This is a genomic window from Aquabacterium sp. (assembly GCF_036273115.1).
Lineage (GTDB): Bacteria > Pseudomonadota > Gammaproteobacteria > Burkholderiales > Burkholderiaceae_C > Aquabacterium.
Window position 1 is genome coordinate 56608 of the sequence record NZ_DASUIN010000032.1, and the last position, 55866, is coordinate 112473.

Annotated in this window: 57 protein-coding genes (2 of these 57 cut by a window edge); 42 read left to right on the forward strand and 15 right to left on the reverse strand. The window is 60.9% G+C overall.

Annotated elements, in window-relative coordinates; genetic code table 11:
- From VFW72_RS14875 to VFW72_RS14920, 10 genes are all read left to right on the forward strand, one after another.
- Nucleotides 1-318 carry the 3' portion of a hypothetical protein gene (locus tag VFW72_RS14875; protein ID WP_329675083.1) on the forward strand. The gene continues 312 nt to the left of window position 1, outside the view, so 318 of the gene's 630 nt are visible here — the last part of the coding sequence; its start codon lies off the left edge, out of view; it ends in the stop codon at nt 316-318.
- Nucleotides 319-327: 9 nt separating this feature from the next.
- Nucleotides 328-816: a DUF6511 domain-containing protein gene (locus tag VFW72_RS14880; RefSeq protein WP_088861528.1), complete on the forward strand. Its 489-nt coding sequence runs from the start codon at nt 328-330 to the stop codon at nt 814-816.
- On the forward strand, nt 813-1550 hold the full coding sequence (locus VFW72_RS14885; protein WP_329675084.1) for a hypothetical protein: 738 nt from the start codon (nt 813-815) through the stop codon (nt 1548-1550). The genes VFW72_RS14880 and VFW72_RS14885 overlap by 4 nt, the downstream gene beginning before the upstream one ends.
- A complete protein-coding gene (locus tag VFW72_RS14890; protein WP_123237489.1) occupies nt 1547-1774 on the forward strand; it encodes a helix-turn-helix domain-containing protein in 228 nt (75 codons plus the stop codon). Before VFW72_RS14885 ends, VFW72_RS14890 begins: the two co-directional genes overlap by 4 nt.
- On the forward strand, nt 1767-4058 hold the full coding sequence (locus VFW72_RS14895; protein ID WP_329675085.1) for a phage/plasmid primase, P4 family: 2292 nt from the start codon (nt 1767-1769) through the stop codon (nt 4056-4058). Before VFW72_RS14890 ends, VFW72_RS14895 begins: the two co-directional genes overlap by 8 nt.
- 126 nt (nt 4059-4184) lie before the next feature.
- Nucleotides 4185-4649: a crossover junction endodeoxyribonuclease RuvC gene (locus VFW72_RS14900; protein WP_020200559.1), complete on the forward strand. Its 465-nt coding sequence runs from the start codon at nt 4185-4187 to the stop codon at nt 4647-4649.
- Nucleotide 4650: 1 nt separating this feature from the next.
- Nucleotides 4651-4854 carry a hypothetical protein gene (locus VFW72_RS14905; protein ID WP_020200558.1) on the forward strand — a complete coding sequence of 68 codons (204 nt, stop codon included), beginning with the start codon at nt 4651-4653 and terminating at the stop codon, nt 4852-4854.
- Entirely contained in the window at nt 4847-5233 is a 387-nt protein-coding gene (locus VFW72_RS14910) for a DUF6362 family protein (protein WP_329675086.1), read from the forward strand. Before VFW72_RS14905 ends, VFW72_RS14910 begins: the two co-directional genes overlap by 8 nt.
- A gap of 330 nt (nt 5234-5563) precedes the next feature.
- Nucleotides 5564-6997, forward strand: a complete 1434-nt coding sequence (locus tag VFW72_RS14915; protein ID WP_329675087.1) for a site-specific DNA-methyltransferase — start codon at nt 5564-5566, stop codon at nt 6995-6997.
- On the forward strand, nt 6994-8235 hold the full coding sequence (locus VFW72_RS14920; RefSeq protein WP_329675088.1) for a site-specific DNA-methyltransferase: 1242 nt from the start codon (nt 6994-6996) through the stop codon (nt 8233-8235). Before VFW72_RS14915 ends, VFW72_RS14920 begins: the two co-directional genes overlap by 4 nt.
- Here VFW72_RS14920 and VFW72_RS14925 read toward each other — a convergent pair.
- The 5 genes from VFW72_RS14925 to VFW72_RS14945 all read right to left on the reverse strand — a co-directional run bounded on the left by VFW72_RS14925 (nt 8180) and on the right by VFW72_RS14945 (nt 10223).
- On the reverse strand, nt 8180-8419 hold the full coding sequence (locus VFW72_RS14925) for a hypothetical protein (RefSeq protein WP_329675089.1): 240 nt from the start codon (nt 8417-8419) through the stop codon (nt 8180-8182). The two genes, VFW72_RS14920 and VFW72_RS14925, sit on opposite strands and share 56 nt — an antisense overlap.
- The gene (locus VFW72_RS14930) at nt 8419-8781 is read right to left on the reverse strand and encodes a hypothetical protein (RefSeq protein ID WP_329675090.1); all 363 of its coding nucleotides are present in this window, start codon (nt 8779-8781) and stop codon (nt 8419-8421) included. Before VFW72_RS14930 ends, VFW72_RS14925 begins: the two co-directional genes overlap by 1 nt.
- A gap of 97 nt (nt 8782-8878) precedes the next feature.
- Nucleotides 8879-9238 carry a hypothetical protein gene (locus VFW72_RS14935; protein ID WP_329675091.1) on the reverse strand — a complete coding sequence of 120 codons (360 nt, stop codon included), beginning with the start codon at nt 9236-9238 and terminating at the stop codon, nt 8879-8881.
- Nucleotides 9239-9367: 129 nt separating this feature from the next.
- Nucleotides 9368-9931 (reverse strand): DUF3489 domain-containing protein, encoded by a 564-nt coding sequence (locus VFW72_RS14940; RefSeq protein ID WP_023113936.1) that lies wholly within the window; start codon nt 9929-9931, stop codon nt 9368-9370.
- 94 nt (nt 9932-10025) lie between these two features.
- A complete protein-coding gene (locus VFW72_RS14945; protein WP_055451284.1) occupies nt 10026-10223 on the reverse strand; it encodes a DUF6900 domain-containing protein in 198 nt (65 codons plus the stop codon).
- Between the two features lie 117 nt (nt 10224-10340).
- Here VFW72_RS14945 and VFW72_RS14950 point away from each other — a divergent pair, with 117 nt between their 5' ends.
- From VFW72_RS14950 to VFW72_RS15085, 28 genes are all read left to right on the forward strand, one after another.
- Nucleotides 10341-10889: an elements of external origin gene (locus VFW72_RS14950; protein ID WP_329675092.1), complete on the forward strand. Its 549-nt coding sequence runs from the start codon at nt 10341-10343 to the stop codon at nt 10887-10889.
- Nucleotides 10889-12865, forward strand: a complete 1977-nt coding sequence (locus VFW72_RS14955; RefSeq protein WP_329675093.1) for a phage terminase large subunit family protein — start codon at nt 10889-10891, stop codon at nt 12863-12865. The genes VFW72_RS14950 and VFW72_RS14955 overlap by 1 nt, the downstream gene beginning before the upstream one ends.
- 17 nt (nt 12866-12882) lie before the next feature.
- Entirely contained in the window at nt 12883-13374 is a 492-nt protein-coding gene (locus VFW72_RS14960; protein WP_009521722.1) for a hypothetical protein, read from the forward strand.
- A complete protein-coding gene (locus VFW72_RS14965) occupies nt 13374-13766 on the forward strand; it encodes a hypothetical protein (RefSeq protein ID WP_329675094.1) in 393 nt (130 codons plus the stop codon). Before VFW72_RS14960 ends, VFW72_RS14965 begins: the two co-directional genes overlap by 1 nt.
- Nucleotides 13766-13987 carry a phage head-tail joining protein gene (locus VFW72_RS14970; RefSeq protein WP_009521720.1) on the forward strand — a complete coding sequence of 74 codons (222 nt, stop codon included), beginning with the start codon at nt 13766-13768 and terminating at the stop codon, nt 13985-13987. Before VFW72_RS14965 ends, VFW72_RS14970 begins: the two co-directional genes overlap by 1 nt.
- Nucleotides 13988-13989: 2 nt before the next feature.
- Entirely contained in the window at nt 13990-15522 is a 1533-nt protein-coding gene (locus tag VFW72_RS14975) for a phage portal protein (protein ID WP_329675095.1), read from the forward strand.
- 1 nt (nt 15523) lies between these two features.
- The gene (locus tag VFW72_RS14980) at nt 15524-16831 is read left to right on the forward strand and encodes a S49 family peptidase (protein WP_329675096.1); all 1308 of its coding nucleotides are present in this window, start codon (nt 15524-15526) and stop codon (nt 16829-16831) included.
- Between the two features lie 3 nt (nt 16832-16834).
- Nucleotides 16835-17212: a head decoration protein gene (locus VFW72_RS14985; protein WP_329675097.1), complete on the forward strand. Its 378-nt coding sequence runs from the start codon at nt 16835-16837 to the stop codon at nt 17210-17212.
- 74 nt (nt 17213-17286) lie between these two features.
- Complete coding sequence (locus VFW72_RS14990) at nt 17287-18309, forward strand: major capsid protein (RefSeq protein ID WP_062794244.1); 1023 nt, start codon at nt 17287-17289, stop codon at nt 18307-18309.
- Entirely contained in the window at nt 18309-18587 is a 279-nt protein-coding gene (locus VFW72_RS14995; protein ID WP_329675136.1) for a head-tail joining protein, read from the forward strand. The genes VFW72_RS14990 and VFW72_RS14995 overlap by 1 nt, the downstream gene beginning before the upstream one ends.
- 10 nt (nt 18588-18597) lie before the next feature.
- Nucleotides 18598-19023, forward strand: coding sequence for a hypothetical protein (locus VFW72_RS15000; protein ID WP_023113946.1), 426 nt, complete (start codon nt 18598-18600; stop codon nt 19021-19023).
- 7 nt (nt 19024-19030) lie between these two features.
- The gene (locus VFW72_RS15005) at nt 19031-19243 is read left to right on the forward strand and encodes a DUF7210 family protein (RefSeq protein ID WP_071537755.1); all 213 of its coding nucleotides are present in this window, start codon (nt 19031-19033) and stop codon (nt 19241-19243) included.
- A gap of 2 nt (nt 19244-19245) precedes the next feature.
- A complete protein-coding gene (locus tag VFW72_RS15010; RefSeq protein ID WP_062794242.1) occupies nt 19246-19998 on the forward strand; it encodes a hypothetical protein in 753 nt (250 codons plus the stop codon).
- Complete coding sequence (locus tag VFW72_RS15015) at nt 19998-20399, forward strand: hypothetical protein (RefSeq protein WP_329675098.1); 402 nt, start codon at nt 19998-20000, stop codon at nt 20397-20399. Before VFW72_RS15010 ends, VFW72_RS15015 begins: the two co-directional genes overlap by 1 nt.
- Nucleotides 20387-20584: a hypothetical protein gene (locus VFW72_RS15020; protein ID WP_329675099.1), complete on the forward strand. Its 198-nt coding sequence runs from the start codon at nt 20387-20389 to the stop codon at nt 20582-20584. Before VFW72_RS15015 ends, VFW72_RS15020 begins: the two co-directional genes overlap by 13 nt.
- Nucleotides 20585-20587: 3 nt before the next feature.
- Nucleotides 20588-21229, forward strand: a complete 642-nt coding sequence (locus VFW72_RS15025) for a DUF6441 family protein (protein WP_329675100.1) — start codon at nt 20588-20590, stop codon at nt 21227-21229.
- Nucleotides 21229-23934 (forward strand): phage tail protein, encoded by a 2706-nt coding sequence (locus VFW72_RS15030; RefSeq protein ID WP_329675101.1) that lies wholly within the window; start codon nt 21229-21231, stop codon nt 23932-23934. Before VFW72_RS15025 ends, VFW72_RS15030 begins: the two co-directional genes overlap by 1 nt.
- 5 nt (nt 23935-23939) lie before the next feature.
- On the forward strand, nt 23940-24998 hold the full coding sequence (locus tag VFW72_RS15035; RefSeq protein ID WP_329675102.1) for a hypothetical protein: 1059 nt from the start codon (nt 23940-23942) through the stop codon (nt 24996-24998).
- Nucleotides 24995-26578, forward strand: coding sequence for a hypothetical protein (locus VFW72_RS15040; protein ID WP_329675103.1), 1584 nt, complete (start codon nt 24995-24997; stop codon nt 26576-26578). Before VFW72_RS15035 ends, VFW72_RS15040 begins: the two co-directional genes overlap by 4 nt.
- A gap of 5 nt (nt 26579-26583) precedes the next feature.
- Nucleotides 26584-27372: a DUF2163 domain-containing protein gene (locus VFW72_RS15045; protein ID WP_329675104.1), complete on the forward strand. Its 789-nt coding sequence runs from the start codon at nt 26584-26586 to the stop codon at nt 27370-27372.
- 18 nt (nt 27373-27390) lie between these two features.
- Entirely contained in the window at nt 27391-27618 is a 228-nt protein-coding gene (locus tag VFW72_RS15050; protein WP_153166740.1) for a hypothetical protein, read from the forward strand.
- Nucleotides 27615-27830 carry a hypothetical protein gene (locus VFW72_RS15055; RefSeq protein WP_041296629.1) on the forward strand — a complete coding sequence of 72 codons (216 nt, stop codon included), beginning with the start codon at nt 27615-27617 and terminating at the stop codon, nt 27828-27830. The genes VFW72_RS15050 and VFW72_RS15055 overlap by 4 nt, the downstream gene beginning before the upstream one ends.
- On the forward strand, nt 27830-30103 hold the full coding sequence (locus VFW72_RS15060) for a phage tail protein (RefSeq protein ID WP_329675105.1): 2274 nt from the start codon (nt 27830-27832) through the stop codon (nt 30101-30103). Before VFW72_RS15055 ends, VFW72_RS15060 begins: the two co-directional genes overlap by 1 nt.
- Nucleotides 30103-30699, forward strand: coding sequence for a hypothetical protein (locus VFW72_RS15065; protein WP_329675106.1), 597 nt, complete (start codon nt 30103-30105; stop codon nt 30697-30699). Before VFW72_RS15060 ends, VFW72_RS15065 begins: the two co-directional genes overlap by 1 nt.
- Nucleotides 30700-30702: 3 nt before the next feature.
- Nucleotides 30703-31053, forward strand: coding sequence for a DUF2793 domain-containing protein (locus VFW72_RS15070; RefSeq protein WP_329675107.1), 351 nt, complete (start codon nt 30703-30705; stop codon nt 31051-31053).
- A gap of 78 nt (nt 31054-31131) precedes the next feature.
- On the forward strand, nt 31132-31437 hold the full coding sequence (locus tag VFW72_RS15075) for a DUF6127 family protein (RefSeq protein WP_329675108.1): 306 nt from the start codon (nt 31132-31134) through the stop codon (nt 31435-31437).
- Complete coding sequence (locus VFW72_RS15080) at nt 31434-31910, forward strand: hypothetical protein (RefSeq protein WP_329675109.1); 477 nt, start codon at nt 31434-31436, stop codon at nt 31908-31910. Before VFW72_RS15075 ends, VFW72_RS15080 begins: the two co-directional genes overlap by 4 nt.
- Entirely contained in the window at nt 31907-32365 is a 459-nt protein-coding gene (locus VFW72_RS15085) for a lysozyme (protein WP_329675110.1), read from the forward strand. The genes VFW72_RS15080 and VFW72_RS15085 overlap by 4 nt, the downstream gene beginning before the upstream one ends.
- Nucleotides 32366-32376: 11 nt before the next feature.
- On the opposite strand, the gene qatD is transcribed toward VFW72_RS15085, so the two are convergent.
- From qatD to VFW72_RS15135, 10 genes are all read right to left on the reverse strand, one after another.
- Nucleotides 32377-33123 carry a Qat anti-phage system TatD family nuclease QatD gene (gene qatD / locus VFW72_RS15090; protein WP_329675111.1) on the reverse strand — a complete coding sequence of 249 codons (747 nt, stop codon included), beginning with the start codon at nt 33121-33123 and terminating at the stop codon, nt 32377-32379.
- Nucleotides 33123-34379: a Qat anti-phage system QueC-like protein QatC gene (gene qatC, locus VFW72_RS15095; protein WP_329675112.1), complete on the reverse strand. Its 1257-nt coding sequence runs from the start codon at nt 34377-34379 to the stop codon at nt 33123-33125. Before qatC ends, qatD begins: the two co-directional genes overlap by 1 nt.
- Nucleotides 34376-34954 carry a Qat anti-phage system associated protein QatB gene (gene qatB, locus VFW72_RS15100; protein ID WP_329675113.1) on the reverse strand — a complete coding sequence of 193 codons (579 nt, stop codon included), beginning with the start codon at nt 34952-34954 and terminating at the stop codon, nt 34376-34378. The genes qatC and qatB overlap by 4 nt, the downstream gene beginning before the upstream one ends.
- A 291-nt stretch (nt 34955-35245) precedes the next feature.
- Nucleotides 35246-37117 (reverse strand): KAP family P-loop NTPase fold protein, encoded by a 1872-nt coding sequence (locus VFW72_RS15105; protein WP_329675114.1) that lies wholly within the window; start codon nt 37115-37117, stop codon nt 35246-35248.
- Between the two features lie 18 nt (nt 37118-37135).
- Nucleotides 37136-40189 (reverse strand): type III restriction-modification system endonuclease, encoded by a 3054-nt coding sequence (locus tag VFW72_RS15110; protein ID WP_329675115.1) that lies wholly within the window; start codon nt 40187-40189, stop codon nt 37136-37138.
- Between the two features lie 10 nt (nt 40190-40199).
- Nucleotides 40200-42113, reverse strand: coding sequence for a site-specific DNA-methyltransferase (locus tag VFW72_RS15115; protein WP_329675116.1), 1914 nt, complete (start codon nt 42111-42113; stop codon nt 40200-40202).
- Between the two features lie 60 nt (nt 42114-42173).
- Nucleotides 42174-44876, reverse strand: coding sequence for an ATP-binding domain-containing protein (locus VFW72_RS15120; protein ID WP_329675117.1), 2703 nt, complete (start codon nt 44874-44876; stop codon nt 42174-42176).
- Nucleotides 44873-45574 carry a DUF4391 domain-containing protein gene (locus VFW72_RS15125; protein WP_329675118.1) on the reverse strand — a complete coding sequence of 234 codons (702 nt, stop codon included), beginning with the start codon at nt 45572-45574 and terminating at the stop codon, nt 44873-44875. The genes VFW72_RS15120 and VFW72_RS15125 overlap by 4 nt, the downstream gene beginning before the upstream one ends.
- Nucleotides 45571-48843, reverse strand: coding sequence for a helicase-related protein (locus tag VFW72_RS15130; protein ID WP_329675119.1), 3273 nt, complete (start codon nt 48841-48843; stop codon nt 45571-45573). Before VFW72_RS15130 ends, VFW72_RS15125 begins: the two co-directional genes overlap by 4 nt.
- A complete protein-coding gene (locus VFW72_RS15135) occupies nt 48843-49742 on the reverse strand; it encodes a helix-turn-helix transcriptional regulator (RefSeq protein WP_329675120.1) in 900 nt (299 codons plus the stop codon). The genes VFW72_RS15130 and VFW72_RS15135 overlap by 1 nt, the downstream gene beginning before the upstream one ends.
- Before the next feature lie 133 nt (nt 49743-49875).
- Between VFW72_RS15135 and VFW72_RS15140 the strand changes: the two genes are divergently transcribed.
- The 4 genes in view from VFW72_RS15140 to VFW72_RS15155 are tightly spaced (each overlapping or abutting the next) and all read left to right on the forward strand, a layout consistent with a single transcriptional unit that may run on beyond the window.
- Nucleotides 49876-51360: a DUF3375 domain-containing protein gene (locus VFW72_RS15140; RefSeq protein WP_329675121.1), complete on the forward strand. Its 1485-nt coding sequence runs from the start codon at nt 49876-49878 to the stop codon at nt 51358-51360.
- Nucleotides 51347-52054, forward strand: a complete 708-nt coding sequence (locus tag VFW72_RS15145; protein WP_329675122.1) for a DUF4194 domain-containing protein — start codon at nt 51347-51349, stop codon at nt 52052-52054. The genes VFW72_RS15140 and VFW72_RS15145 overlap by 14 nt, the downstream gene beginning before the upstream one ends.
- A complete protein-coding gene (locus VFW72_RS15150; RefSeq protein ID WP_329675123.1) occupies nt 52051-55425 on the forward strand; it encodes an ATP-binding protein in 3375 nt (1124 codons plus the stop codon). The genes VFW72_RS15145 and VFW72_RS15150 overlap by 4 nt, the downstream gene beginning before the upstream one ends.
- A protein-coding gene (locus tag VFW72_RS15155; RefSeq protein WP_329675124.1) for a Wadjet anti-phage system protein JetD domain-containing protein crosses the window boundary here: on the forward strand, nt 55412-55866 show its beginning. It continues 709 nt past the right edge of the window; only the first 455 of its 1164 coding nucleotides appear in the window; it begins with the start codon at nt 55412-55414; its stop codon lies beyond the right edge, outside the window. Before VFW72_RS15150 ends, VFW72_RS15155 begins: the two co-directional genes overlap by 14 nt.

Sequence of the window (55866 nt, forward strand, 5' to 3'; positions counted from 1 at the left end):
AGCGCCCGCAACGTCCCCCCCCAGGACAACAGCCCGCAGGCCGCCGCCGCGCGCCGCATCCAGGGCTTTCATGAACTGGATGGCCTGGAGTTTCTGGCGCGCGTGGACATTGAGAAGGATGGCAAGGGCCAAGACCGGAACGTGGTCAAGATCGCGGTCGAGCCTGATCACCCCGACTACGCAAAACTGATGGGCGTGCCGCCCAAGGCTCCGGGCAGTGGACATTCCGGCGCTCCGGCGCAGGCGGCTGCGCCTGCGTATCAGGCACCGGCTCCACAACGCGCACCCGTGACCGGCAAGCCGTCGTGGGCGCAGTGAGGGAGGCCGATGAAATGCTGGGTCTGCAAACGACAGGCCCGGGGGTTCGGCCACACCGACAACCGTCACGGTGTCGGCCATCCCCGGCGCTACCCCATCGACTGGGTGTTCTGCTCGCAACGCTGCCAAAACGCGTTTCACGCGCTGTACGGCAACTGGCTGCGGGTCAAGGAAGGTCGCGTCGACAGCAAGGAGGTCGTCATGATCGATCCGTCTGATGTCGAACTGGCCGCGATGAAGAGGTGCCTCAAGGCCTTCGGCGAGGCCGCGGGCGAGATTGGCTTCACCAAGCCGCTGGGCGACTACTCCGAAGCCGAGGCGCTGCAAGTGATCGACGCCATCGTCACTTGCTACACCGAGGCAATGGTGGCGCACCACGAGGCGAGCAAGTATCCGCCGGTACGCGGCATGACGCCTGCGCCCGACCCTCTGGCCAACCCGTTCGCGGATCTGGAGGACGACCTGCCCTGGGAAGAGCCGAAGGGGAAGAAGCCATGATCGACTTCAACTCCACATCAAGCATCTCCGGTCGGGTCACCTGCTTGGTGGATACGGGCATGCAGCAAGCCCGTGCTCGCCAGTCCGAGCGTCAGTACCTCGGGGCCTCACGTCTCGGCGTGGCCTGTGAACGCGCGCTGCAGTTCGAGTACGCCAAGGCACCCATCGACCACGGGCGTGACACCCCGGGCCGAATGTTGCGCATTTTCGAGCGCGGCCATGTCATGGAGGACTGCATGGTCGCGTGGCTCCGGGACGCGGGCTTCGACCTGCGCACCCGCAAGGCCGACGGCGAGCAGTTCGGCTTCTCGGTGGCCAACGGTCGCCTGCAGGGCCACATCGACGGCGTCATCGTCGGCGGCCCCGATGGCTTCGCCTATCCCGCGCTCTGGGAATGTAAGTGTCTCGGCAACAAGTCCTGGAGCGATCTGGACAAGAAGGGCCTGACTATCTCCAAGCCCGTCTATGCCGCGCAAGTGGCGGTCTACCAAGCCTATCTCGAACTGCACGAGCACCCGGCGATCTTCACGGCACTCAACGCCGACACGATGGAGATCTACACCGAGCTCGTGCCCTTTGACGCAGCACTGGCCCAACGCATGTCGGATCGGGCGGTCAAGGTCATCACGGCGACCGAGGCGGGAGAGCTCCTGCCGCGCGCCTTCCATGACTCGACCCACTTTGAATGCCGGATGTGCGCGTGGCAAGACCGCTGCTGGAGGACACAAGCATGAATACCTCGAATTTGAATTACGTACTGGGCGAGCAGCTGATCGACGTGCGCCAGGCTGCACTGATGTTCAATCTGCCGTCGTATTGGCTCTCTCAAGCCAAGGAGCGAAAGGAGCGTCGCATTCCGCATTACCGCGTCGGCAAACTGGTTCGCTTCAAACCCAACGAGCTGGAAGCCTGGATCGCTGCGCAGCAGACGTCACACGAGGGTGGTGCCGATGCTTGATTTCAATGACACATCACCACCGGGAGAAGCGGGCCGGCGCAACGTCAATGACAGCGAGCGGGACGAGATTCGCACTGAACTGATCGCACGCATGGAATCAGTCCTGACCACGATGTTCCCGGCAGGAAAGAAGCGTCGTGGCAAGTTTCTGATCGGGGACATCCTGGGCAGCCCGGGCGACAGCCTTGAGGTGGTACTCGAAGGCGACAAGGCTGGTCTCTGGACGGATCGTGCCACGGGCGATGGCGGTGACATCTTTGCTTTGATCGCAGCCTACCTCGGGGCCAACGTCCACACCGACTTTCCCCGGGTGCTCGACGAGGCAGCTGATCTGCTCGGTCGTTCGCGATCAGTGCCGGTTCGCCGCGCCAAGAAGGAAGCTCCGGTTGATGATCTCGGCCCGGCCACGGCCAAGTGGGACTACTTCGATGCCACCGGCAAACTGATTGCGGTCGTGTACCGCTACGACCCACCCGGGCGCAAGAAGGAGTTCCGTCCATGGGATGCCAAGCGGCGCAAGATGACTCCGCCCGATCCGCGCCCGCTGTACAACCAGCCGGGGTTGGCTGCCGCTGGTCACGTTGTGCTGGTCGAGGGAGAGAAGTGTGCGCAGGCCCTGATCGCCATCGGCGTGGTGGCAACCACGGCCATGCATGGCGCAAATGCTCCCGTCGATAAGACCGACTGGTCGCCGCTGGCGGGCAAATCCGTGCTGATCTGGCCTGACCGGGACGCGCCAGGCTGGGATTACGCTGACCGTGCATCGCAAGCAATCCTGAACGCGGGTGCGACCACGGTCGCCATCCTGGTGCCACCCGATGACAAGCCGGAAGGATGGGATGCGGCTGACGCCATTCCGGACGGCTTCGATGTGAGGGGCTTCCTCGCCGTCGGCGAGCGGATGCCGGTGATGCGCTCGGTCGAGGAGACGCCACCACCGGATCTGCTGACCGGTGTCGACTGGACTACGGAGGACGGCTTGTCCTCGGCCTTCACACGCCGCTATGGCGAGGACTGGCGCTACTGCGCGCTTTGGGGCAAATGGCTGGTCTGGACCGGCGTGCGCTGGAATCCGGATCAGGTGCTCTATGTGTCTCATCTGGCGCGCGGTATCTGCCGGATGGCGTCACTCAAGGCGGACAGCCCTCGGCTCACAGGCAAGCTGGCCAGCTCCGCCACGATCTCGTCCGTAGAGAAAATCGCACGCTCCGATCCCAAGCACGCGTCCACCGCCGAGGAGTGGGATGCAGACGTCTGGGCGCTCAACACACCAGGCGGTGTGGTTGATCTGCGCACGGGCCGCATGCGACCGCACCGGCGCGATGACCGGATGACCAAGGTGACCACGGCCACACCGCAGGGCGACAGTCCGACGTGGCGTGCATTCCTGGCCGACGTCACAGGCGGTGACGCTGAACTGATTGCCTACCTGCAACTGATGGTTGGCTACTGCCTGACGGGCGTGACCAGCGAGCACGCGCTGTTCTTCCTGTACGGGACCGGCGCGAACGGCAAGTCCGTGTTCGTCAACGTCCTGACCACCATCTTGGGCGACTACGCGGCCAACGCGCCGATGGACACGTTCATGGAGGCGCGCACCGACCGACATCCGACCGATCTGGCGGGCCTGCGCGGCGCACGCTTTGTGTCATCCATCGAAACCGAACAGGGTCGGCGTTGGAACGAATCCAAGGTTAAGGCCATCACCGGTGGCGACAAGGTTTCCGCACGCTTCATGCGCCAGGACTTCTTCGAGTACGTGCCGCAGTTCAAGTTGGTGATCGCAGGCAACCACAAGCCATCGATCCGCAACGTGGATGAGGCGATGAAGCGGCGGCTGCACCTGATCCCGTTCACGGTGACGATCCCGCCCGAGCGGCGTGACGGCAGGCTGACGGAAAAGCTGCTCAAGGAACGGGACGGCATTCTGGCGTGGGCGGTTGAGGGCTGCAGCCTTTGGCAACGCCAAGGACTGAAGCCACCCGCCAGTGTGGTGTCGGCGACTGAGGAGTATTTCGAGGCAGAGGACGCGCTCGGGCAGTGGATCGAAGAGCGTTGCCTGCTGGCCAAGACCCACCGTGAAGGCGTTTCCGAATTGTTCGCCGACTGGCGTGAATGGGCTGAGCGCGCGGGTGAGTACGTGGGCTCGGTCAAGCGCTTCTCCGAACTGATGGCGGCCCGCAAGTTCGAGAAGTGTCGGCTGACCGGGGGCGCACGTGGGATCACGGGCATAGCCCTCAGGCCCAAGCCGTATAGCCATGGCTACCCCTACCGAGATGACTGAGCAATCCGGGCGAGTGACGGATTTGACGGGTTTCCTGATTGACGCGCTACGCGTGCGCGCACGTAAAGGCTGTTTTCCAAAGAACCCGTCGCATCCGTCACTCGCCCCCCGAACTGGAGTACGACGATGAACACGACAATCTTGGCCCTTGATCTGGGCACACACACCGGGTGGGCTTTGCAGCACCTGGACGGCACTATCACCAGCGGCACGGAGCACTTCAAGCCACAGCGATTTGAAGGAGGCGGCATGCGTTTCCTCCGTTTCAAGCGCTGGCTCAACGAATTGCTCTCGGCCAGCAACCACATCAACGCGGTGTTCTTCGAGGAGGTTCGACGGCACGCTGGCGTTGATGCGGCGCACGCCTACGGTGGCTTCATGGGACACCTGACCGCGTGGTGTGAGCATCACAACATCCCTTACCAGGGTGTTCCAGTCGGCACGATCAAGAAGCACGCGACCGGCAAGGGCAATGCGGGCAAGGACGACATGATCGCGTCCGTCCGCCTGCGTGGTCACACCCCAGTCGACGACAACGAAGCCGACGCCCTGGCCTTGCTGCACTGGGCTGTCGAGACGCAGGAGGTGTGACATGAAGGTGCCGACACCCCAATACCGCTGCCCCCTCGGTCGTCTGCAACCTCAGGCCACGGATCTGGATGCGATCAAGGAACGTGGCTGGCGTGACCAACACATCCTGGTGGTCAACGCATCCGACGAACGTCTGGACTTCATCGAGCGCGAGATCGTGCGACGCATCGGTGACCGGCTCTACGGAGGGCGACGCAATGACTAAGTGGACTATCGAGGACGTTGCTGCTCGGTTTGAAGAGGCCGCAAGCACCAGTCGACGGTTGCCTCCTGTTCGAGTGCAGGGTTACTTCAACTGCTGGCCCGCCATTGTCCGAAGCGAATGGGAGACCTTTGCAGCGGACGAGAGGGTGTACCGATCCTTTCCGCCGAGTCCAGAGGCGATTGAACGAATGCTGGAGGTCATGCACTGGGTGCAGTGGCTCACCATCGAGCAACGTCATCTCGTATGGATGCGCGCGAAGCGCTATGGCTGGCGGGACATCACGATCCGCTTTGCCTGCGACCGCACGACGGCATGGCGGCATTGGCAGAGGGCATTGCAGACGGTCGCAGATCAACTCAATGGTGTGGTGGTCGCGTAGGGTTTTGGCGTGATTTGGCGCGTATGGTCGGGGATGTGCGCAATCACGCGGCAATCAGCGGTTTTTACCCCTGCAACAAAACGCCCTGATCTTGCGTAGTATTCATCTATCGTCTGGACAGAGGTGACGGCAGAGGAAGCAGCCCAGAAATCAACGGGTCCTTCCCGGCCAAAAACCAATGCGGGGGGCGCGAGCGCGGCGCTTTTTTAGCGTCAGGGTGCGAACCAAGGTTCGCACGGTTCGCAGTTCGCACCCCGTCAGTTCGCACCAACCCCAAAAACCCGCCCACGGTTTGTCGTCGGCGGGTTTTCTATTTTCAGGACACCATCTTTGAATACGCTCAACGTCGAGTACCGCAAGGTCGAGGCGCTGATTCCCTACGCCCGCAATCCGCGCACTCATTCCGAAGCGCAAATCGCCAAGATCGCCGCCAGCATCGTCGAATACGGCTGGACGAATCCGGTCCTGGTCGACGGCGACAACGGCATCATCGCGGGCCACGGTCGTTTGGCTGCCGCACGCAAGCTGGGGCTGGATCAGGTGCCGGTGATCGAGCTGGCCCATCTCACCACCGCACAAAAGCGCGCCTTGGTCATCGCTGACAACCGGCTGGCGCTTGACGCTGGCTGGGATGAGGAGATGTTGGCGCTCGAACTGGCGGAGCTTTCCGAAGCGGGTTTCGAACTGGCGCTGACCGGTTTCGAGAACATCGAGATCGATGCGCTGCTGGCAGATGCCCGGTCGACTGAAGGTGAACCAGCGGCGCAGGATGGTGCAAACGCCGATGAACCCGATACGACTGATGACGTACCTGACACGCCAGTGGTGGCGGTGTCGCGCGAGGGAGATGTCTGGGCCATCGGCTCGCACCGGTTGATCTGTGGCGACGCCACCGACCCAGCCGTGGTTGCCACGCTGATGCAGGGTGACACCGCGCAGCTTTGCTTCACTTCGCCGCCGTATGGTAACCAGCGCGACTACGCCTCCGGCGGCATTGCCGATTGGGATGCCCTGATGCGCGGCGTGTTCGCACATCTGCCGATGACGGACGACGGACAGGTGCTGGTCAATCTTGGGCTGATCCACCGCGACAACGAAGTCATCCCCTATTGGGACGGCTGGCTGTCCTGGATGCGTCAGCAGGGTTGGCGGCGCTTCGCGTGGTACGTCTGGGATCAGGGGCCAGGCATGCCCGGCGACTGGCAGGGTCGATTGGCTCCCAGCTTCGAGTTTGTTTTCCACTTCAATCGCAGCACCCGCAAACCCAACAAGATTGTTCCTTGCAAGCATGCGGGCCAGGAGTCGCACCTGCGCGCTGACGGGTCGTCCACGGCGATGCGCGGTAAGGATGGCGAGGTCGGCGGCTGGACGCACAAGGGTCTGCCGACGCAGGACACCCGCATTCCCGATTCGGTGATTCGCGTTATGCGCCACAAGGGCAAGATCGGGCAGGACATTGATCACCCGGCCGTGTTCCCGGTCGCATTGCCTGGGTTTGTCATCGAGGCTTACACCGATTCGGGTGACGTCGTGTTCGAGCCCTTCGGCGGCAGTGGCACGACGATGCTGGCCGCGCAACGCACTGGTCGTATCTGCCGCAGTGTGGAAATTGCGCCGGAGTACGTGGACGTGGCTATCAAGCGTTTTCAGCAAAACCACCCCGGCGTGCCGGTCACGCTCATCGCAGGCTGTGGAATCAAATCGGGCCAGTCCTTCGACGACGTGGCCACAGAACGGCTGGCGACCACGGAGGTAGAACAATGAGCGCGTCCTGGTTGGCAGACAAGATTGAGCAGTGGCCGACAGCCAAACTATTGCCCTATGCCCGCAATGCGCGGACGCACTCGGATGATCAGGTGGCGCAGATCGCCGCATCGATTGCCGAGTTTGGCTTCACCAATCCGATCCTTGCAGGCAGTGACGGCATCATCGTCGCTGGGCACGGACGCTTGGCCGCTGCGCAGAAACTTGGGCTTGAGATCGTGCCCGTGGTCGTCCTTGATCACCTGAGCCCGACCCAGCGCCGCGCCTTGGTCATCGCAGACAACCGCATCGCGGAGAACGCGGGCTGGGACGATGCGATGCTCCGGATCGAACTGGAAGCCTTGCAACTCGAAGGTTTCGATCTGGACATTACCGGCTTCGACGCCGACGCGCTGGCCGAACTGATCGCGGGCGACGAGCCGGACAATGAGGGCCAGACCGACGAGGACGCGGTACCGGAGGTTGGCGAAATTCCAATATCGCGCCCGGGCGATGTCTGGATCATGGGCCAGCACCGACTGCTGTGCGGCGACTCGACCGTGGCAGAGAGCTATGCCCGGCTGATGCAAGGCGACATGGCAGACATGGTCTTCACCGACCCGCCGTACAACGTGAACTACGCTAACAGCGCCAAGGACAAGATGCGCGGCAAGGATCGAGCGATCCTGAACGACAACTTGGGCGATGGCTTCTACGACTTCCTGTTGGCAGCATTGACGCCCACCGTGGCGAACTGCCGGGGCGGCATCTATGTGGCTATGTCATCCAGCGAGCTGGATGTGCTACAGGCCGCCTTTCGCGCCGCCGGTGGCAAGTGGTCGACGTTCATCATCTGGGCCAAGAACACCTTCACGCTGGGCCGTGCCGACTACCAGCGCCAGTACGAACCGATCTTGTACGGATGGCCCGAGGGTGCGCAACGCCACTGGTGTGGTGACCGCGATCAGGGCGATGTGTGGGCTATCAAGAAACCGCAGAAGAACGATCTGCATCCGACGATGAAGCCGGTGGAGCTGGTTGAGCGCGCGATCCGCAATTCGAGCCGCCCGGGTAACGTGGTGCTCGATCCGTTCGGTGGTTCTGGCACAACGTTGGTTGCAGCCGAAAAGTCGGGGCGCGTCGCGCGGCTGATCGAACTCGATCCGAAGTACGTGGATGTGATCGTGCGCCGGTGGGAGGACTTCACCGGCCAGACGGCTGTCCGCGAGGCAGCAGACCAGGAAGTGTGCGCCAGTTGAATGGCTGGCCGGGCTGCTTGGCCTCTTCTTCCTCGGCGATGCGCCGCAGGATTTGCAGGGTGGTGAGATCGCGCGGCAGTGCCATGCACATGACGCTCACAGCCTGCTCGATGGAGACGTCTGGACGCCGGTTGGCAATCAGCCAACGCAGTGCCTGCTCCCGTTCGGTGGCGAGCGCTTTCATCAGGCAGCCATCTCTTCGCAGATTTCGCAGTGGATCACAAAGCCTGTCAGGTAAGGCAGGCCGCGCGGGATGCCGTACTGCTTGCTGGTCTGGCGGCCAATCGTCCAGCCCATCCAACGTTGGGTGGCGGCGTTGATCGCATCCTGCAAGGATTGGCCTTGGTACAAACCGTTCTGGATGTCGTCGGCAAAATGGCGTCCGTGGCGGCTGTCGAGGAAGGTCCGCACCGATTCGAGGGGCTGGTACGTGGCGTCCGAAATGGCGTTCATGGCCAGGGGCCATGCGGCGCTGGCGTGTTCGTTCATCGTGCCCCAAAAACCCCAGGCTTCGTTTTGGGTGGCGGGTATCTGGTTGGTGGTCATGGTGTCTTCTCCGGGTTGGTCGTTGCGACACCTGTAGTAACGCGCTGTTCGATTGAGAAGCCAAGCTGTTCCTGGCCTCTTTCTCGATCAATTTCGCTTACCCGAGACGAGCTACGTAGCGGGCGTAATCACCGCCCTCGGGATTGACGTAGAGGTAAGGGCGTCCGGGAGCAGTGACCTCGACGCAGAGGTAGCCGTCGCCAGTGCCGCCACCCTTGCCACGCAGCCAGTCGCGTGACACCAGCAGGCTGCGCCCAAAGGCGTCGAATTCGGCAAGGGTGAGCTCCTTGGTCTCGGTGACGTAGACCTTGTGCTGGTCGCTCCCGCCCAGTTCGCCGAGGTCGGCAGGTTTGCGTGCAAACGGTAGGCGGATACTCAACTCTTCGACCTGGAGGCTTTGGCCTGCGAACTGCAGAGTGCGTGGGGTGCGTTCGATGGTGATGGTCATGGTGCTCATGGCGGTTTTCCTGGTTTGGCGTCGTCAATCACGACATCTGTATGAACGCGCTGGTGGGGAGAGAAGCCAAGCTATTCATGGCTCCTCTCGCCATCTTTTTGGCTTCGCCGAAACTCGCTGTGCTCGTTTTCAGGCGATGCGGTAGATCCGCTCGCCACCCTGCGGCTTGTCCGAGACGATGTTCAGGCCGAGCTTTTTCTTGAAGGCTCCGGCGAAGGTGCCGCGCACCGTGTGCGCCTGCCAACCGGTGGCGGTGCAGATCTGGCCGATGGTTGCGCCCTCGGGGCGTTGCAGCATCCGGATCACTTCGGCCTGCTTGCTGTTCTCGCGGGTGCGCGGCTTGACCCACGTGGCTTCTGCGGCGGTTACGGCGGCTTCCAGTTCGGGATCGCTCGCGGCCGCAGGCGCGCCTTCAGCGTTGGCGATGATCCGGTCGAGATTGGCTTCGAACTGACCGATGCCCTTCCTGTTCACGTCGGGACGCGGAATGCCCAGGGCGTCGTAGCCCTCCGCAGCGACAAACCAGTCGGTGCCGTCGGTTGTGATTAGTGCGCGGTTGAAAAGTCCGTCGAGCACCTTCTTGCGTGCGCCGCCTTTGATGTTGTCGGGGAACCAGTCGATCTTGCCGCTGGTGTGTTCAACCGCGTGGGCCAGGATCGCGTGCTGGGCAGGGGTCAGTTGAGTGGTGGTCATGTTTTGCTCCTTCGATGTGGTGGACGGTGATGTGATGAACGCGCTGTTCTCAAGTGAAGCCAAGCGCTTTTTGCTTGGCTTCTTCGCTTCGCAATCAGGTGTTGGCCTTGTCTGACGGGTTGGCATTGCGCCCCTGCTCGAGACCCGCGTTGAAGGCGGCTTCAAGCGCATCGCGTAGGCACCAGACCGCCACATCGTGGAAATCGAGGCTGTCCGAGCGGCGGGTTTCCAGGGTTTCGATGCCCAGCTTGTTTTGCGCGATCTGGGTCAGGAGTTGTTCGAGCTTGCTCATGTCCGTGTCCTTTCATGGTGTTGATGACGAACGTATGAACGCGCTGTTCCAGATGGAAGCCAAGCTCAATTCGCATGAATGACGAACAAATGATTGAAGGTGCCCCGAAGGGGAAATATGGGTATTTCGATTCGTGCCTACGCACGCCACCGAGGGGTGTCCGATGCAGCGGTGCGCAAGGCCATCGCTGCTGGGCGGATCACGCCGGAGGCAGACGGAACGATTGATGCCGAGCGCGTCGACCGCGAGTGGGCGCGCAATTCCGATGCACCGCGCAATGGCACGGCCACCCGCGCGGTCAAGGTCGCCGTCCAGGAATCCAGCGGGGCCACAGGAGACGGGCAAGCAGCCTCATTGGCAACATCCGCAGCAGGTGGCACGTCCTTGTTGCAAGCGCGGACGGTCAACGAAGTGGTCAAGGCGCAAACCAACAAGGTGCGTCTGGCCCGCCTCAAGGGCGAGCTGGTGGATCGGCCGCAGGCCATCGCCCATGTTTTCAAGCTGGCGCGCTCCGAACGCGATGCCTGGCTCAACTGGCCCGCACGCATCTCGGCACAGATGGCAGCCAAGCTCGGCGTCGATCCCCACACGATGCACAACGCCTTGGAAGCGGCGGTGCGTGAGCACCTGCAGGAACTGGGCGAGATGCGCCCGAGGGTGGATTGATGGACTTGGACTATGAAGGCGCTGCCGAGATTGAGCGCGCATGGCGCGAAGGACTGACTCCGGACCCGCTGCTCACCGTGTCCGAATGGTCGGATCGCCACCGCATGCTCTCCAGCAAGGCCTCTGCCGAGCCTGGGCGCTGGCGTACCAGCCGCACGCCATACCTGAAAGCAATCATGGATTGCCTGTCGCCGACCTCGCCGGTCGAGCGTGTGGTGTTCATGAAAGCGGCGCAGCTTGGCGCGACCGAGATGGGATCGAACTGGATCGGCTATGTGATCCATCACGCACCCGGGCCAATGATGGCGGTGTGGCCGACAGTGGAGATGGCCAAGCGCAACTCCAAGCAGCGGATCGATCCGCTGATCGAGGAGTCGTCCGCACTGGCTGAACTGATTGCACCGGCGCGCAGCCGGGATTCCGGCAACACCATCCTGGCCAAGGAGTTCCGGGGTGGCGTGCTGGTGATGACCGGGGCCAACAGCGCGGTCGGCCTGCGCTCGATGCCGGTGCGGTATCTGTTTCTCGACGAGGTCGACGGTTATCCGTTGGACGTCGAGGGTGAAGGGGACGCAATCTCGCTGGCCGAGGCGCGTACACGCACCTTCGCGCGGCGCAAGATCTTCATCGTCTCGACGCCGACGATCTCAGGGGCATCGGCTATCGAACGCGAGTACGAGGCCAGTGACCAACGTCGCTACTTCGTGCCGTGTCCGCATTGCTCGCACCGGCAGTGGCTGCGTTTCGAGCAGCTGCGTTGGGACAAAGGGCAACCGGAGACCGCTGCCTACATCTGCGAGTCATGTGACACCGCCATTGCCGAGCACCACAAGACGTGGATGCTGGAGCACGGCCGATGGGAATCCACACTGCCGCGCGCGATGATCACCGATGGCATGGGTAAGACGGCTGGCTTCCACCTGTCGTCGCTATACAGCCCGGTGGGCTGGCGTTCGTGGCGTGAGATCGCCGCTGCGTGGGAAGCCGCCGTCAGTAAAGAGTCGGGATCGGCCGCTGCCATCAAGACCTTCAAGAACACCGAGCTGGGTGAAACCTGGGTCGAGGAAGGCGAAGCCCCGGACTGGCAACGACTGGTCGAGCGCCGAGAGGACTACCGCGTCGGCACGGTGCCGCAAGGCGGCCTGCTCTTGGTCGGCGCGGCCGACGTGCAGAAAGATCGCATCGAAGCGTCGGTCTGGGCCTTTGGGCGCGGCAGGGAGTCGTGGCTGGTCGAGCACCGCGTGCTGATGGGTGACACCGCCCGCGACACGGTGTGGAAGCGCCTCGCTGAAATGCTGGCCGAGACCTGGACACATGCTTCGGGCGCATCGATGCCGCTGGCGCGCTTTGCACTGGATACCGGGTTTGCAACGCAGGAGGCCTACGCCTTTGTGCGGGCTTGCCGCGATTCGCGTGTGATGGCGGTCAAGGGTGTGCCTCGCGGTGCAGCCCTGATCGGCACGCCGACCGCCATCGATGTCTCGCAGGGTGGCAAGAAGCTGCGCCGGGGCATCAAGGTGTACACGGTGGCAGTCAGCATCGCCAAGCTCGAGTTCTACAACAACCTGCGCAAGAGCGCAGATGTTGGCGAGGACGGATTGACCACGGTGTTCCCGGTCGGGTTCGTCCATCTGCCCAAGATCGACGCCGAGTTCATCCAGCAACTCTGCGCGGAACAACTGATCACCCGCCGCGACCGCAACGGCTTCCCGGTGCGGGAGTGGCAAAAGATGCGCGAGCGCAATGAAGCGCTCGACTGCTACGTCTACGCCCGCGCGGCTGCATCGGCGGCGGGCCTGGATCGCTTCGAGGAACGTCACTGGCGGGAACTGGAGCGACAACTGGGGCTGTCCAGTCCGCCAGTCCTTGAAACACCTACCGAATCGATCAACGAGGCCACCCAACGCGGTGGCCTCGCTGTTTCTGGCAACCGCAACACCGGTCGGCGCGTGATCAAAAGCCGCTGGCTGTCCTGACACCTCAAGGAGAAAACATGAGTCTTGCTACCCGTATCGAAAGCCTGGTCATCCGCGTCGCGCAGGAATTCAACGACGTCCGCGCCAAGGCAGGCAATCTGGCCAACCTCACCACCACCGACAAGTCAAATCTGGTCGCGGCCATCAACGAACTGAAAGCCGCCGTGGTGTCGTCGGCGGTGATCGACGATGCGCACGTCGCGGCCACGACCACGTACTCGTCCAACAAGATCGTCTCGCTGCTCGATGCGCTCAAGACCGAAATCTTGGGCGGTGCCGATGCCGCCTACGACACGCTGGTGGAAATCCAGCAACTGCTGCAGAACGGCACCAGTGGCCTGGATGCGCTGCTCGCCGCCGTCAACAACCGTGTGCGCTTCGATGCGGCGCAGTCGCTGACCGTGGCCGAGCAACTTCAGGCACGCAGCAACATCGGAGCCGTCGCAGCCACCGATGTCGGCAATACCGACACAGACTTCGTCGCGGTCTTTGTGGGTGCCCTGGTCTGATGAGCATCGCATCGCGCATCAGTGCGCTGGCCAGTCGTGTCGGGCTCGAGGTTAAGACCAAGATCGACGCCACCCACCCCGGCGTGGCCCGGGCGTGGGTGTGTTTCGGCTATGTCGGCACGCAGGTCGTCGTGCGCGCATCGCACAACGTGGCCAGCGTGACCCGGACGGCGGCGGGTCGCTACCGCGTGACCTTCACCGTTGCCATGCCCGACGCCAACTATTGCTGGACGGCGCTTGCCCGCAGCAGCACCAACAGCGGCACGCAGCGCATTGCCATCGTGCGATCCAGCGCCGACCAGAAGACCGCCCAGTACGTCGACGTCAGTTGCGCCACCACGTCCGCATCGTTCGACGACTCCTCCGAAATCAACCTCACGGTGTTCCGCTGATGGCCTACACACAAGCACACCTCGACGCACTGGAAGCGGCGCTGGTCAAAGGCGAAAAGCGCGTGACTTTTGGCGACAAGACCGTCGAGTACCGCAGCGTCGATGAACTCCAGGCCGCCATTGCGGCGGTCAAGCGCGACCTCTTCGAGCAGGCCGTAGACACCGGACTGTGGCCTGGCGCGCCACGCCAGATCCGGGTCACCACCGGCAAAGGGTTCTGAACATGCAATGGTTTGACCGAATGCGTAGACGCGTCGGCATGAGTCTGCTTGGCGGCGCCCCGTTCTATGACGGTATCGGTGGCGGCCGTCGCGCATTGGCGTGGCAGGTCGGCAATCCAGGCGCAGTCGCAGCACTGGCGTTCACCCAGAACGAATTGCGCGCCAAGAGCCGCGATCTGGTGCGCCGCAATGCCTGGGCAGCGGCAGGCGTTGAAGCCTTTGTCTCGAACGCCATCGGCACCGGCATCAAGCCGCAGAGCATGCTGGCCGATCAGCCCCTGCGCGAAGCGATCCACAGCCTGTGGTGGGACTGGTGCGAGGAAGCCGATGCCGCCGGACTGACCGATTTCTACGGACTGCAGGCCTTGGCCTGTCGCGCCATGCTCGAAGGCGGGGAATGTCTGGTGCGGCTGCGCTATCGCCGCCCGGAGGATGGCCTGCCGGTGGGCCTGCAATTGCAGTTGCTCGAACCCGAACACCTGCCAGCCACTCTGAATCAGGAGTTGGCTTCCGGAAACGTCATCCGTGCGGGTATCGAGTTCGACAAGCTCGGACGGCGGGTGGCTTACCACCTGTATCGCTCGCATCCGGGTGATGGCTCACTGGCCCCGATGTCAGGCACCGGTGGCGTGGTGGGCGGTCTCGACACAGTGCGTGTGCCGCCCAGCGAAATTATCCACCTGTTTCGTCCCTTGCGGCCTGGACAGATCCGGGGCGAACCATGGCTGGCGCGCGCACTGGTCAAGCTTAACGAACTCGACCAGTACGACGACGCCGAGCTCGTGCGCAAGAAAACCGCCGCGATGTTCGCGGGCTTCATCACGCGCCTGTCACCTGAAGACAACCTGATGGGTGAAGGGTTGCCGGATGCCAGCGGAGCGGCATTGGCCGGGCTGGAGCCGGGCACGATGCAGATCCTGGAGCCCGGCGAGGACGTGAAGTTCAGCCAGCCCGCCGACGTTGGTGCGAGCTACGCCGAATTCCTGCGCATGCAGTTTCGGGCGGTGGCAGCGGCGATGGGCATCACCTACGAGATGCTGACCGGAGACCTGACGCAAGTGAACTACTCGTCGATCCGGGCCGGGCTGCTGGAGTTTCGCCGCCGCTGTGAGGCCATCCAGCACGGCGTGATCGTCCACCAGCTGTGCCGCCCAATCTGGCGTGCCTGGATGGAGCAAGCGCTACTTGAAGGCGCGCTGGCGCTGCCGCAGTTCACCGAGAAGAAGCGCGACTACTTCGCGGCCAAATGGATTCCACAGGGTTGGCAGTGGGTCGATCCCAAGAAGGAATTCGACGCGATGCTGACCGCCATTCGTGCCGGGCTGCTGTCTCGATCGGAAGCCATCTCGGCCTTCGGCTACGACGCCGAGGACATCGACCGCGAGATCGCCGCCGACAACCAGCGTGCCGATGCGCTCGGACTGGTCTTTGACTCCGACCCGCGTCACGACAAAGCGCCACAACCATCGGCATTGGGCGCTCCCATGAATGCGGCCGCCACGGTGGCCGTGCCGCAAGACCAACAGGACAACTGACATGCAACTCGTTCATCTGGCGTCCCGCCTCTACGGGACGCCGCTCCTCATTGCACGTCCCAAACTCGATGTGATCCTCTCGGTGTTGGGTTCCCGCATCGGCTTGCCCGATCTGGACATGGCAATGCCGCTGCCCATGCCGCGCCAAAGCGCCACATCGGGTCAGGCGGGCATTGCCGTCATCCCGGTGGTCGGCACGCTGGTCAGACGTTCGATGGGTATCGAAGCCGCCTCTGGCCTGATGTCCTACGGCGAGATCGAAGCCCGACTGGACGCCGCGCTGGCCGACCCACAGGTGGCGGGCATCCTGCTCGATCTGGACTCGCCCGGCGGCGAGGCCTCGGGTGTGTTTGAGTTGGCCGAGCGCATCCGCGCCGCCAGCACCATCAAGCCGATCTGGGCACACGCCAACGATGCCGCGTACTCGGCGGCTTTTGCCATCGCGGCAGCCTGCCAGCGCCTGACGCTGTCGCAGACCGCTGGCGTCGGGTCGATCGGCGTGATCGCGCTGCACGTCGACCAGTCGGTGAAGGACGCCAAGGACGGCCTGAACTACACCGCCGTCTTCGCGGGCAGCCACAAGAACGATTTCTCCCCGCACGAGCCACTCACCCCCCAGGCCACCACCGCGTTGCAGACCGAGGTGGATCGCCTGTACGACATCTTCGTGAATCAGGTCGGACAGATGCGCGGAATCGATCCGGATGCCGTGCGCGCCACCGAGGCGGGGCTGTTCTATGGCGAGCAGGCGGTGGCAGCAGGCCTCGCCGACGCGGTGATGCCGTTTGATGCGGTGATGACCGAGTTCACCGACGCGTTGGCGGCCAAGCAGCGGTTGGCGCAGCCCGGCGTGGCCCGCGCCTCGCCGCGAAGCCTGTCCACGCAAGCCATCTCAAACCCGCCCCGAAGCAAACCTTTCACCCTGGAGAACACCATGACCGACCCCAAAGACGACCACGAAAACCCGAGCGATCCGGCCGACACCGCCCCGCAGGACGACCAGCCGCAGACCGACAGCGATTCGCAACCGACGCCTGCTCCCCAAGCAGCACTGGCGCAGTCCTTCGCCAGCGGGCGCGGCCAAGCGCAGGCCATTGCAGAGATGTGCCTGATCGCGGGCCAGTCCCAACGCACGGCGGAATTCCTCGCAGCAGGCTTCTCGGAAGCGCAGGTGCGCCGCGCCTTGCTCGACGCCCGTGCCGACCAACCCGAAATCGCCTCGCGCATCACCGCCGATGCCGGTACTAGCCAGCGTCCGGAAAACAGTCCGGTGGTCGCTGCCGTCAAGAAGCTCACCGCCAAGGAGTAAGCCATGCCCACTGTCTCTCAACCCAAGAATCTCGGCGACCTGCTGAAGTACGAAGCGCCGAATCTCTACTCGCGTGACCAGGACACCGTCGCTGCCGCGCAGAACCTGCCGCTGGGCACCGTGGTGGGCCGCGAAACGGCTACCGCCAAGCTCAAGGCCCTCGACCCAAGTGCCACGGACGGCACGGAAACCGCCGTTGGCGTGCTCGGCAATGACGTCGATGCGACGCTGATCGACCGTGAGGACGCGATCCTGATCGCCCGCCACGCCATCGTCGCGCGTGGCGCATTGGTCTGGCCGACCGGTCTCACGGTTGCGCAGAAGGCAACTGCCGTTGCCCAACTCACCGCCCTTGGGGTGCTGGTGCGCGACAGCGCCTGATCCCGTCCCGACGATCCATCTCACTCCCCCGAAAACCCGCCACTGGCGGGTTTCGTCATTTCTGGAGATCCCAAATGCAGAATCCTTTTGAAAACCCCGGCTTCTCGATGGCCAGCCTGACGGCCGCCATCAACCTCCTGCCCAACCGCTATGGGCGGCTGGAGCAACTCAACCTGTTCCCGGCCAAGCCGGTGCGCACCCGGCAGATCATCGTCGAGGAGTACGCGGGTCGTCTGAACCTGCTGCCCACCCGCGCGCCCGGTTCGCCCGGCACGGTGGGTGAACGTGGCAAGCGCAACCTGCGCTCCTTCGTGATCCCGCACATCCCCCACGACGACGTGGTGCTGCCCGAGGAGGTGCAAGGTCTGCGCGCCTTCGGGTCCGAAACCGAGATGGAAGCCATTGGCGGTGTCATGGCCCGTCATCTGGAGACCATGCGCAACAAGCACGCGATCACCCTGGAGCATCTGCGCATGGGCGCGCTCAAGGGCAAGATTCTCGACGCTGATGGCAGTGAGCTCGTCGATCTGTTCGACGAGTTCGACATCACCGCGCAATCGGTGTCCTTCGAGTTTTCGACGGCGGCCGACAACGGGCAAATCAAGACTGCCTGCCTCGAGTTGCTGGGCCTCATGGAAGATGGGCTCACCGGCGAGTTCTCGACCGGCGTGCATGTGCTGTGCTCGACCGAGTTCTTCCGGGCACTGACCACCCACAAGGAGGTCAAGACCGCCTACCAGAACTGGCAGCAGGGCGCGGTGCTGATCAACGACATGCGCTCGGGCTTCAGCTACAGCGGCATCACCTTCGAGGAATACCGGGGTCAGGCGTCCTTTGTGCAGGCCGACGGTACGCTGGGATCGCGCCGCTTCATCGCCGCAGGGGAAGCCCATGCCTTCCCTGTCGGCACGGTGGATACCTTCGCGACCTACTTCTCGCCAGCGGACTTCAACGAGACCGTGAACACCATCGGCCAGCCGCTGTATGCCAAGCAGGAGCCACGCAAGTTCGACCGAGGTACCGATCTGCACACGCAGAGCAACCCGCTGCCGATGTGCCATCGCCCTGGCGTGCTGATCAAGCTCGTTGCTGCCTGATGGATGTCGCGACGTTGTACGAGGCAGCCCGCAGTGCAGGACTGCTGACCGCCGTCACGGTGGCGGGCAGCACCGTGCACTGCGCCTTCCGTGCCCCCGACGAAACCGTGCTGGATGGTTTTGCGCTGTCGCGGGACTACCAGATCGACTACCCGGCGTCCTGGCTGACGCTGGCAGCCGGGAACACCGTCGAGGTGGCAGGCAATACCTATCAGGTGCGCGACGTGCGCGCCATCGGCGACGGCACCGAGCGTCGCGCCTCGCTCTCCCAACTCTGAGGAACTCCCCATGAACTCCGTCCGCGAGCGCGTCTTGCGGGAGATCGTCACGCGCCTGGCATCTGCGATTGCCCCGACACCGGTGCTGCGCATGCCTGCCGTGCCGGTCACCCGCGAGGCCAGTCCAGCGCTGCTGCTGTTCGTTGATGGCGACAGCATCACCGCCCACGCCAACCACCTGGTCGACCGGCTGCTGATCGTCCGGCTTGCCGTGGTGGCACGCGGTGCGGATGCCTTCGACGTCGCCGACCAGGCGCTGGTCGCGGCCCACGCGGCAATGCTCGCCGACCCGAATCTGGGCGGTCTGGCCATCGCCGTGCGCGAGATCGACTGCGAATGGGAGTTCGACGACGCCGACGCCGGGGCCGTCGCGCTGCCCGCCCGCTACGAGATCCGTTACCGCACCCACGCCATCGACCTCACCCAAACAGGATGAACACCCTATGCAAACCCTCTCCATCGAACTACTGAAACCCCATACCCACGCAGGCAAGCGCCTCGCCGTAGGTGATCGTCTTGATCTGAATGACGCCAGCGCCCGTTGGCTGATCACACAAGGCACGGCCAAAGCGGCCACCCCCGCCACTGATTCCAAACCCACCCGCCGTGATGCCACGTCCGGTGTTTCCACAACTGCAGCCACCCAAGGAGACTGAACATGGCTTACTTTTCCGGACAAGGCCGCGTCTACATCGGCGCACGTGATGAACTCGGCAACCCTGCTGGGCTGACCTTCGTTGGCAACGTGCCCGAGCTGAAGGTGTCGCTGTCGGTAGACACCATCGAGCACCAGGAAGCGCAGTCGGGTCAGCGCCTGACCGACCTGCAACTCATCAAGACCAAGAAAGGCGAGTTCGCCTGCACGTTGGAAGAGCTGATCGCCACCAACCTGGCGCTCGCGCTCTATGGCACCACGACCACGATCACCCCCGGTACGGTGACTGGCGAACTACTGCCCAACCCTGTCACGCCGGGCAGTCTGTATCCGTTGGCCATGCAAAACGTGTCCGCCGTGCAGATCCAAGACTCGGATGCCACGCCCAAGACGCTCCCGGTCAGCCAGTACAGCGTCAATGCCAAGCACGGTTCGCTGGTGGTGCTGGATGCCACGTCGGGCGGCCCATACACCGAGCCGTTCACCGTCGATTACGCCTATGGCGCGGCGCAGAGTACGGCAATGTTCACCCAGCCCTTGCCCGAGCGCTGGATTCGCTTCGAAGGGCTCAACACCGCCGACGGCAACCGCGAGGTGGTGATCGACCTCTACCGCGTGGCCATCAACCCGGCCAAGGAACTCTCGATCATCACGGACGAACTGCTGAAGTTCGAGCTGTCGGGCCAGGTATTGGCGGATCTGACCAAACCGGTGGGCGGTGATCTCGGTCAGTTCGGACGTCTGGTGCTGCTGTGATGGACGGCTTCAAGACCTTCCCCCCTGAGCCTGTGGTCGTCACGCTATCTGGCACCGCGCTGGAACTGACGCCGATCCGGCTGGGTGAGTTGCCACGGCTGCTGGCCGTGGTGCGCCCGCTGGCCGAGGAAATCACCAGTGATCCGGACTGGATGGCGCTGCTGGGACGGCACGGCGATGCCGTGCTGGATTTGCTGGCGATCACCACCCGGCGTGAACGCGCGTGGATCAACGACCTGTCGCTGGAGGACGCCGTGCAACTGGCCGCCGCCGTGTTCGAGGTGAACGCGGATTTTTTTGTGGCGCACGTCGTCCCGGCGATTCAGGGCGCGGCACAGCGACTCGCGCCGACTCTGCGCTCACTGACGACCTCGGCTGGGACAGTGCCGTGGCCCGCCTGATCCACGCCGGGCACCGCCTGGGCGACGTGATGGCCTACACGCTCACGCAGGCGCAAGCCTTTCTCGACGCCGACGGGCAACTGGAGCGACAGCAACTCGCCCAATTGCTCGGCGTGGTCGCCGTGGCAGCGCAGGGCGAGAAGCGAGGCATCGAACAACTGCAACGCGATCTGCTCAAGGACTGACCCATGCGTCTCTCGCTCACCACCACCGGTCTGCTGGACCCGCGCCAGTTGGCGGCGTGGAGTGCCGAGCGGCGTCGTGCCATCCACACCGCTGTCGCCAAGGGCATGCAATCGGGCGGACGTGAAGTGCGTGATGCGGCGCGATCCGAGATGCGCAGTGCCTTCACCGTCAAGCGCAACAGTTTCATCTCCTCGATGGGCGTGAAGGTGTTCGACAAGAAGTCCGAACTGCTGCCCGCCTTGCTGGTGGGCAGCAAGATTCCATGGCTCGGTCTGCATGAAAAAGGCGGCACGGTGAGCGGCAATTTGCTGATACCGCTGCTGCCCGGGCGCATCGGCCCCAAGCGTTTCAAGGCGGTCATTGACGGCCTGATGCGCTCGGGCAATGCCTTCTTCATCGAGAGGAACGGTCGCGTGCTGCTGATGGCCGAGAACATCAAAGAGAACGCATCGCAACTCAACCGCTTCAAGCGTGCCGAGCGTGGTCGTACCGGGGCCAAGCAGATCAAGCGTGGCCAGGAGATTCCCATCGCCGTGCTGGTCAAGCGCGTCGATCTCAAACGACGACTGAATCTGGCGGGTGGCGTGCAACGCGCACTACCTGCCTTGGCGCGGGCGATTCAACAAGAACTGGACAAAGTCTGATGGCAAGCAATCGTGCCCAAATCCTGATCAGTGCCGTCGACCAGACCAAGACCGCCTTCGACTCGATCAAGCGGGGCCTGGGTGGCCTGACCGACACCGCCAAGAGCGTCAACGGCGTGCTGGCCAACCTCGGGGTGGCTGTCTCCGTGGCCGGTCTGACCGCGATGGTGAAATCGGCCATCGACACTGGCGACGCGCTGGACGAGATGTCGCAACGTGTCGGTGTCAGCGTCGAGACCCTGTCGGTATGGAAACCGGCAGCCGAGCAGTCCGGTGTGTCCGGCGAATCGTTCGAGAAGGGGCTGCGCAAGCTGTCCACCACGATGCTGGAAGCCGCGACTGGGTCGGAAGATGCCGCGCGCGGATTCTCCGCCGTGGGTGTCGAGTTCAAGAACCAGGACGGCACCCTGCGGGCCACCGATCAGGTGCTGCTCGATCTGGCCGAGCGCTTCAAGGCCATGCCCGATGGCGCGGAGAAAACCGCCCTGGCCGTGCAACTGTTCGGCAAGTCGGGAGCCGAGCTGATCCCGTTCCTGAATCAGGGGCGCGACGGCATCAATGAGCTCGCCGCCGAGATGCAGGCGATCGGCGTGCAGATGAGTAGTGAGACTGCGGCGCAGGCGGGCAACTTCAACGATGCGCTCGACAAGCTGAAACTGGCCACCACCAGCATCGGCAACCAGATCATCGCGTCCTTGCTGCCCGCCCTGAACGATATGGCCGGTGGCATGGTCGAGTCGGCCAAGCAAGGCGGCACGCTGCGCGTGATCCTCGATGGCGTGGTACTGGTGCTCAAAACCTTGGCACTGGGTGCCGCCACCGTCGGCAAGGCCTTCGTGGCCTTGGGCGAAGCCATTGGCGCGGGTGTCGCCGCCGCTGTGGAAGCGCTCAAGGGCAACACCGATGGGGCCAAGGCCATCATTGCAGACCTCAAAGGCAATCTGGTCAAACGGCTGGATGAACTGGCGTCCTTCCGTGACAGCCTGTTCGACCCCAAGCCCATCGAGGTCAAGGCACCCAAGATCCAGGCCGATCCGGAACTGCTTCAACGCCTGACCAAGCCCAAAGCCGTCACGCCAGCGCAGGACACGACCGGCGCGCAAACCACGCTGATGAAAGCGCAGCTGGACGCCGAGTTCGCCCTGCTCAAGGACGGTCTGACCCGGCAACAAACTGCGCTGGACGCTGCACTCGAAGACCGTCTGGTCTCGGTGCGCGACTACTACACGCAGAAAACGGCCATCGAGCAGCGCGAGATCGATGCCGAGATTGCCCGCAAGCAGCAGGAGCTGGCCCGTAGTCAGCAAGTCGTCACCACGGGCAAATCGGAAAACGACCGACTGAAAGCCAAGGCCGAGGTCGCCAAGGCGGAAGCCGACCTGATCACGCTCAACAGCCGGCGCACGGACATCGAGCAGGCCAACGCCCGCAAGGCAGCGCAAGCCGAGCGTGAGCTGGCCGATGCCTTGGCGCAGGCGCGTGAGGAACTGACCCAGATCACCGGCACAGCAACGGATGCCGACCGGCAAGCCGCCATCGAGCGCAGTTACCGGGATCTGCGGGCACGTCTCGCTGCAGAAAGTGATGCCGACGGCGTGTCGCTCGTTGACCGACTGATCAACGTGAAGGCGGCGCAAGCGAACCTCTCCGCACTGGAAGCCCAATGGCGGCAGGTCACCGAGCGTCTGCGCAATGCGCAGGATGCGATCCAGACCCAGCAACAGGCTGGATTGCTGACCGAAGCACAGGCGCGTCAGCAGATCGTGGCCCTGCAACAGCAATCGGCCACCGAGATGGAGCGCTTGTTGCCGACCATGCAGCAAGCCGCACAGGCCATCGGGCCGGATGCGGTGATTCGGGTACAAGCGTGGCGCAACGAGCTGGATCGCACCAAGCTCACGGTCGATGAAATGGCACCGCTGTGGAATCGCATCGGCGAGAGCTTCGGCGGTGCGCTCAACGGGATGATCACCGGCGCGCAGACCTGGCGCAGTGCCTTGGCGAGCATCTTCCAGCAGGTGGCCGATGCCTTCCTGCAGCAAATCGTGATCCAGCCGTTCCAGCAGTGGATCGCCATGCAGGCGCGGATGCTGGCGCTCAAACTCGGCTTCATCCAGCAGGAGCAGACCGTCGATGCGGCGGCCAGCGCCGCCAAGGTCGCGCAAAAGACCACCGAAACCACCGCCGTGGTGTCGATGGATGCGGCCAAAGCGGGAGCCGGGGCGGCGGCATCGCAGGCTTCCATTCCCTACGTTGGCCCGGCACTCGCGGTGGCCGCGATGGTAGCCATGGTTGCCGCTGTGATGGCGCTCTTGGGTGGAATCAAGAAGTTCGCGGGTGGCGGTCTGGTCTCCGGGCCGGGCAGCGCCACCTCGGATTCGATCCCGGCGCGTCTGTCCGCAGGCGAGTACGTAGTGCGGGCGGCCGCCGTGCGCCAAGTCGGCGTGGCCTTCCTCGACTCGCTCAACGGCTTGTCGGCAGGCCCTCGCTTCAAGGGCGGTGAATTGGCCTTCGCAGCGGGCGGGCTAGTACCGGAGGTGAAAGTGCCGCCCACGCAGCCGCAGATGAATCAGGCCGTGCGCATCGTCAACGCGGTCGATCCGGGTGTGACCCACGACCACCTGCAGTCGCCTGCTGGAGAGAAAGTCATCGTCAACATCATCGGGCGCAATGCACGGGCCATCCGTGCGGCGCTGCAAGGGTAAATCCAATGGCACTTCTGTTCATCGACGGTTTCGATCACTACGACCCGCAGGCCGTGGACAGCTTTGGCGATCCGTGGCTCGCACGTGGCAAGGCGGCGTATCTGTCACCGCAGGCCACCCGGATCAATGGCCGTCGTCCGTCCTCCTATGCCCTGCGTTTGCCGGAAGGTTCGGGTGGCGGCTACGTCAAGAACCTCGACGCCGCCAAGACCAGCCTGATCGTCGGGGCAGCCATTCGCGTGGTGCCGTACCAGAACACCTACACCGAGCCACTGCTGCTGGGCGTGCGCGATGCCAACTCGCAGGTCGCGCATCTCGTGAAAATCGGCGAGGACGGTCGGCTCAAGCTCTACCGCTGGCAATACGGCTATGACCAGTTAATCTCTGTCTCAGTCGCCAGCGCTCCGGCGCGCGGCTGGCACTACATCGAGTTGCAGGTCACGCAGGGCACCAGCAACGGTGTCTTGTCGGTGCGCATCAACGGCATCCTGGCCATCCAGATGACGGCGCAGAACACCATTCAGGGTGGCGGCCAACTACTCACGGCATTCGTGGGGGCGGTACCCGGCCAGAGTTGCCCGCTCACCATTGACGTCGACGACTTCTACATCGCCGACACCAGCGGCACCATCAACAATACCTTCTTGGGCGACGTGCGCGTCGATGCTCTGCAGGCGCAGGCCGATGGCAGCTTGAACCAGTGGACGGCCAGTCCGGTCGGTACCGCCGCATGGGTAGCCGTGAGCGACGAGGACGAAGCTACGGCGATCAATGCGCCGAACGTGGGGTTGCGCCAGTCCTTCGATGTCGAGCCGCTGCCGGTGATGGCCACGCCCGCCATCTACGGCGTCCAGCTCACGATGCTGGCCCGCAAGACCGACGCCGGTCTGGGCAAGGTCAAAGGCCTCGTGGTCAGTGGTGCGCAAAGCGCCGTCAGCACCGACATCATTCTGCAGGAGCAACTGGCCTGGCAGAGCACGCTGTTCGAGCGCAACCCGAACGGCAACGTGCAGTGGACGGAGGCCGCCTTCAATGCCGCTGAGTTCGGCGTGGAGTCGGCATGACGGATCGCGTCGTTGTTCAAGACATCGCTGAGGTTTCCTGCAAGCCGACGCCGGGAAGCGAACTGCCCGCCTTCCTGAGTGAAGTGCTCTCGCGCGCCACTTTTGGGGCGAGCGCAGCCAGCTTCACGCCGGAAACGGCTGTCGCTCCGCTGCCTCCCAATCTGGCGGCGAGCCTGCTGACGGAATCCTTGGCGGGCCCCTGGCCACCCATCGATGCACCGATCTTTCTGGTCGAAGTGTTGCGCCGTGATACGGCCTCAAGCGCCATCGTCGCCACCGGTATGGATGCTTTTGGCGACCAGCCTTGGCCGGATGCGCAACGCGGCGTGTTTGCCTTCCGCCATGATTGGATGGAGCCCCTCGTGGAACGGCTGGAGTGGCAGACCAGCGTCACGCGGCTGGCCAGTGGCAACGAATCCCGTCAGGCACGCCGACGTGTTCCTCGGCGCTGGCTCACCTACAAGGTGGGCAACGCCCGGCAGACCGATGCCCTGGTGGCCGACTGGCTGGCCGATCATCTCGGTCAAATGGCGCTGTGGCCGCTGCCGCAGTACGCGGTTCACCTGACCGAGTCCTGCGAACGTGGCGCACTGGCGCTCAGCGTGACGGACGCTGACGGGCGACAGTTCGGGCCACTCTCGGCCAATGTGCATCTGACCTACGACGGGGTGCAGGGCTGGCAGGAAACGGAGAACAATGGCCGCTGGGTGCTGATCATCGCCGCCGATGGCTGGCAGATCGGCCAACTCAGCGATGTCGAAAGCGATCTGCTGTGGCTGACGGAGCCCTTGGCACGCGCCGCAGCCGTGGGCAGCACCATCATGCCCTTGGTGTGGGGCAAGGCCATCGATCCGGCGGATCTCACGCAGTGGGTACCCGGCATGGTCGGCGGCAACATTCCCATACAGATCCAGCCTGCGCCACTGCCCGACCAGGATGTTCTCGATGACCCATGGCTCGACGAGATCCCGGTCTGGCCAGATGGCAACTGGCGTGATGATCCGACGGCCGCCGCGCAGGCCACGATCACCCGCCAAGACTTCTCGCCTGCAGATCCGTGGGTGCGCCGGGACGATCCGTGGGCGACGACGACTTTGCAGCGGCGCTATCTGGCCAGCTCACTCGATGAAATCGAAATCTGGCGGGCGCGGTTGTGGCGCACGCAAGGCCGTCTGGAAGCCTTCTGGCTGCCCGATGGCTTGGCTCCGATCCTGTGGGTGACCGTCGAAGCTGATCCCGAAGATGGCTTCCTGCGCGTGGATGGCAAAGACATCTCCGCGCGAATCTCGGATTTTTGGCATCGCCCCGCCGCCTGCTTGATCGTGCATCCAGACGGCTATCGGCAGTACGCCCTGACGGCGACCTGCCATCTGGATCAAGGCAGTGTGCTGGTGCTGCGCTCAGGCCACGACGACTGGGTGCCCGCAGGCAGCCGCGTCATTCGCCTCGTGCGCTGCCGCCTCGACCACGACGCAGTCGATCTGTACTGGCACAGCCCGACGCTGCTGGAGATCACCTTGACCGCGCGCCAGTTGCCCGAACCGCGCGGCAATGACCGTCAAACCTACGAGGGAGAGTAAGCACGATGAGCCAGAACCCATTGCTGGAAGTCGAGCTATACGCCTTCGCCAGCAACAGCGCGCAGTTCTATCTAACACCGCACGAATTCGATGTTGATCTGGATAGCAACCTCTACAAGAGCCTGGCCTTGGAACGCAACGAGCTGGCGCTGGGTGCTGAAGCTGCGAAGGCTGGCTTGGATCTGAAACTGCCGCCGAATTGTGATTTGGTGCGCCACCTGCTCGCTAACTCGCTGACCGGCGACACCACCTCGATCACCCTGCGCATCGGACGGCGTGACACTTGGGGCGACTACTGGTGGATCTCAGGTACGCGCTGGATGGGCCGGGTGCTGGGCGTCGAAGTCGCTGACGATGTGGCTCGCGTTCGCTGCGAGTCCGCGCAAGTCAGTCTCAAGCGCATCGGGTTGCGGCGGCTCTACAGCCGCAAATGTTCCCACGGTCTGTATTCGGCAGCCTGCGGCGCATCACCGATTGCTGCCAGCGCCTTCGTGAGCAACAGCAATGGCCGCAACGTCGATCTCGATGGCGGTACGCCCGGCAGCGTCAGTGGTGGCTTGGCCGGTGGCTGGTTGCAAACCCCGGAAGGTGCACGCCACATGATCGTCAATGACTACGGTGGCGGCGTGGAGTTGCTCTATCCCGTGGCCATTGAAGTCGGCACCGAGGTGCTGCTGACGGTCGGCTGCGACCACAGCACGGCAACGTGCGAGTCGCGCTTCGGCAACCTCGACAACTACGGCGGCTTTCCCGCCATCCCGAGCAAAAACCCGTTCTCGACGGGCGTGTTCTGAATCCCTGGAGAAATCGGCATGTGGTACCTCGTCGTCATCGTAGTGGCGGCGCTGGTTTCGGTCGCGCTCGCCCCGAAACCGCCCGAACCCAAACCGGCGTCCCTGTCTGACGTCGATGCCCCCACCGCAGAAGAAGGCCGACCGATTCCTGTCGTGTTCGGCAGCGTGCTGCTGCGCGGCTCCAACGTCGTCTGGTACGGCGATCTGGAAGCCGACCCTATCAAGAAGAAAGGTGGCAAGAAATGACCACGCAGACTGTCATCACCATCGATCACGTACGCGCCGTCGGCCTGTGCGTGAACGGCACGCGCACATGGTTTGCACGTCACGATCTGGATTTTCGCGCCTTCCTGCGTGAAGGCTGTGACGCCGACACCTTGCTGGCCACCGGCGATGCAATGGCACAACGGGTGGTCGAGCATGCCCGCAATCAATCCTGCCAGCGGGAGCAAGGCTGATGGGTGGCAGCAGCAAGAAGCAAACCGTCGGTTATCGCTACCGGATGGGGCTGCATCTGGCCTTGTGCCAGGGGCCCGTCGATGCCGTGCAGGAAATCCAGATGGGCGACCGTACCGCGTGGGGTGATGCCGACCGTGCGCCGCTGTCCAGCGGGCATGGGCTGAGCAGCCTCTCGATCAACAAGCCCACGCTGTTTGGCGGCGACGAGCGCGAAGGCGGCGTGGTCGGCACCATCGATGTGCTTTCTGGTCATGCCGGACAAGGGCGCAACGACTATCTGATGAGCCGCCTCGGCAGTTCCATTCCGGCATTTCGGGGCGTGCTGTCCTTGGTGGCACGCAAGATCCTGTTCGCGGCCAACAACCCCTACATCAAGCCATGGGCGGTACGGGTGCGTCGCTTCACGGCGGGTTGGTTCGATGCGCCGTGGATGGAGTGGAATGCCGAAGTCCGCACCTGGGATGAGGACGAAGGCCAGGAAATCAGCGTCGGCATGAACCCGGCGCACATCCTGGTGCAGTGCCTCACCGATCCGCACTGGGGCATGGGCTATCCGCAGAGCACCATCGGCTGGAGTTTCTGGAACGCGGCATGGGCTTTGTCGAGTGAGGGCTTCGGCCTCAATCTGATCTGGACACGGCAGCAGCCCATCGAGAGCTTCATCGGCCAGGTCATCGACCACATTGGCGGCATCCTCTACACCGACCCGGAGCAAGGCACGTTTGAGCTCAAGCTGCTGCGCGACGACTATTGGATCGACAGCCTGCCGCAGTTGGGGCCTGACGAAATTGTGCGGCTGGAACGCTTCGAACGCGCCCAGTGGGGCGAGCTGCCCAACGAATTAACGGTGGTCTACACCGACTGGCAGACCGGCGGTGATGCTGCCGTCACGGTCGAGAACCTGGCCGCCATCCAGTTGCAAGGCGGCGTGATCAATCAACGCCGCGACTACCCAGGCGTCAACTACGGGCCACTGGCCGCGCGGCTGGCCTTGCGTGACCTGCGCGCCTTGGGTTCGCCCCTGGCCCGGATGAGTCTGACGGTGGCACGCGACACGCTGGAGCGTGCGCCGCTGCCGGGCGATGTATTCCTGCTGAACTGGCCGCGCTTGGGTGTGGATCAGATGGTGGTGCGCGTCACCGGCATCGACACCGGCACCTTGGGAGCGGCCGAGTGGCGCATCGAAGCCATGGAAGATGTGTTCGGGATGAGCAACACCGTGCTGTCGCCACCGCCACCGCACGTCGAAGAGCCAACCATCGAACCTTTGCCGCCCGCCTTGGTGCTGGCCGTCGAGGTGCCGTATTGGGAACTGGCCCGGCGCATGTCGCGCGCAGATCTGGCCTACCTGACCGACACGGACACCTACCTCGGGGCGCTGGCTGCTGCCGGTGGCACCGGGCAGTTGAATTGGCAACTGGCTACCGGCGCTTTAGGCGGCGACCTCACTGCCGTGGTGGGCGAAGACTACGCACCACTGCTGACGCTTGATGCAGCCTTGCCTGCCAGCGAGGTTGATGCCGTTGGTGTGCCGGTGACGGCCATCAGCCAGCCGGAGAGAATGGCCAAGGGCGACTACGCCTATCTGGTGGATGCCAGTGGGGCGATTGCAGAGGCCGTTGCCGTCCTGGCCTTCGATGCTGCCAACGCGACCATCGATCTCGCACGCGGCGTGCTCGACACCACACCCCAAGCACATGCCTCGGGGACTCGGTTGATCGGTGTCGGCGAATGGCTTGCATCCGAAGGTGCGGAGCGGGCCCCGGGCGAATCGGTGTTCGTGGGCGCAATTCCACGCACGTCGACCGATCAGGGCGATCCTGTGTTGGCTGCCAATGGGCAGCCGATGGTGCTGGCCGGTCGGCAGGCTTTGCCGTATCCACCCGGTCGTATCCGCCTCAATGGCCAGACCGAGCTTGCCGTGGTGGCCGGTGATCTCACCGTCGCGTGGGCGCATCGCGACCGCACGCAGCAGACCGCCTATCTCGTGCAGCAAGACGAGGGCGATATCGGGCCGGAACTGGGCGTGACCTACACGCTACGCATCCGCAATCGCAATGGCGTGCTGGCGCACACCGAAACGGGACTGCTCGGCACAACCTTTATCTGGACGGCAGCAGTGGCCGCGCTGGATGCCGGTGCGCTGGGCGACCACATCACGGTGGAGATCAGTGCAGAGCGCGATGGTTTGAGCAGCTGGCAGCCGCAGGTGCGAGTCATGGATCGCGCGGGCTACGGCCTGCGCTGGGGACAGTATTGGGGAGGTGTGTGATGGAGCCGCGCATCGATGTTCATCTGCTCACCCTGAACGAGCCTGCCGAATGGCGTGAGGCATGCATCGCCAGCCTCGAGGACGCACCGATCCAGTTGCAGGTTTTGCCCGGCATTCCGGGCCGTATCGGTGAGGCACGCGCGGCAGGCTACGCACAAGGCACGCTGCCACTGGTGTCCTTCATCGATCCCGACGATCTGTACGAAGCGAGCGCCTTCACACAACTGGCCAATGCACTGGATGCCTGCCCACAAGCCGTGATGGCCTACACCGACGAAGCACTGACCGACGAAAACGGTCAGGACATCGCGGTACGGCGTCTGGCCTACAGCCGTTGGCAACACGCCAACAGCGCCAGCCACGTGCACGGCCTGATCGTGATGCGTCGATCCGTCGTCGAAGCCGTGCTCAAGGAAACCACTGACCTCAACAACTTCGCCGACTGGTTGCTGACCCTGCTCGTAGCCAAGCGCGGCGGCGTGTTGTACCTGCCCATCGTTGGGCGTCATTGGCGACAACACCCGCAGCAAAGCCACCGAACCGGCGATCCGGAAGCAGTCCGGCGCATTCGCCAAGCATCGAACCTCTGGAGATAGACCATGTCATCGACCGACCCGAACCTTGGGCTCAACTACGGCTGGACGCTCGGCGAGAGCGGCTGGGACACCGGCATGGACGCCAACCTCAAGCGCCTCGGCACAGTGGTTAGCCTGTCCGTGAAAGACCGCGACCTGACCACGCCACCGGCCAGCCCCGCCAACGGCGACCGCTACCTCATTCCTGCCGCTGCCACGGGCGTGTGGGCAGGCAAAACCAACCAGATCGCGGTGCGCATTGCCGATGCCTGGGAGTACCACTCGCCCAAGATCGGCTGGCTTTGCTACATCGAGGACGAGGCCAAGCTCTCAGCCTACAAGTCCACCGGCTGGAGCGCTGGGATCGCCATCTGATTTCCCTTCTTCGTACCCACCAGAAACCCGCCCAGATGTTCACGCACTGGGCGGGTTTCGCATTTCTGGAGAACGCCAATGACCGAACTCGAACAACAACAGCCTGCGCACGTGGAAAACATGCTGCTCCTGCGCCGCGAGGACTTCGACGAACTACTGGCCCACGCCGCTGAGCGTGGAGCCGAACGGGTTCTGGCCCACCTCGGGCTGGAAAACGGCCACGCCGCCCGTGACATCCGCGAACTACGCGACCTGCTGGAAGCCTGGCGTGACGCCCGGCGCACTGCGTGGCAGACCACGGTCAAGGTCATCACCACCGGCATCCTGGCCGCACTGCTGGTCGGTGCCGCCATCAAGTTGAAACTGATGGGAGGCCCGCAATGATCGAGACACTACTTGGTGGCCTCCTTGGCGGGGCCTTTCGTCTCGCCCCTGAATTCCTCAAGTGGCTCGACCGCAAGGGCGAGCGTGGCCACGAACTGGCGATGCAGGACAAAGCGTTGGAGTTCGAGAAGCTGCGTGGCGCGCAGCGAATGTCGGAAATCGGCGCAGGTGCCGACGCGGCATGGAACGTCGGGGCCATCGAAACCCTGCGCGAAGCCGTTCGCACACAGGGAGAGAAGACCGGCGTGCGCTGGGCCGATGCCTTGTCAACCAGCGTGCGACCGGTCATCACCTACTGGTTCATGGCGCTGTACTGCGCTGCCAAGACGGCAACAGTCGCAGCCGCCGTGACGGGTGGCGCAGGCTGGGGGGTGGCCATCCTGTATGCCTGGACGGAGGCAGATCAAGCCCTATGGGCCGGAGTGCTGAACTTCTGGTTCCTCGGACGCGTGTTCGACCGGGTGCGGTCATGACGGTGCCGCAGGCCGCTGTCGAACTGGCCAAACGCTTCGAGGGTTTCGAGCGCAAGGTCAAGCGTGGCGTCGAGATCACCGCCGTTCCCTACATCTGTCCCGCAGGCTTCTGGACGATTGGTTACGGCCATCTCTGTGATCCCAAGCACCCGCCGATCACCGAGGCCGAAGCCGAGGTCTATCTGGCCCGCGATCTGCAATCGGCGCTCACCGCCACGCTGCGCTACTGCCCGGTGATGGCCACCGAGTCCGAAGGGCGGCTCGCCGCCATCGTGGATTTCACGTTCAACCTCGGTGCGGGTCGGCTGCAAACCTCAACGCTTCGGCGGCGGATAAACCAGCGGGACTGGGCAGCAGCTGGGCAGGAACTGGGGCGGTGGGTTTATGGCGGCGGGAAGGTTCTGCCTGGTTTAGTTGCTCGGCGGCAAGCAGAAATATTCTTACTGGTATCTTGAAAAAATGGCAGTCACAATGGCACGTTCGCCTTCAGAAGCTCGATTAGGCGCAGGCCATTTGATTTCAGCGCAATCGATGCATCATCTTTCGATACACGCCATGCCTCGGCGAGCTTAACTGCCACGGTATTTGCTTCCCACGGCATCACATGTGTACCACGCACCCTCGCAAACGGCCCATCGCTCTCTGAGATCACGCGATCACGCGGCATCAGTGCTGCCAGCTTTCGTCCATTGGCAGACTCCATCATTGCAGGCCCAACGCTGAACCAACAACCGGATTCGGCTGCGCGCCGAAGCAACGAAGGCGAATCGGTAAACCAATGAAGAACCGCTGTGCCGAAGCCGGGGTTCGCATCAAGAATATCTAGAACCTTTTCAGCAGCCGCCCGCGAATGGATGCTGAGAACTCGCCCACCAAGTCGAGCGCAGTTTTCTACAACGGATTTAAATATGTGCGTTTGAAGTTCAAAGTGCGGGCTATACCGTGCGGAGCCATCTAGGCCAATTTCACCGACCCCTGTGCAAGCCTCCATTTGCAACAGCAGCATCTCCAATTCGCCATGCTTTTTATCTGCGACTTCTGGGTGGAGACCAGGGGAAATGAAAAACTTCTGCGTGGGAGCCAGAACTCTTGAGGTTGCTGCGTATGCCCTTGGACTCGTTGTCACCAACCACACAAACTCGGTTCGCTGCAGAGCTTCAATATAGACTTGCTTCGCGTCTGGATAGAGGTCCAGGTGGCAGTGAAAATCCATCACAGCACACCATCTCTTCGAAGCAATGCAGCCAGCTCAGCCAAGCCCTGCTCGGCAACGCGACGGTAGTGTGGACGGTCAGCATCAGACGCAAAAGCCAGCGTGGCCCCCAGGAAGGAATCAATCCCTCGCTGCTCAGCAGCAAGTACAGCGCAAGCCACTGCCATCGGGTCGTCCGCGCTTGTCTTTCCTGCACCGGACAGTGCCGAGAATTTGTACCTTGTTGTGTCAGAAAGGCCCCACCGATGGATAGCTGCCTTACGCACCATACACGGCACGCATCGACCGCAGTGCGTTCGGTTGTATGTGCGAAATCGGCCACAGCTCGTTGTATCGCAGGCATAACTCGTTAGCAGAGATTGATCTGCACATTGCACCAACATCTCTCCCTTCGTCTTGAACCGATAAGGCATAGACAATTGGGCATCAACGCCAATGGCATCAAGCAGTTTCTGAAGAAGCGCCATGAACTGCGGATGGGTTGTTCTTGTGCTGAGGCTTGCCATCCGCCCCGGAAGCAACGGAGGATTAATACTAATGAATCCGTTTTCCGGCACCAAAACATCGGGCCGGTTGACCGTCAGCAGCGAAGTAGCCAGCACGGCCAGGCCATAAAACGCCATGGAGCGTGCTCTGGTCGACGTCTCCTTTTTACCGCTGAAAACGACTTTGTGACTCCACTGCTGGTGCCAATCACCCCCACCTAATGCATTGGCATAGGCTATCTGTCGAGCGGAGTCCTCAAAAGCAAGCTGCGACACAAAAATTGGTCTGCGGCCCTGCGCTGTTGCATCTATTCCGCCTATCAGGCTATCGAGCCCTCCTGAAAGCAAAGACACACAGTCTCGGTCGCAAAGCCGACGATTGCCTCTTGGTGGTGTAGGGCCACCTGGCAGAAAGCGAATCGTCCAAAAGTCACCTGAGAGCACCCGAAGCATTTCCTCGACAGTGGCTCTGTTTGCATCCCATGGACGAGGGTCATTGACCGTGATATCGAGCTCAATCTGACGCGTCCAGCCATCGGCAGTGCCTTTGCGAAGAACTACTACATCGGCCGCATAAACAGCAAAACAAAAAAGCATGAAATCCCATACCGGGATCGACGGAGCATAACCAACGCTTTCCAACTCACGTCGCCAACCACAGGCGATGCGTCCGATATCAGCGCGGGGTGACGCTTCCAAGAAGGTGAATGCCCGAGTACCCGCAGGCAATCTATCGGGCAGAGCATTAATGCTTGAGCAAAGGATCTTCATGATTCTGAAAACACCGTAAGCGCGTCTTGTAGCGCCGAGGACGCAATCTCTCGCATGGAGCGCTGCACACTGCCGGAGCGCACCTTTTCCATCGACCGATTAACAACAACCATGATGTAGTCGAGCGCTTGTGCCAGACGCTCTTGGATAACTCTGGGTGCGTACTTTAGTTTTTCAAAAACTCGGCCCAGCTCAAGCTGAACACGGTTGTAAACATCGAACGCCACCGTGTACGCCATTACATTGGCAATTTGGTCGTCTGCAAGATTAAAGATGTCTGCATTAGGGTCCACCTCGTAGAGATGAGCAATGGCCTGACTCATCGCGTGCTTGGCTGACTCCTCGTCAATACTTCCCCCGGTTGGTACCAACTTCTGCACAACTTCAAGGGCGGCGTCCTGCGCTGATAGGCCGCGTTGTTTTATCGAAGCAACCCACGCATTGATACCCGGGTCTGTCCCATCACGGGCCGTCGCCAGAAAGCCCCCCAATGAGGAGGCAGCTACGGCACTCGTGCGCATGCGGTTCGCAGCTTTCGGTGGACCACCCATGCCCTTTTTAACGAAACTCGACATGCCCCGTTTCAGGTCCGAGCTACTGCCTGAGCGTACGAACCCCGTCAGAGCTCTTCGTGCTTCCTGATAACGGCCCGGCGGCGCAACAGTCAGCCCGGTTTCAGCAGGGGGGTGTGGGCTCCCCTCCTGATCCTGCGTGGCTGCCTCGTCAGGGTCAGCAGCCGGTGCAGTGCTGGGTGATATGGGTTTATCCGCATGGCCAGAATCAATGCTGCCTTCAGCATCGTCTAGCCATGGCGGATCAAAAGAAGCCCCCGAACCGGCTCCGGCACTTGAGGTCGAAGTGCCCATTTATTTCTTCCTCGCATTTTCAATCGCACGTTTGACCGGCTGTGGCAACTGATCGTCCTTCTCCCATTTCGACAGAACGTCTTTCATCCAATCGAAGTCCATTAGTGCCGATACCAATCCTGGAGCAAGCTGAGTTATGGGGGCCTGGCTCACAAGCGCCGCTGCACGAACCCCAGCACTTGGATGAACGCGAGAAACCTCCACCAGCATCAATACTTCTTCAGCCTTCTGCCAAGTACGGCTAGACCGCCGGAGTTCCCATGCACGAGCCATGGCGAGACCAGACTGGAATTCGCCAGCATCCCGAATCTGCTGTTTTAACGTTTCATTTGAATTCCGAGCCGCAACCAGCGCATCGCGCAATGCTTTTCCTGCTGTGTTCAGATCATCAGCACCAAAATCCCTTACGGTACTGTCTCGACTGAGATGCAAAATGGGCCGCATGTCCATGTCGCCAAGTAGCGGCTCAAGCTGTAGCCACTCACGCACAAACGATTTATCTCCAAAGGGTGACGGAAGTGTGCTTTCCGGATCTTTCGATGCAACCTCCGCGTCATGCAGAATGCTGACTCTTCCTTCGCTTTCGGCCGAGACTTTTTCAGCCAATGCATTTGCTGTGTTTTCGTCACACCGCTCGAGCAAATGCCACTTGGCCAGCACTTGAACGTCCACATCAATATTTTGCGGCTTAGCCAATGCCTTGCGCAGAAACACAGTATTGAGAAATCGCTTGATCAACCGTGGGTTGGCTTGAACGGTGCTCGCACTAAAAAGCAATGGTGCAAGCCTCTCGGCCAAACCCATCAGACCGAGCAATTCGGTATCACCCTTCGGCACCAAGGTTTCAAGAAATGCGAGATCGACTGCTTTACCGGTCCATGTTTCCCGCAGCCGAGCTTCCACACTAGCTTTAGCCTTCTCGAAATTCATGGCATCCAGCTGGCCGCTGCGATGCGCTCGCTCCAAAAACAACAGCGCCGTGTATGCCTTGGTCTCGTTGGAACCAAGCCTAGGCACGCGCAGAGGAACTTGAATCAACTTGTCGAAGTAGTTGGTTGCGACATCATCATCCAAGCCGGTACCCGCAAAATGCACTCGGACCGCACCACGAATGAAAACATCATCCGCCGCAATGACGAATGCACTTCGGCGCAGAAACAGCAACAACCGGATTGCCTCGAGCGTTGAGATGGCTGTCTTAGGCAGGCATCTATCGAGGTCATCAACAAAAACCACCAAAGTAATATCCAGCTCAATGAGCAGATCTTCCAACGCCTCCCGGAAGGACTGGATTTCTTTTGGGAGCGAAACGGGCTTGGCTTCGTTTAAGAGGCCTTTGGTGGCTTCCGATGCATCTTTGGCGACTGCAATGCCGTCTTTCACCGATTCGCTTTTCAATGCATCTGCACTGGCCTCTACAAGTTTTCCAATCAGACCGACCGGAACCCCCGTAATCAGGGTGGCGGCAACCTCGCCACCAAGTTGTGCCAGCCGCAGAAAGTTTATCCGTTTGACGAGAGATTTTGCCTTTTCCAAAAGTCCAGCGTTCTGGGCCGCTGCCTCAAGTACTGCATCTCCAACCGTCTGTAGCAGCGCCGTGCGAGCATCTTCAAAGCCCTGGTAAAGCCACGGATTGAAAGTTACTACCACGTACTTTGAATTTTCCGCCCCTTCAACTTTTTCACGGGTAGCCTGCTCGGGCGACAACTCGGACGCGACCATCCGTACGAGCGATGATTTCCCTGCGCCCCAACCTCCCGAGATACCGATCGAGATTGGTTCACCTCCAGTGTCTCGAATGAGCTCTGCGCAGGCCTTTGCTACAAGGCGGAAGTTGACGTAGTCAACAGTTGTCTCGTTGTCATGCCACATGGCCGCCCCTTACTGTTTTCACTTCACCAATTCCATCAATTTACCGAAACTGTTCACCACGTCGTACTTCACGTTCTCTGGTGCGTACTTCCTGTTGATCTCGTCGAAAAACTTGCGGGCGCACTTGATCTTGGTTTTCTCGATCTCATTGAGAACCATCGACGACATGGAGCCCTTGGTCTCGGCCACGAAGTACACGTGTTTGACTGTGCCTTCCTTGAACGACACGGCCCAGTCTGGGTTGTAGTCACCAACAGGGGTCGGTATCAGGAAGCCGCGAGGCAACTTGGCGTACACAACCACCTCAGTGCAGGTGTCCAGCTCTTTCACGAAGTCTCGCTCGATCCCGGAATCCGTGATCACGTAGTCGTAGATGTGCCGCTTGAGCTTGTCACCAGCTTTGCTGAAGTCCTGCTTGGTCTGACCTGCGGTGAAGATGTCGATATCAAACTTGTCCTCGACAGGGTCGTAGGCCAAGTGTTCGATGATCATCGTTGCCTTCTGCTCGTTGATCAGCCGCACGGCTTCGGCGATGAAGCTCTCGGGATTGGTGCGGAACTGTGCAAACACCGCGACGCTGATTCCCTTCAGGATGTCTGCCGTCGTGCGTCGTGTCAGTTGCGTGCCTTCAGCGATCTTGCCGATGAGGTCGTACTTCACTGCTGAATGAATTGACTGCTTGTTGTACTCGACTGTCGTTTCAGCAACCTTGAAGCCGTCTCCACTCTTCAGCGCATCAGCCGTCACCTGATCAACTTGCTCACCGGTTTGAATCGTGTACTGCAATGGCGTCACGCGAAGGCTCTTGTCCAGTTCGGTAATGGCCTTCTTCACCAACTCCGCTGAATCAAAGTCAACGCTGTACGCAGCCTTGCGATTGATCCGGTTCCACAGTTCCTTGAACTCCTGCTTGTCGAAGTTGCTGTTGAGCGGGTTCTTCTTGGGGCGACGGTCATCGCCAATCTCAAACATCTGGCTATCGCTGAAAACGCTGTCGATCAGTTGGTACACCTGTTCAGCATGAGCCTGCAGTTCCGGGGGCAGCGGTGCCAGAGTGCCTTCCTTCTTGGCCTCGTGATATGTGCCCGTGATGCGGTCGGTATCGTCGCTGTAGTCGTTCTTGAGCAGGTACTTGTAGATCTGCTTGGCCAATTGCGGCGTGACTTCGACATTGCCTGTGGGCGTCTTGAGCACCTTGCCGGTGAAGTAGGCTTCGTTGGCCACCTTGGGGCGGGCAGACAAGGAGTCGCTGATATCTTTCTGCAGCGCAGTGACGAACTCCTTGAAGCTTTCGCTCGCCACCACGGTCAGCACGTTGACGTCATGGACGATGGCCGGATGATCCACCCGGTCGCCGAGCTGATTGACAGACAAGCGCAGACCACGACCGACCTCTTGTCGGCGTGTCACCTCGTTGTTGTAGTCGGGGTGCTTCAGGAAGCAGATGACGAATACATTGGGGTTGTCCCAGCCTTCGCGCAGGGCCGAGTGCGAGAAGATGAAACGTACCGGCTCTTCGAATTTGAGAAGTTGCTCCTTCTTTCGCAGAATCAGGTCATAGGCATCCACATCGTCGGACAGTCCTTTGTTTTCACCAGTCTTGGCAATGCTCGGGTCCACGTCGCGCTTGGTCTTCTTGTCGATGGAGAAATACCCGCTGTGCGTCTTTTCCGCCGCAATTCCCTTCAGGTATTTGATATACGGCGTTTCATCCAGATCCAGCACCTCGTTCAGGTACTGGCTGTATTCCTCTTCAAAGATCCGCGCGTAGTCACCTTTCTCGTCCGCCACCGAGTAGTCACGGTACTTGACCACTTCATCGATGAAGAACAAGGTCAAGACCTTGATGCCTTGCTGGAACAGCGTCTGCTCCTTGTCGAAGTGCGCCTTGATGGCTTCCCGAATCTGGATGCGACGCAGCGACGCTTCGTTCACGTCCCCGGTGGCTTCGCCAACAAAAAGCTCAACGCCGTTGGTGAAGCTCAAGGTGTCGGTATTGGCGTTGATGTCCGCGACCACAAACCCACGGTACTGATCCAGCTCGTTTGAAAAACCGTCGGAGAAGAGGTTGTCACCCTTGGAAAGCTTGCGCACCACGCGCTTGATCTCGCCACTCTTCAGCTTCTGCTCGAACTCAACACGAGCCACAGGCGCTTTGCTCGAAATCTCGATGGACTGCAGGTACAGATAGGCATTGGTTCCCGCCAGCCCCTTCACTGAGATGCCGCGCACGGCAATCTTCTTCACCAACTTCTGGTTGTAGGCATCCAGCGCGTCCAGCCGGTGGATCTTGTTGTGCGTAGTCTTGTGGGTGGCCGAGTAGCGCAGCACCATCAGCGCCTTGAATTCCTCCAAGGACTTCAGCGTTGCGGCACCTTCCATCTTTTGCGGCTCGTCCAGGATCAGGATCGGGCGGTTGGCACTGATCACATCAATCGGCCTACGAGACTGGAAGTCGTCCAACACGTCATAAATGCGCCGGTTGTCAGCGCCACGGGCAGCAAATGCCTGCACGTTGATCACCATCACGTTGATGCCCGCGTCCGACGAAAAGCTCTCCAGGTGGTGCAACTGCTTGGAGTTGTAGATGAAGAAGCGCGCCTTCTTGTGATACGTCTCCAGAAAGTGCTCGGCCGTAATCTCCAGCGACTTGGCCACACCCTCGCGGATGGCAATGCTCGGCACAACGATGATGAACTTGCTCCAGCCGTACTGCTTGTTCAGCTCGAAGATGGTCTTGATGTAGCAATACGTCTTGCCAGTGCCGGTTTCCATCTCGATATCGAGATTGACCCTGCTGACCTTGGTCTTCACCAGTTCGGATGACTGCGGCAAGTTCTGTTGATGCTGAACCTGGGTGATGTTTTCCAGCAGTGCAATATCGGTCAGCTTCAGGTCGGCGTTCTTGAATCCGCCCTCCGCAAACAGATCCTCGACGCCTTTCTTGGCCTTGCCCGGATCGATGCGGTAGCTGATGGCCTCCGCCGTCGCGGGCGGTTGCCCTTTGAAGCAGTCGACCACGGCTTGCACCGCCGCTGTCTGATAAGCCTGCGTTTTGAATTTGAGTTTCATCACGCGCCCCTCAGATGCATTTCACTTCGGTGGCGGGCGACAAGAGCTTGAAAATCTGCTCAACGTTGATCTTGACCGCGCTGTTCTTGTAGCCCGCGTCGCGGAACACCACACGCAGCGGCAGATGCTTGGCCAGTTCCTTGACGAAGGCCTCGTCGATGCTGCCGCTGGCGTCGAAGCAGGCGGCTAGCGCATTGCCATCAACAAAGAATACGTCTTTGCCTTGGATGGACTGCATGGCAATGGGCAGCGCTAGATCGACGCCCCAGTCCAGCATTACCTGGAACAGCAGGTCTTCCGGCGAACGGTCTGGCTTGATGTTGTCGACGAACAGATCGAGCGAGGCTTTGTCTAGAGCATCAGGCGCGTAGTAGATGCTTGCCATGTTGGATGAATCAACTTTAAGCACGCGGAAGCCGACATCCTTTGTCCAATTCTCATTAAATTTCGCTTGCAGAACCTCTTTCCCTGCTCTGCGAAGGCGCTCCTTTGTAAGCTCCGCAATATTTGCCTCAACACCAATCTGTTTGCAGAAGATCGCTGCACTTTTTTGGGTGTTGTTGTCTTCGGACAATGGCTCTGGGAGTTGGATTGCAATGAACTGACGAGTGCCTCCGTCTTGGGCATTTGCCTTCAGTGTCGCGTGGGCAGTTGAACCAGACCCCGCAAAAAAGTCGAGGATGATTCCGTCCTTCGCTCCCGCAATGGCAATCATTCTCTCGATCAGCCGAATAGGCTTCGGCGTTGAGAATACTTTCTGCCCAAGCAGTGCAGCTGTTTCCTTCTGGGCTTCGTCGTTGTGTCCACACTCCTCAAACGTCCACCACGTCGGTGGAACAATTCCTTGCTGAACCTCTTTGAGGTAGCGCTTTAGTCGCGGCTTCTTATAGGATTGATTAGGCCCCCAATACAGCCTGCCCTCACGCTCAATTTCCAAGTGCTTTTCCTTGGAATATCGCCAGACAGCGTGCTCTTCTGGCCACACCTCCTCACCAGTTCGAGGGTGTGTAATCGAATACCAGAGGGTCGGGCGCTCATCTTTGGATTTGTTACTAACGTAATTGTCAGAAGCCCACTCACCCCGGGGGTCATTATCTGGGTTGGTATATCGCGCGTTTTGCTCTGCTTTACGCGGCAGTAGCCCCCTGACAAAGGCTTCAGATTTTCGATAGACCAAAACGTGGTCATGCATTACTCCAATCCCAGGGTCATCATTGGCGACCGCATACTTCTTTTGCCACACGACGTTTGCCAAGAAGTTGCTTTCCCCGAAGATTTCATCTCCTATGCGCCTCATATTGGCCACTTCTGTGTCATCAAGAGTCAGGAAAAGAACCCCGTCCTCGGAAAGAAGATTTTTAGCCAGCTTAATTCGCGGATACATCATCGAAAGCCAATCAGAATGAAAACGGCCATTCGAATCTTTATTGGCGACAAGCCGATTTCCTTTTTCATCGACTTGGTTTGATTTCCTTAAGAATTCTTCGCTGTTCTCTGCGAAGTCATCCTCATAAATGAAATCATTGCCCGTGTTGTAGGGCGGGTCGATGTAGATCATCTTGACCTTGCCGAGGTAGTTTTCCTGTAGCAGCTTTAATGCATCGAGGTTGTCACCTTCGATGAACAAGTTCTTCGTGGTGTCAAAGTCCACGCTCTCATCGCGGCAGGGGCGCAGCGTCTTCGCGATTGGAGCGTTCGCCGTCAGCAATGCCTCGCGCTTTCCTGGCCAGTTCAGGTGGTAGCGCTCTTGCGGCCCTTCCACAATTGACTCGGCAAGCTCTTGCCGCAACTGGTCGAAATCCACTGCCAACTTCACGCTGCCGTCTTCGCCCTTGGCCTCGGTGACGCAGCCCGGAAACAGGTCACGAATGCGGGCGATGTTGTCCTGCGTGAGATTGGGTGAATGCATTTTTAGTTTTTCCATGTTCTTTTCCTCTGGACGCCAGTGGTTAGCGGCTCACAATTCAAGTTCGTATTGGTATGGTTAGTCGCCTTGTTGCCAGTCCTGGCAAAAGTGCGTGCGCAGACTTTCGATGGCGGATGGCAAGGTGCCCTGGCAGGTCACACCCAAGTAGGTGGCTGCGCGGGTGGTGCCGACGTATAGGTATTTGTCGAACAGCGCCGGGTGTAACGTGGCGAGCTGGTCAATGCCGACAAAGAACACCGCCTCAAATTCCAGGCCTTTGATGTGCTGGATGTCGAACACGCGCACGTTGCTTTCCTGCCCCACAGCCTGGCCCTCGCGGCAGGCGATGACCTGGATGTTGTGCTCCGCCAGGGCGGCGTTCAGCGCGTCGGCCACCGGAGCAACGTCGTCCTCGGTATTCACAAAAATGGCAGTGGATGGCAACTGGCCGACAAAGCGCTCAATCTCGCGAATGCGATCCGCCAGCCAACCGACAATGGCTTCTGCGTTGGTAGCGTGTTCCAGCAAGGCTGGCGCAACGCCCACACTGTCCATATACGCAGGCAAGCTGGCGTCTTGCTCGGTACCACCGACGGCGCGGATCATGGCGCGGGCCAGATCGTTCAGCTGCTTGCTCTGCCGGTAGGAGACGGTGATCTCCTTGATGTCGAAATCGGCGAAGACCCACTTCAAGTCGTCGGCAGAGCGTGCGCCCCAGGTGGTCAGGCGTTGATTGAAGTCGCCACAGGCGAAGAATGAGCGCAGTCGTGGATGCGCCAGCGCCGCCATGCTCGCAAGCTGGATGGGCGAGAAGTCCGTTGCTTCATCCACCAGGATCTGGTTGCGGTAATGCCCCTGGATGGGCTGGAGCGATGACCACGCGGGACTATCGATGTCGCGCTGCACATTGGGCCGACTGATTAGATCGCTTGCAGCGCGCAAGATCGCGAGCAAGACGATGTCCAACTCCAGCGGGTGGATGTCGCGCGCCTCAAAGCCTTCGTGGCGATACCAGGTGTTTGCCGGTTGGCGTTCGCGCCTGAACGCACGGTAGCGCTTGGGGATGCCGTCGAGGTAGCGCTTGACCGGGTTGACGAAGCGGCGGGCACTGGCCTGCACCAGAAGGCTTGCCCCCACCTCGGCGCGATCCGCTTCTGTCAGACCACGATCCCCCAACCACTCGATGATCTTGCCGTTGCGGGAGGCTTTGCTGACTGTGCGCTTCGATGCTGCCGCCCGGGCTTGGGCACGCACGGCTTGCATATAGGCATTGAGCGCGGCGGCACGGCCTGTGCGGGGTGCCGTGGCGTCTTCCTCCTCATCAGCGTCGGGGTCGTCCTGGTCGTCCGCATCAGTCGCTTGCGCCTGTTGCAGGCTGTCTATTACGCGAGCCAACTCATCCAGAAAGGCTCGGTTGCGGTTGAGCTGCAGGTTGAGCGCGGCCTTGATCTTGCCGTCGGAGCCTTCCTTCAGGCTGCTAACGAGTGCCTGTACTTTGGCAATCTCCATCGCCAGCGAGCCAAACATCGCCGCCAGTGCGCCATCGGCCGCCCGCGACAAGATGTCTTGCAGACGTGCGCCGAGGCTCAGGACTTCGGGAGTTTTGGCTTCGTGGAGCTGAGTCGCGGCATCATGCAGCTCCTGCAGATAGGCCTTGCGCTGCCATGTGTCGAAATCGTCAAACCACTGGATGGGATGCTCTAGTGCTGCCTCGCTCAGGCTGGCCAATCCGTCTTTCAGGACAAAGGTACCGCCGCCAGAAGCCGTTCTGAGGACGCCGAACGCGTTTCGGGCCAGCTCGCGCCGATAGTCCTGCCACGTTCTGATGCGCAGATCCGAAGCGGGAACACCTTCCCGCGCAAATGCCTCCTTGAGGTATTGCTTTAGCAATTCCGTGGGTGTGAACATCAGCCAGCTGTTGGCGTGTGCAATGCCCTGGGCTGAGGCAACTGTTTCGACCAGACGTTGTTCGCCTTCTTCCAGGAAGGCCGTGTCGAGTTTTTGGCCGAGGCGTCGGATCAGGGTGGTTGTTTTGCCTGTACCGGGCGGGCCCAGGATCAACAGGCGCTTGTCGAGAGGGAGACGGAAAATTTCGTCCTGGTATTGATCGAGGATGGGCTGATCCCGCAGTCCCATCTTGGTAATGACGCTGCGGCGAACGCCGTCGATGATGTTGGCCTTGACGGTCTCCTCAGCCAGCAATTGACCAAGAATGTCTTCGGTGGCTTCTTCCCCCGCAACCTCGGTCAGCAGAGCTCGTAGCGACTCGATGGTGAACGGCCCGAAATCCTCGGCTTCAACAACGGTGTCGCGAGAGTCCCACCCATCGGCAAGCGCATTGGGCCGAAGCTGGGCTCGCTCAAGAACCTCAACGACAGTTCCATTGGGAAGCGTGAACTCTGCGCCAATTGCCAACGAGGCCAAGCGCCCAACTGGCGCGCGGTAGCTGGCTAAATTAGGAAAGCCCGATACCGGAGTCGTGCGGCAGATGTAGTAGGTTTTTTCTTCTCCCTCTTCATCGACCACCACAACGCGGGCGATGGCAGGCTCTGCCACCAGCACCTGATAGCTTTCGCGGTTCGCCTGACTGATCTGATCCAGCCTTTGAATGGCTGAACTGGACGTCATTGTGTTGATGCTTGCCAGCGCATCCGAGCCCAGTGTCCGCCCATCGTGCAGCTTGCTCTTGGCCGTTTCGGCGATGCTTTCGAGTTGCGCCAACGCTTCGCCAGCGACCTGCTCGATGTGTTTCCTCGATTCGTCATTCAGGCTCTGCGTCATGCACTCTCCCTCCCGGTCAATTCTTCAAGTTCGTTTTTAAGCTGCCGCAAGTGCGCGTTGATTTCTACCTTGCGGTTGAATTGCTTTTCTTTGGCAAGTCGGCTGGCGGCTTTCTCGACCTCACGCTGCTTGGCTGCAACCTGTTCAACGCGGGAGACCAAGTCAGCGAGGCTTTCTTGTGGGCGCGCGGGCGTGGGGATCAGGCGGTGAAGCGCCTGCTCATACAAGCCGCCCAAGTCGAGTGCCAAGGGCATGGCGGCGCGCTCGCAGTCACTCGGCAACCAGGTCGTCGCAAAGTAGTCGCTCAAGACCCAACGGCTGGCGTCTGACTCGTTCGGGCGCTTGTACGCGGCAATCACCTGCGTTCGGCCATCAAAGCTCAGCTCGAAGATGATGGGAAACTGCACCGCGCCATCGATGCAGCGCAAAACGTCCAGATTCAGCTCCGATGTCTTGAGCTGGATTGAGAAAATCTGAAGCTCTGGCACTCCCGGCTTGGCGGGCAGGTTGATCGTTTCCGGTGCCAACTTGTATTGCCAGACGATCTGCTCCACCTGCTCGACGAACAAGTCCTTCAGCTTCGTATTGGCACCGCTGTGTTCGTAGATCTTGTTCTTTGGCAGGGTGCGGCCAAAAGCGGCTTGCTTCGGGTAGTTGATGAACGCGGCATTCGACTCGAATCGGGCGGGCAGACTCATCCGGCCTCCTGAATCACGAGGAAGGTGATCAGTTCGAAGTCGTCCAACCCGGCGATGGTATTGACCAGTGCGGTGGTCTTGCCGCCGCTGAACAGGCTGTCCAGATCCTTCTCCTCCTTCACCTCAATCATTGAGCGGATGGTCTTGCCAAGCAGGTCGGAGTACACCTGCATCTTGCGGCCATCGGCCGTTTCCTTGTTGAACAGGCGGCAGGCATCCGGAATGGGCTGGGCTTGCCCCTTGCAACAGGTGCGCACCAGATCGAGCAGGCGCTTGACCTCGGTGTGGTCGTGAATGACTTCACCCTCGCGGTTGATGTAGACGAGGTAGTAAGGGTGCAGCCGGTTGTGCTGGCTGACATTGACGCTCGGATTGCGGTTGCGAAGCGTGAAGATCACGCCCGGGCGCAGGCCCAACTCCGGCTTGGCAGGCACCACGGCGTGCATCCCGCTTGGCACGTTGCTCAATTCACCATTGGCCTTAACGTAGTTGAGCAAGTCCATGCGGAAGTCATTGAGTCCGAGGTCAGTGATCGACACGCCAGTCTTCAGGTCTTCCAGCTCGATCACTTCCTCTTGCAGACGACGCAATTGCTCCTTGCGATAAGACACGTCGTTGGCTTGGGCGCTCAGCACGTTGTCGTCGCCGGTGGCCGTGACGTCGGCAATCATCATCCGGCTCTCAACCCGCTCCTTGAGGTTGATGTACTCGTCGAGCGAGATGTCTGGCCAGTAGTTGACCAGCTGGATACTGCTGTTGGGCGAGCCGATGCGATCCACACGGCCGAAGCGCTGGATGATGCGCACGGGGTTCCAGTGGATGTCGTAATTGATGAGGTAGTCGCAGTCCTGCAGGTTCTGGCCTTCAGAGATGCAATCAGTCCCGATCAGCAAGTCAATCTCTGCCGGTTCGTTCGGCAGCACGATGGCTTTCTCCTTCGAACGCGGCGAGAAGAGGGTGAGCAGTTCCTGGAAGTCGTAGCTCTTCTTGAGCGTGGACTTCGGCGCACCTTTGCCGGTGACTTTCGCGCTGTGCAGGGTCTGTTTGGCTAGCAACTCCGGAGCCAAATTGGCATACAGATAGTCAGCGGTGTCTGCAAAGGCGGTGAAGATCAGCACCTTCTTGTTGCCGGGATTGATCGGTGCTGCGATCTTCTCGAGAACCAGTGCCTTCAGGTGCTGCAGCTTGGCGTCATCGGCAGGTGTGATCTTGTTCATCGACGCCAGCAAGGCATCAATGATTTCCAGATCGACCTTCAGCTCGTGCTCCCAAGAGGGCAAGTCCATATCGGCGAGGCTGATCTTGACCTTGCCGCCGATCTCGCTGTCCCCAATGGTGGGCAGGTCGTCGTCGTCCGCGTCGAGGTTTTCCAACTGGTCGGTCAGGTCATCGATGCTGGCGACGTTGCCGGTCTGATTGAACGTGCTGATCTTGGCCAGCGTATTCGTGTGGTTCGCACGCAGGGACTGGAGCGTCAAGCGGAAGGACTCAATCGAGCTTTCTAGGCGCTTGAGCAGGTTGGTGGTCATCAACGCCTGCAGGCTCTTTTCGCGGTCGGCTTGCTTGAGCTTACCTTTTCCACCTGACACCTGCGTGTCGTACATCTCCTCGTACTTCTTGAGCCGACTTGGCAGGATGTAGCTGATCGGGGCATACACGGCGAGCTTGAGCAGGGACAGTTGCTCGAAGATCTCGTTGAAGCTCATCACATCCGTTCGCTGCGTGAGCGGACTGTGGAACGACAAGGGTTTGCGGCGCTCGGGGAATTGGCCGATGTCCTTGGTGTCGTAGAAGGTCTGGATGTGCTTGCGCGAGCGTGCGATGGTGACGCTGTCGAGCAATTCGAAGAAGTCGAAGTCCAACGAGTCCAGGATGGCCCGCGCTGTGCGCTCTTCCGGTGGAAGCTTTGCCCATGCGTTGAAGCTGGCCTGCGCACCACGGAAAATGTCCTCTACCGTCTTGCCGGTGCGCAGCTTCTTGCTGAGGTTTTCGGAGTCGCCCTCGTAGGCCAGTGCCAGTTGATTGCGCAGGTCATTGAAACGGTTGTTTACCGGGGTAGCCGAAAGCATCAGCACCTTGGTTTTCACGCCCTCCTTGATGACCTTGTTCATCAGCTTCTGGTAGCGGGTTTCCTTGTCCTTGTAGGCGTCGTTATTGCGGAAGTTGTGCGACTCGTCGATGACGACGAGGTCGTAATTGCCCCAGTTGATGCGGTTCAGCGGTGTGCCAAACGACTCGCCGCTGGTGCGGCTGAGGTCGGTATGACAAAGCACGTCGTAGTTGAACCGGTCGCGGGCAAAGATGTTGGTCTTGAGGTTGCGGTTGTAGTTCAGCCAGTTGTCCGCCAGCTTCTTGGGGCATAGCACCAGGACTGACTTGTTACGCAGCTCGTAGTACTTGACGACCGCCAGGGCCGTGAAGGTCTTGCCCAAGCCAACGCTGTCGGCCAGGATGCAGCCGCTGTAGGTTTCCAGCTTATTAATGATCCCAGTGGCCGCATCTTTCTGGTAGTTGAAGAGCTTGTTCCAGATGAGCGTGTCTTGGTAGCCCGTGCGGTCGTTCGGCAGGACATCCTCATTGATGTCGTCCAGGAACTCATTGAAGATGTTGTAGAGCATCAGGAAGTAGATGCTCTCGGGCGAGTTTTCCTGGTACACGGACGCAATATGGTCGCAGATCTGCGCCGTCACATCCTCCAGCTTCTCGGGGTCCTGCCAGATCTGGTTAAACAGACTGAGGTAGGTCGCCGTAAAGGTCGGCTCGTCCATCTTGTTGACGAGGTTGGAGACAGCGTTGCCCTGCTGGTAGCCGAGATCGACGGCGGTAAAGCCGTGCAATGGCATGTAGGCAGTTTCTGCGGCGGCAGCCTGAACACAGGCGAACTGCTGCATCGGTGCCTTGCTGCGATTGGACTTGAACGTTGCCTTACGCCGCATCCAGTCCGCGCACTCTTTTGCAATTGCGCGCTGGGTCAGTTTGTTGCGGAGCTGAATCTCGAACTCACTCCCGTACAGACTCCGTTCGCGGTCAGCCTTCGGGATGTGGAATTCTTTGCGTTCCTTGCGAATCTTGTCGGTGACCTCGTTGGCGGTGAACGTCGGCGAGGTAAAGATGAATTGGAGCTCGTCGATTTTTTCCAGCTCTGCTTTGAGCGCTTCAAACGCGTACATTGAAAAGCAGGAGGCCGCGATCTTCAGGCGAGCACCGGGTTTGAGCGTCTGCTTGAGGTCGTCGCCGAGCAGGCGGTTGATGTTGTCGATTAGTTCCATCAAGAGTCCGCCTTCGTAGTGGCGCTATAGCCCGGTGCCAGTACGGCATTTTTCACGCCGTAAATCGCGAGATGATCTTTGAGCCATAACCGGTACTCCGGTCCACGCAGGCAATGATCGGGCGAACAGTCGACACTCCATTTGCGCAGGATGTATCCAGCCGTGGCAGCGCGCAGCTTCATACGCAGCACGCCGTCGCGCATGCCGTAATCCATTTCGGTGATCTCCGGCCGGGGCTGATCCGGGTGGGGCACCAACTCCAGTTCGACGATCCGCGTCCACTGAATGTCTTGATCGCTCATCTCATGAGCTGCAACTGGCTGCCCCTTGAGCACGACGGGGTTCTTGATCCGTGTAATGACGAAATCCCGGAACTCCTGAGACTTCCGGTCGAAGGCACGGACATGCCACCGCAGGCCGTTGTCGATCAGCGCAAAGGGGACGACTTCCCGCTCTGTACAGCCGCTAGATATTGAGTAGTACTCAACGCCAAGCGGACACCCCTGATGGATCGCCCGGGTCACGCTTGCCAGCACATCCAGATCCGGGTGTGTAAGCCGTGAGGGGCTCTCGCTGGCCACCCACGCCTTGAGCCGCATCGGCTCGCCGTCGCCAAAGCCCTGCGTCAGCCAAGACAGCACCCGCTCCGGAGGAAAGTCGAAGATGGGGCGAAAGTCCGGCCCCAGGACGTAGGCCTTGCCTTTGGGGTCATAGTCGATGTTGCCCGGAGACAACTCCTTATAGAGCGCCAAATCCCGGGTTGCCGCTGCGGACTGGATGCCAAACCGCGCAACCAAGTCCTGCCGACGGATCTCCCCCACGAAGCGCACACGCAGCTCAATGAACGCGAGCCGGTCGCGCTGAGGCTGGGTCAGTTCTGCAAGTTGGTCTTTGGGCATTCCTGAGTGCTCTATCGGGTTAACGAATACTTGTGCGGGTTATTGCGGGAAGTATATAAGCTGCTCTAGAATGTGGCAATGCAATGTTTTTGATTCTTGTATGCGTTGCATTGTGATGACCACATGACGGGCGATGCCCGCACTTTGGAGCATGGGAGTGAAAGCAGACAAAGCCATCGCGACCTACCGGCGCATGCGGGCGCAGCCGCTGTGGCGGCTGCTTGCCTCGACTACCGGGCCTACCGTCATTGGCCTGCTTCAGTCCCATCTGTATGAGGGCGAGCGAAGCCTCCCTGCCTCCATTTTTCACGAACGCATCGCAAGGGATCTGGAAGAGCTGCGCGCCCAAGGCGAAGACTTTCCCCAAACGGCACAGGCGTATGTCGCCAGCTGGCTCGCCGATGGGTTCCTCGAGCGACGTTTCCCGGCTGGGGCTTCAGAAGAGGAATATGAACTCTCCACGGCGGCCGTCGAAGCCATTCGGTTTGTCTCTGGACTGGCACAGCCGCACTCAGCCGCGACCGAAAGCCGCCTGACGCTCGTCATCGAGGCCTTGGCGCGACTTGCCGAGGACACAGACACCGACAAGTTCCGTCGCATCGACCGGCTCATGGCCGAGCAAGCCCGCATCGACAAGGAGATTGACGCCATCCAGAAGGGGCAGATGCGCGTGCTGCCCCATACAACGGCGCTCGAGCGCACGCGGGAGATCATCACGCTGGCCGACGATCTGGCCGGTGATTTCCGCCGTGTTCGAGATCAGTTCGACCAGCTGAATCGCGATCTTCGTGAACGCATCATGGACAACGATGGCAATCGTGGGGATGTGCTGGATTCGCTGTTCGCCGGAATCGACCTGATTTCAGAGAGTGACGCCGGAAGAACTTTCTCCGCCTTCTGGCGATTGCTTACGGACCCGGAGCAAGCGGCCACGCTTGATCAGGCGCTTGATAGCGTTATGTCGCGGGAGTTCGTGGGGCAGCTCGAAGCCAAGGAGCGACGATTTCTTCTGCGGCTGACGCGCACCCTTCTTGAGCAGGGCGGCATGGTTCACGAGGTGCTCCAGACCTTCGCGCGCAGTCTGAAGCACTTCGTCCAGAGTCGTGAATACCTCGAGCAACGCCGACTCAATCACCTGCTGAAAGACGCTCAGCGCGCAGCACTGAGCCTGAAGGACGAAGTCAGGGCCACTGACACCCTCCAGTACACGCTGGAACTCACGAGCAGTCGGTTGCGCTCCTTGTCTCAATGGGTGCTGCACGACCCATCCCTGCAAGCATTGCCTGGGCAGATGGCAGAAGGAGACGCGCCGCCCATCGATCTAGAGTCTGTGAGCGAACTGGTCGCGCAGTCGGAAATCGACTTCCGAACCCTGAAGGCCAACGTGCTGGCAGTCCTGGATCAGCGCTCCCAGGCATCGATTGCCGACGTGCTGGAGCAGTTCCCTGCTGCACAGGGGCTGGGCAGCGTCGTCGGCCTGCTGGCGTTGGGCAGTCGGCATGGGTTCAAGGCCGACCACAGTGAAACCGTAGGCTGGGTTGGAGGCGACGACGAGCGTCGTAGCGCCCGAATTCCAAAGATCTTCTTTTTGAGGGAGCGGGCCAATGAACTGGTCTGAGAACGACGAAGCGGCAATGCCAGCCGAGGCACAAGCACCCGATGCTGCTCCGGCACCCGCCAACACCCTGTTCCTGGGCGACAGCGGCGAGTTGCCGCTGGATACCCGGCGCGCCCTGGTGCAGCTGCTGGCAGGGCCATCGCTCGACGGACGTCGGCATCCAAAACTCTGGCCGATCTTGGTACGAGACGAAGCGGTGATCCGTCGGCGTCTCGCCGAGCTGTTTCTCGAACTGGTTATCGACCGAGACGTACAAGTGGCTTTCACGCGCCAGGCAGATACCGGCGACCTTGAGGTACCTCTCCTGTTGCGTCGCGCCCAGCTGACGTTCATTGACTCCATTCTGCTGCTCCACCTTCGTCAGCGATTGACCCAGGCGGACTCGCAGGGAGATCGTGCCGTGGTGTCGACAGATGAGATCACGGAGTTTCTATCCCTCTATGAGCGCGCCGCCAACACCGACCGTGCAGGGTTCGTGAAACGGGTTCATGCCTCAATCGAGAAGATCAAGAAGCACAGCATCCTTCAGAAAATTCGCTCGAGCGAGGATCGCTTCGAGATTTCGCCGACGCTGAAACTCCTGTTCTCGGCAGAGGAAATACAAGCGCTGACGCACCTGTATCAGCGCATGGCGGCCGGAGAAACGCCAGCGCAGCTGGTTCAGACTGATGCTGATGAGGAGGCCGACCAATGATCTCGGAACCCCAAACCGCCTCCTTGTTTGCCCGCGAGCAGTTCCGGATGACTCGCCTGCAGGTCTACAACTGGGGTACTTTCTCCGGCCTGCACGACGTACCGATCAGCGAACGAGGCTTTCTGTTTGTGGGTCGATCCGGCGCAGGGAAGTCGACGCTTCTCGATGCGTTTTCGGCGTTGCTGACGCCACCTCGCTGGATCGACTTCAACGCGGCCGCACGCGAGGCGGACCGCAGTGGTCGTGACCGGAACCTCGTCACCTACATACGTGGTGCGTGGGCTGAACAGAAGGATGGGGAGTCGGGCGAGATCGCGACCCGCTACCTGCGCGCAGGGACGACCTGGTCAGCCTTGGCGCTGACCTACCAGAATGCCTTGGGTCAGTCTGTGGTGTTGGTTCAGGTGTTCTGGCTGCGGGGAAATGCAAACGGCAGCACCGACGTCAAACGCCACTACCTAGTCATGGAGCGGGCCTTCGACCTGCGCGAGCTGGAGGATTTTGGCCAATCCAACTTCGAGATCCGGAAGCTCAAGCAGTCCTTCCCGGAAGCATTCGCACGCGACGAATTTCGTCCTTATTGCGAACGGTTCTGCCGTCTGCTCGGCATCGAGAGCGAAATGGCGCTGCGTTTGCTGCACAAAACCCAGTCGGCCAAAAACCTCGGTGACCTCAATACCTTCCTGCGCGACTTCATGCTCGACAAGCCCGAGACCTTCGAGGTGGCGGATCGCTTGGTCAGCGAGTTTGGAGAACTCAATGCGGCCCACCAGGCGGTCGTCACGGCTCGCGAGCAGGTTCAAACGCTCGCCCCAGCGCGGGAGCAGTATCAGCGCAGGGACTCGTTGGTGCTGCAGCGCAACGGCTTGGATGAGCTTCGGCTTGGCGTCGATGGCTACCGGGAAACCCGACGCATTGACCTTCTCAAGGAGCATGTGGCGGCCCTAGAGGTGCAAGCCAACGGCTCAGAAGGTGAAGTGGGGCGGCGTCAAAGCACGCTGGATAACCACGCCGCAATCCTGCGCGATCTGGAGCGACAGCATCGTGAGGCAGGTGGTGACCAGATCGAACAATGGGAGGCCGAAAAATCAGGGCTGGAAGGCCAGCGCACAGATCGTCTGCGCAAACGCGGTCAGGCCGAAGAGGCATGTAAGAAGCTGGGGTGGAGCCTCCCGGATTCGCCTCAAGCCTTCGCTGAACTGTTGGGCACCGCGCGGCAGGAGGTCGAAAACTGGGAACAGCGCAGCAACGACAGCCGCGCCGAGCAGTTCCGCCTGGACCGAGAAAAGAAGGATGCCGAGACCGCGTTTTCGCAAGCGTTGAAAGAGGTGCAGGCACTCCAGCGCCAGCCATCGAACATTCCAGCCGACATGCTGGAAATGCGCCGAGACATCGCTGCCGCCATCGGGATCTCGGAGTCGGCACTTCCCTTTGTTGGCGAACTCGTCGAAGTGAAGCCTGACGAGGCCGAATGGCAGGGGGCCATTGAGCGCGTACTGCATGGATTCGCGCTCTCACTCTTGGTAGACGAGCGCCAGTATTCAGCGCTAGCCAACCACATCAACACCACCCACCTCGGCCAGCGCCTGGTTTATTACCGGACTGGCCGCCCGGAGACCTGGCAGGCCAAGCCCATTGGTGGCAACTCGCTCGTCCTCAAGCTGAACGTCAAGGAGGGGGCGTATGCCGATTGGCTCCAGGCCGAGCTACGGCAACGCTTCGATTACGCGTGCGTCGATTCCATTCAGTCGTTCAGGAGTGCTGATCGCGCCATCACCCGCGAGGGGCAGGTCAAGCACAGCAAAACCCGGCACGAGAAAGACGACCGAAGAAGTGTCGGCGACCGGCGAAACTGGGTGCTCGGATTCGATAACCGCGAGAAGCTCGGGCTCTTTCAAGCTCAGGCGCAGGAGCTGGCTGACACCATTTCGCGCCTCGGCGGGGAGATCGACAAGCTCTCCGACCAGGACAAGAATCGTGCGGCCCGAGCGATGCAGTGCCAGACTCTGGTGAATCTCCAGTGGCAGGAAATAGATGTGCTCCCATTGCTGGATCGCATCTCCAGCATTGAATGGCAGATCCGCGAAGCGCGGGAGGGAAATACCACCCTGCTGCAAATCAGCGAGCAGATCGGTGAACAAAAGAAGCTCGTCGAGGATGCTGACAAGGAGCTTCGCCAGGCAACACGCGCGCACGACTCGATTCTTGACCAGATCAAGACCAGCACCCAGAAACTGGAATCCCTCTTGCAGGACGCGTCTATCGTTCCATTGACGCCCCATCAGGTGTCGGGTCTCGACGAGCGCTTCGCCAAGCAGTCAGATGCAGTCCGGCTCGACAACCTCGACAAGGTGACAACGTCTGTAGAACGCGCACTCAATGCGGAGATCGAAGAGGTCAACCGTGGGATTGGTGCCTGCGAGAAGGAAATAGAAGCACGCTTCGCTGATTTCAAAAGGCAATGGCCGATGGACGCGGGCGACATGGACACGAGCCTTGCCAGCGCGCCAGATTTCTTCGCCAAACTGGTTCGGCTGGAGACGGATGGACTGCCCGCCTATGAGCAGCGATTCTTTGAACTGCTACAGAACCAAAGTCACCAGAATCTGGCGGCGCTTTCCACCTACCTGAACGATGCGCGTAAGGCGATCCTGGAACGGATGGATCTGGTCAACGACAGTCTTGGCCAGGTGCCCTTCAACCAGAGCGCTAATCAACGTACCTATCTCCACATCGACGCCAGTGACCGGCAGCTTGTCGACGTCAAGGAGTTCAAGCAGGAGATCCAGCAGGCGCTGAGCCATGCATGGACGGAGGATCGCGAGTTTGCGGAGGCGCGGTTTCTAGCCTTGCGACGACTTGTTGATCGACTCGCCAGTCAGGACCCCGAGCAAAAGCGCTGGCGTGAGACTGTGCTCGATGTTCGACAGCATGTTGAGTTCATCGGACGGGAAATCGATGAAGGCGGTGTCGAGGTCGAGATCTACCGCAGCGGAGCAGGCAAGTCTGGCGGCCAACGACAGAAACTGGCCACTACGTGCTTGGCCGCAGCCCTGCGATATCAACTGGGCGGGAACGACCACGGCGTGCCGATGTATGCGCCCGTCGTGCTGGATGAAGCCTTCGACAAGGCGGATAACGAGTTCACTGCTTTGGCGATGAACATCTTTACCAATTTCGGATTCCAGATGGTGGTCGCTACACCGCTGAAGTCCGTCATGACCCTTGAGCCATTCATCGGTGGCGCCTGCTTCGTGGACATCAGCGATCGGCGAGTCTCAGGCGTCTTGCTGATCGAGTATGACGGTGATCGTCAGCGGTTGAAGCTGCCAGAGCACGCACGAGAGGAGGCTGGCGTTGAAGCTTCCTGACGATGTTCGGCAGTTCCTTGTCCGTCGCTTTCAAAGCAAGCACCGCGAGTGGTTGATTGGTGATGCGGGCGAGGATCAATGGCCGCTGGAAGTTCCGCTCGGCATACCGACGGAACAGGCTGCGCTAAGGCAGGTCGACGGCGTTCGTGCTTGGGTGAGCGCATGGCAAGGTTGGCAAGGAGTCGGCTCCTTGTCCTGGTGTGAGCGCAGGTGGAAAGCGCTTGGCGTTCAGCGACTACCGGAGAAGCTAGCGTTGGGCGGCCCAGAGGATGTTGCCATGTGGATTGGTGAGTCCGCGCGATGGGAGCGTGCTCAATCTCGCTACCGGACACTCACCGCTCGCTGGCCGGTACTGGCGCAGCCGTTGCCAAGGTTCTTTGATGTCCTGGCGGACTACGGCGATGCCGATTTTCATCGGCTTGCAGAGATGCTGGATTGGAT

What these genes read in the sequence shown, in the direction of transcription:
- VFW72_RS14960 (WP_009521722.1), top strand. Translation starts at nt 12,883, where the DNA reads ATGAGTCTTGCTACCCGTATCGAAAGCCTGGTCATCCGCGTCGCGCAG.
- VFW72_RS14975 (WP_329675095.1), top strand. Translation starts at nt 13,990, where the DNA reads ATGCAATGGTTTGACCGAATGCGTAGACGCGTCGGCATGAGTCTGCTT.
- VFW72_RS14995 (WP_329675136.1), top strand. Translation starts at nt 18,309, where the DNA reads ATGGATGTCGCGACGTTGTACGAGGCAGCCCGCAGTGCAGGACTGCTG.
- VFW72_RS15075 (WP_329675108.1), top strand. Translation starts at nt 31,132, where the DNA reads ATGACCGAACTCGAACAACAACAGCCTGCGCACGTGGAAAACATGCTG.
- VFW72_RS15040 (WP_329675103.1), top strand. Translation starts at nt 24,995, where the DNA reads ATGACGGATCGCGTCGTTGTTCAAGACATCGCTGAGGTTTCCTGCAAG.
- VFW72_RS14950 (WP_329675092.1), top strand. Translation starts at nt 10,341, where the DNA reads ATGGGTATTTCGATTCGTGCCTACGCACGCCACCGAGGGGTGTCCGAT.
- VFW72_RS15130 (WP_329675119.1), bottom strand. Translation starts at nt 48,843, where the DNA reads ATGGAACTAATCGACAACATCAACCGCCTGCTCGGCGACGACCTCAAG.
- VFW72_RS14925 (WP_329675089.1), bottom strand. Translation starts at nt 8,419, where the DNA reads ATGAAAGCGCTCGCCACCGAACGGGAGCAGGCACTGCGTTGGCTGATT.
- VFW72_RS14935 (WP_329675091.1), bottom strand. Translation starts at nt 9,238, where the DNA reads ATGAGCACCATGACCATCACCATCGAACGCACCCCACGCACTCTGCAG.
- VFW72_RS14930 (WP_329675090.1), bottom strand. Translation starts at nt 8,781, where the DNA reads ATGACCACCAACCAGATACCCGCCACCCAAAACGAAGCCTGGGGTTTT.
- VFW72_RS14940 (WP_023113936.1), bottom strand. Translation starts at nt 9,931, where the DNA reads ATGACCACCACTCAACTGACCCCTGCCCAGCACGCGATCCTGGCCCAC.
- VFW72_RS14895 (WP_329675085.1), top strand. Translation starts at nt 1,767, where the DNA reads ATGCTTGATTTCAATGACACATCACCACCGGGAGAAGCGGGCCGGCGC.
- qatB (WP_329675113.1), bottom strand. Translation starts at nt 34,954, where the DNA reads ATGTCGAGTTTCGTTAAAAAGGGCATGGGTGGTCCACCGAAAGCTGCG.
- VFW72_RS14970 (WP_009521720.1), top strand. Translation starts at nt 13,766, where the DNA reads ATGGCCTACACACAAGCACACCTCGACGCACTGGAAGCGGCGCTGGTC.
- VFW72_RS15115 (WP_329675116.1), bottom strand. Translation starts at nt 42,113, where the DNA reads ATGGAAAAACTAAAAATGCATTCACCCAATCTCACGCAGGACAACATC.
- VFW72_RS15070 (WP_329675107.1), top strand. Translation starts at nt 30,703, where the DNA reads ATGTCATCGACCGACCCGAACCTTGGGCTCAACTACGGCTGGACGCTC.
- VFW72_RS15060 (WP_329675105.1), top strand. Translation starts at nt 27,830, where the DNA reads ATGGGTGGCAGCAGCAAGAAGCAAACCGTCGGTTATCGCTACCGGATG.
- VFW72_RS14965 (WP_329675094.1), top strand. Translation starts at nt 13,374, where the DNA reads ATGAGCATCGCATCGCGCATCAGTGCGCTGGCCAGTCGTGTCGGGCTC.
- VFW72_RS15015 (WP_329675098.1), top strand. Translation starts at nt 19,998, where the DNA reads ATGGACGGCTTCAAGACCTTCCCCCCTGAGCCTGTGGTCGTCACGCTA.
- VFW72_RS14990 (WP_062794244.1), top strand. Translation starts at nt 17,287, where the DNA reads ATGCAGAATCCTTTTGAAAACCCCGGCTTCTCGATGGCCAGCCTGACG.
- VFW72_RS14890 (WP_123237489.1), top strand. Translation starts at nt 1,547, where the DNA reads ATGAATACCTCGAATTTGAATTACGTACTGGGCGAGCAGCTGATCGAC.
- VFW72_RS14905 (WP_020200558.1), top strand. Translation starts at nt 4,651, where the DNA reads ATGAAGGTGCCGACACCCCAATACCGCTGCCCCCTCGGTCGTCTGCAA.
- qatD (WP_329675111.1), bottom strand. Translation starts at nt 33,123, where the DNA reads ATGGATTTTCACTGCCACCTGGACCTCTATCCAGACGCGAAGCAAGTC.
- VFW72_RS14945 (WP_055451284.1), bottom strand. Translation starts at nt 10,223, where the DNA reads ATGAGCAAGCTCGAACAACTCCTGACCCAGATCGCGCAAAACAAGCTG.
- VFW72_RS15000 (WP_023113946.1), top strand. Translation starts at nt 18,598, where the DNA reads ATGAACTCCGTCCGCGAGCGCGTCTTGCGGGAGATCGTCACGCGCCTG.
- VFW72_RS15035 (WP_329675102.1), top strand. Translation starts at nt 23,940, where the DNA reads ATGGCACTTCTGTTCATCGACGGTTTCGATCACTACGACCCGCAGGCC.
- VFW72_RS15085 (WP_329675110.1), top strand. Translation starts at nt 31,907, where the DNA reads ATGACGGTGCCGCAGGCCGCTGTCGAACTGGCCAAACGCTTCGAGGGT.
- VFW72_RS14985 (WP_329675097.1), top strand. Translation starts at nt 16,835, where the DNA reads ATGCCCACTGTCTCTCAACCCAAGAATCTCGGCGACCTGCTGAAGTAC.
- VFW72_RS14900 (WP_020200559.1), top strand. Translation starts at nt 4,185, where the DNA reads ATGAACACGACAATCTTGGCCCTTGATCTGGGCACACACACCGGGTGG.
- VFW72_RS15145 (WP_329675122.1), top strand. Translation starts at nt 51,347, where the DNA reads ATGAACTGGTCTGAGAACGACGAAGCGGCAATGCCAGCCGAGGCACAA.
- VFW72_RS15080 (WP_329675109.1), top strand. Translation starts at nt 31,434, where the DNA reads ATGATCGAGACACTACTTGGTGGCCTCCTTGGCGGGGCCTTTCGTCTC.
- VFW72_RS15110 (WP_329675115.1), bottom strand. Translation starts at nt 40,189, where the DNA reads ATGAAACTCAAATTCAAAACGCAGGCTTATCAGACAGCGGCGGTGCAA.
- VFW72_RS15030 (WP_329675101.1), top strand. Translation starts at nt 21,229, where the DNA reads ATGGCAAGCAATCGTGCCCAAATCCTGATCAGTGCCGTCGACCAGACC.
- VFW72_RS15005 (WP_071537755.1), top strand. Translation starts at nt 19,031, where the DNA reads ATGCAAACCCTCTCCATCGAACTACTGAAACCCCATACCCACGCAGGC.
- VFW72_RS15125 (WP_329675118.1), bottom strand. Translation starts at nt 45,574, where the DNA reads ATGAGTCTGCCCGCCCGATTCGAGTCGAATGCCGCGTTCATCAACTAC.
- VFW72_RS15045 (WP_329675104.1), top strand. Translation starts at nt 26,584, where the DNA reads ATGAGCCAGAACCCATTGCTGGAAGTCGAGCTATACGCCTTCGCCAGC.
- VFW72_RS15050 (WP_153166740.1), top strand. Translation starts at nt 27,391, where the DNA reads ATGTGGTACCTCGTCGTCATCGTAGTGGCGGCGCTGGTTTCGGTCGCG.
- VFW72_RS14980 (WP_329675096.1), top strand. Translation starts at nt 15,524, where the DNA reads ATGCAACTCGTTCATCTGGCGTCCCGCCTCTACGGGACGCCGCTCCTC.
- VFW72_RS14880 (WP_088861528.1), top strand. Translation starts at nt 328, where the DNA reads ATGAAATGCTGGGTCTGCAAACGACAGGCCCGGGGGTTCGGCCACACC.
- VFW72_RS15150 (WP_329675123.1), top strand. Translation starts at nt 52,051, where the DNA reads ATGATCTCGGAACCCCAAACCGCCTCCTTGTTTGCCCGCGAGCAGTTC.
- VFW72_RS14955 (WP_329675093.1), top strand. Translation starts at nt 10,889, where the DNA reads ATGGACTTGGACTATGAAGGCGCTGCCGAGATTGAGCGCGCATGGCGC.
- VFW72_RS14885 (WP_329675084.1), top strand. Translation starts at nt 813, where the DNA reads ATGATCGACTTCAACTCCACATCAAGCATCTCCGGTCGGGTCACCTGC.
- VFW72_RS15055 (WP_041296629.1), top strand. Translation starts at nt 27,615, where the DNA reads ATGACCACGCAGACTGTCATCACCATCGATCACGTACGCGCCGTCGGC.
- VFW72_RS15105 (WP_329675114.1), bottom strand. Translation starts at nt 37,117, where the DNA reads ATGTGGCATGACAACGAGACAACTGTTGACTACGTCAACTTCCGCCTT.
- VFW72_RS15140 (WP_329675121.1), top strand. Translation starts at nt 49,876, where the DNA reads ATGCCCGCACTTTGGAGCATGGGAGTGAAAGCAGACAAAGCCATCGCG.
- VFW72_RS15065 (WP_329675106.1), top strand. Translation starts at nt 30,103, where the DNA reads ATGGAGCCGCGCATCGATGTTCATCTGCTCACCCTGAACGAGCCTGCC.
- VFW72_RS14910 (WP_329675086.1), top strand. Translation starts at nt 4,847, where the DNA reads ATGACTAAGTGGACTATCGAGGACGTTGCTGCTCGGTTTGAAGAGGCC.
- VFW72_RS15135 (WP_329675120.1), bottom strand. Translation starts at nt 49,742, where the DNA reads ATGCCCAAAGACCAACTTGCAGAACTGACCCAGCCTCAGCGCGACCGG.
- VFW72_RS15025 (WP_329675100.1), top strand. Translation starts at nt 20,588, where the DNA reads ATGCGTCTCTCGCTCACCACCACCGGTCTGCTGGACCCGCGCCAGTTG.
- VFW72_RS15010 (WP_062794242.1), top strand. Translation starts at nt 19,246, where the DNA reads ATGGCTTACTTTTCCGGACAAGGCCGCGTCTACATCGGCGCACGTGAT.
- qatC (WP_329675112.1), bottom strand. Translation starts at nt 34,379, where the DNA reads ATGAAGATCCTTTGCTCAAGCATTAATGCTCTGCCCGATAGATTGCCT.
- VFW72_RS15120 (WP_329675117.1), bottom strand. Translation starts at nt 44,876, where the DNA reads ATGACGCAGAGCCTGAATGACGAATCGAGGAAACACATCGAGCAGGTC.
- VFW72_RS14920 (WP_329675088.1), top strand. Translation starts at nt 6,994, where the DNA reads ATGAGCGCGTCCTGGTTGGCAGACAAGATTGAGCAGTGGCCGACAGCC.